This is a genomic window from Salmonella sp. 2020_1395, assembly GCF_043848115.1.
Taxonomy (GTDB): domain Bacteria; phylum Pseudomonadota; class Gammaproteobacteria; order Enterobacterales; family Enterobacteriaceae; genus Salmonella; species Salmonella enterica.
Genome location: NZ_JBCMFH010000012.1, coordinates 1 through 56,033, shown reverse-complemented (window position 1 = coordinate 56,033; position 56,033 = coordinate 1). Strand labels below are relative to the sequence as shown.

At 51.7% G+C, this 56,033-nt stretch carries 58 protein-coding genes and 2 pseudogenes (1 of these 60 running past the window's edge); 23 read left to right on the top strand and 37 right to left on the bottom strand.

Features of this window, described 5'->3' with window-relative positions; genetic code table 11:
* From iolI1 to reiD, 5 genes are all read right to left on the bottom strand, one after another.
* Nucleotides 1-498: the 5' portion of a 2-keto-myo-inositol isomerase IolI1 gene (gene iolI1, locus ACH0WD_RS18045; RefSeq protein WP_000976927.1), read on the bottom strand. The gene continues 336 nt to the left of window position 1, outside the view; 498 of the gene's 834 nt are visible here — the first part of the coding sequence; the start codon lies at nt 496-498; its stop codon lies off the left edge, out of view.
* On the bottom strand, nt 499-1,842 hold the full coding sequence (srfJ, locus tag ACH0WD_RS18040) for a lysosomal glucosyl ceramidase-like type III secretion effector SrfJ (protein WP_000678388.1): 1,344 nt from the start codon (nt 1,840-1,842) through the stop codon (nt 499-501).
* Between the two features lie 97 nt (nt 1,843-1,939).
* The gene (iolG1, locus tag ACH0WD_RS18035) at nt 1,940-2,950 is read right to left on the bottom strand and encodes an inositol 2-dehydrogenase IolG1 (protein WP_000172704.1); all 1,011 of its coding nucleotides are present in this window, start codon (nt 2,948-2,950) and stop codon (nt 1,940-1,942) included.
* 18 nt (nt 2,951-2,968) lie between these two features.
* On the bottom strand, nt 2,969-3,889 hold the full coding sequence (gene iolE / locus ACH0WD_RS18030) for a myo-inosose-2 dehydratase (RefSeq protein ID WP_012601329.1): 921 nt from the start codon (nt 3,887-3,889) through the stop codon (nt 2,969-2,971).
* Between the two features lie 258 nt (nt 3,890-4,147).
* Nucleotides 4,148-4,972 (bottom strand): myo-inositol utilization transcriptional regulator ReiD, encoded by an 825-nt coding sequence (gene reiD / locus ACH0WD_RS18025; protein WP_000332219.1) that lies wholly within the window; start codon nt 4,970-4,972, stop codon nt 4,148-4,150.
* A 122-nt stretch (nt 4,973-5,094) separates the two neighbouring features.
* Between reiD and ACH0WD_RS18020 the strand changes: the two genes are divergently transcribed.
* Genes ACH0WD_RS18020 through iolB form a run of 3 tightly spaced genes read left to right on the top strand, consistent with a single transcriptional unit; the run spans nt 5,095 to nt 7,752 of the window.
* Nucleotides 5,095-5,397, top strand: coding sequence for a hypothetical protein (locus ACH0WD_RS18020; protein ID WP_071591110.1), 303 nt, complete (start codon nt 5,095-5,097; stop codon nt 5,395-5,397).
* A 15-nt stretch (nt 5,398-5,412) separates the two neighbouring features.
* Nucleotides 5,413-6,918, top strand: coding sequence for a malonate-semialdehyde dehydrogenase IolA (gene iolA / locus ACH0WD_RS18015; RefSeq protein ID WP_000450729.1), 1,506 nt, complete (start codon nt 5,413-5,415; stop codon nt 6,916-6,918).
* A 24-nt stretch (nt 6,919-6,942) separates the two neighbouring features.
* A complete protein-coding gene (iolB, locus tag ACH0WD_RS18010; RefSeq protein WP_000002010.1) occupies nt 6,943-7,752 on the top strand; it encodes a 5-deoxy-glucuronate isomerase in 810 nt (269 codons plus the stop codon).
* A gap of 351 nt (nt 7,753-8,103) precedes the next feature.
* On the opposite strand, the gene iolT2 is transcribed toward iolB, so the two are convergent.
* Nucleotides 8,104-9,540 carry a myo-inositol import MFS transporter IolT2 gene (gene iolT2, locus ACH0WD_RS18005; protein WP_000083112.1) on the bottom strand — a complete coding sequence of 479 codons (1,437 nt, stop codon included), beginning with the start codon at nt 9,538-9,540 and terminating at the stop codon, nt 8,104-8,106.
* 36 nt (nt 9,541-9,576) lie between these two features.
* Here iolT2 and ACH0WD_RS18000 point away from each other — a divergent pair, with 36 nt between their 5' ends.
* Together ACH0WD_RS18000 and iolT1 are read left to right on the top strand one after the other, a co-directional pair.
* Nucleotides 9,577-9,771 (top strand): hypothetical protein, encoded by a 195-nt coding sequence (locus ACH0WD_RS18000; RefSeq protein WP_000667716.1) that lies wholly within the window; start codon nt 9,577-9,579, stop codon nt 9,769-9,771.
* Nucleotides 9,772-9,998: 227 nt separating this feature from the next.
* The gene (gene iolT1 / locus ACH0WD_RS17995) at nt 9,999-11,432 is read left to right on the top strand and encodes a myo-inositol import MFS transporter IolT1 (protein WP_000107709.1); all 1,434 of its coding nucleotides are present in this window, start codon (nt 9,999-10,001) and stop codon (nt 11,430-11,432) included.
* Nucleotides 11,433-11,482: 50 nt separating this feature from the next.
* On the opposite strand, the gene iolR is transcribed toward iolT1, so the two are convergent.
* Nucleotides 11,483-12,316: a myo-inositol utilization transcriptional regulator IolR gene (iolR, locus tag ACH0WD_RS17990; RefSeq protein WP_000033840.1), complete on the bottom strand. Its 834-nt coding sequence runs from the start codon at nt 12,314-12,316 to the stop codon at nt 11,483-11,485.
* 490 nt (nt 12,317-12,806) lie between these two features.
* Nucleotides 12,807-14,186 carry a UDP-N-acetylmuramate:L-alanyl-gamma-D-glutamyl-meso-diaminopimelate ligase gene (mpl, locus tag ACH0WD_RS17985; protein WP_001219833.1) on the bottom strand — a complete coding sequence of 460 codons (1,380 nt, stop codon included), beginning with the start codon at nt 14,184-14,186 and terminating at the stop codon, nt 12,807-12,809.
* Nucleotides 14,187-14,360: 174 nt separating this feature from the next.
* On the opposite strand from mpl, the gene fbp reads away from it, so the two are divergent.
* The 4 genes from fbp (at nt 14,361) to ACH0WD_RS17965 (ending at nt 18,894) form a co-directional block, all read left to right on the top strand.
* Nucleotides 14,361-15,359, top strand: coding sequence for a class 1 fructose-bisphosphatase (gene fbp, locus ACH0WD_RS17980; RefSeq protein WP_000853764.1), 999 nt, complete (start codon nt 14,361-14,363; stop codon nt 15,357-15,359).
* A 226-nt stretch (nt 15,360-15,585) separates the two neighbouring features.
* Nucleotides 15,586-16,116, top strand: a complete 531-nt coding sequence (ppa, locus tag ACH0WD_RS17975) for an inorganic diphosphatase (RefSeq protein WP_000055079.1) — start codon at nt 15,586-15,588, stop codon at nt 16,114-16,116.
* Between the two features lie 409 nt (nt 16,117-16,525).
* On the top strand, nt 16,526-17,689 hold the full coding sequence (locus tag ACH0WD_RS17970) for a metallo-dependent hydrolase (protein ID WP_000977207.1): 1,164 nt from the start codon (nt 16,526-16,528) through the stop codon (nt 17,687-17,689).
* Entirely contained in the window at nt 17,686-18,894 is a 1,209-nt protein-coding gene (locus tag ACH0WD_RS17965; RefSeq protein WP_000203131.1) for an MFS transporter, read from the top strand. The genes ACH0WD_RS17970 and ACH0WD_RS17965 overlap by 4 nt, the downstream gene beginning before the upstream one ends.
* Nucleotides 18,895-18,947: 53 nt before the next feature.
* Here the strand turns inward: ACH0WD_RS17965 and ACH0WD_RS17960 are convergent, their stop codons facing one another.
* From ACH0WD_RS17960 to tamA, 3 genes are read right to left on the bottom strand one after another with little or no spacing between them, the layout of a single operon-like run.
* The gene (locus ACH0WD_RS17960; protein ID WP_001219167.1) at nt 18,948-19,292 is read right to left on the bottom strand and encodes a gamma-glutamylcyclotransferase; all 345 of its coding nucleotides are present in this window, start codon (nt 19,290-19,292) and stop codon (nt 18,948-18,950) included.
* A 2-nt stretch (nt 19,293-19,294) separates the two neighbouring features.
* Nucleotides 19,295-23,074 (bottom strand): autotransporter assembly complex protein TamB, encoded by a 3,780-nt coding sequence (tamB, locus tag ACH0WD_RS17955; protein WP_000060820.1) that lies wholly within the window; start codon nt 23,072-23,074, stop codon nt 19,295-19,297.
* Entirely contained in the window at nt 23,071-24,804 is a 1,734-nt protein-coding gene (tamA, locus tag ACH0WD_RS17950) for an autotransporter assembly complex protein TamA (RefSeq protein WP_001120241.1), read from the bottom strand. Before tamA ends, tamB begins: the two co-directional genes overlap by 4 nt.
* Before the next feature lie 212 nt (nt 24,805-25,016).
* Here tamA and msrA point away from each other — a divergent pair, with 212 nt between their 5' ends.
* On the top strand, nt 25,017-25,655 hold the full coding sequence (msrA, locus tag ACH0WD_RS17945) for a peptide-methionine (S)-S-oxide reductase MsrA (RefSeq protein ID WP_000051466.1): 639 nt from the start codon (nt 25,017-25,019) through the stop codon (nt 25,653-25,655).
* Nucleotides 25,656-25,837: 182 nt separating this feature from the next.
* Nucleotides 25,838-27,181, top strand: coding sequence for a hemolysin family protein (locus ACH0WD_RS17940; RefSeq protein WP_000934974.1), 1,344 nt, complete (start codon nt 25,838-25,840; stop codon nt 27,179-27,181).
* 83 nt (nt 27,182-27,264) lie between these two features.
* Here the strand turns inward: ACH0WD_RS17940 and ACH0WD_RS17935 are convergent, their stop codons facing one another.
* Entirely contained in the window at nt 27,265-27,471 is a 207-nt protein-coding gene (locus ACH0WD_RS17935) for a DUF1107 domain-containing protein (protein ID WP_000689229.1), read from the bottom strand.
* A gap of 326 nt (nt 27,472-27,797) precedes the next feature.
* Between ACH0WD_RS17935 and ACH0WD_RS17930 the strand changes: the two genes are divergently transcribed.
* A complete protein-coding gene (locus ACH0WD_RS17930; RefSeq protein ID WP_000175298.1) occupies nt 27,798-28,355 on the top strand; it encodes a YtfJ family protein in 558 nt (185 codons plus the stop codon).
* Here ACH0WD_RS17930 and cysQ read toward each other — a convergent pair.
* The gene (cysQ, locus tag ACH0WD_RS17925) at nt 28,345-29,085 is read right to left on the bottom strand and encodes a 3'(2'),5'-bisphosphate nucleotidase CysQ (protein WP_000893398.1); all 741 of its coding nucleotides are present in this window, start codon (nt 29,083-29,085) and stop codon (nt 28,345-28,347) included. The two genes, ACH0WD_RS17930 and cysQ, sit on opposite strands and share 11 nt — an antisense overlap.
* 267 nt (nt 29,086-29,352) lie before the next feature.
* Here cysQ and ACH0WD_RS17920 point away from each other — a divergent pair, with 267 nt between their 5' ends.
* Nucleotides 29,353-31,296, top strand: a complete 1,944-nt coding sequence (locus tag ACH0WD_RS17920; RefSeq protein ID WP_000589380.1) for a bifunctional 2',3'-cyclic-nucleotide 2'-phosphodiesterase/3'-nucleotidase — start codon at nt 29,353-29,355, stop codon at nt 31,294-31,296.
* Nucleotides 31,297-31,353: 57 nt separating this feature from the next.
* Here ACH0WD_RS17920 and ACH0WD_RS17915 read toward each other — a convergent pair whose 3' ends face one another.
* Nucleotides 31,354-31,740: a helix-turn-helix domain-containing protein gene (locus tag ACH0WD_RS17915; protein ID WP_001201297.1), complete on the bottom strand. Its 387-nt coding sequence runs from the start codon at nt 31,738-31,740 to the stop codon at nt 31,354-31,356.
* Between the two features lie 87 nt (nt 31,741-31,827).
* Between ACH0WD_RS17915 and ACH0WD_RS17910 the strand changes: the two genes are divergently transcribed.
* The 3 genes from ACH0WD_RS17910 (at nt 31,828) to ytfE (ending at nt 34,487) form a co-directional block, all read left to right on the top strand.
* Complete coding sequence (locus ACH0WD_RS17910; protein WP_000560609.1) at nt 31,828-32,676, top strand: SDR family oxidoreductase; 849 nt, start codon at nt 31,828-31,830, stop codon at nt 32,674-32,676.
* An 80-nt stretch (nt 32,677-32,756) separates the two neighbouring features.
* Nucleotides 32,757-33,722: a DMT family transporter gene (locus ACH0WD_RS17905; RefSeq protein ID WP_000623290.1), complete on the top strand. Its 966-nt coding sequence runs from the start codon at nt 32,757-32,759 to the stop codon at nt 33,720-33,722.
* A gap of 102 nt (nt 33,723-33,824) precedes the next feature.
* On the top strand, nt 33,825-34,487 hold the full coding sequence (gene ytfE, locus ACH0WD_RS17900) for an iron-sulfur cluster repair protein YtfE (protein WP_000331471.1): 663 nt from the start codon (nt 33,825-33,827) through the stop codon (nt 34,485-34,487).
* A gap of 111 nt (nt 34,488-34,598) precedes the next feature.
* On the opposite strand, the gene cycA is transcribed toward ytfE, so the two are convergent.
* Both cycA and fklB read right to left on the bottom strand, forming a co-directional pair.
* Nucleotides 34,599-36,008 carry a D-serine/D-alanine/glycine transporter gene (cycA, locus tag ACH0WD_RS17895; protein WP_000228322.1) on the bottom strand — a complete coding sequence of 470 codons (1,410 nt, stop codon included), beginning with the start codon at nt 36,006-36,008 and terminating at the stop codon, nt 34,599-34,601.
* Nucleotides 36,009-36,303: 295 nt separating this feature from the next.
* The gene (fklB, locus tag ACH0WD_RS17890; RefSeq protein WP_000235161.1) at nt 36,304-36,924 is read right to left on the bottom strand and encodes an FKBP-type peptidyl-prolyl cis-trans isomerase; all 621 of its coding nucleotides are present in this window, start codon (nt 36,922-36,924) and stop codon (nt 36,304-36,306) included.
* A gap of 219 nt (nt 36,925-37,143) precedes the next feature.
* Here fklB and ACH0WD_RS17885 point away from each other — a divergent pair, with 219 nt between their 5' ends.
* Nucleotides 37,144-37,779, top strand: a complete 636-nt coding sequence (locus tag ACH0WD_RS17885) for an OapA family protein (RefSeq protein WP_001119446.1) — start codon at nt 37,144-37,146, stop codon at nt 37,777-37,779.
* A 49-nt stretch (nt 37,780-37,828) separates the two neighbouring features.
* Here the strand turns inward: ACH0WD_RS17885 and ACH0WD_RS17880 are convergent, their stop codons facing one another.
* From ACH0WD_RS17880 to rpsF, 5 genes are all read right to left on the bottom strand, one after another.
* The gene (locus ACH0WD_RS17880; RefSeq protein WP_000381075.1) at nt 37,829-38,755 is read right to left on the bottom strand and encodes a DMT family transporter; all 927 of its coding nucleotides are present in this window, start codon (nt 38,753-38,755) and stop codon (nt 37,829-37,831) included.
* 147 nt (nt 38,756-38,902) lie between these two features.
* Nucleotides 38,903-39,352 carry a 50S ribosomal protein L9 gene (gene rplI, locus ACH0WD_RS17875; protein WP_001196065.1) on the bottom strand — a complete coding sequence of 150 codons (450 nt, stop codon included), beginning with the start codon at nt 39,350-39,352 and terminating at the stop codon, nt 38,903-38,905.
* Nucleotides 39,353-39,393: 41 nt separating this feature from the next.
* A complete protein-coding gene (gene rpsR / locus ACH0WD_RS17870; RefSeq protein ID WP_000135199.1) occupies nt 39,394-39,621 on the bottom strand; it encodes a 30S ribosomal protein S18 in 228 nt (75 codons plus the stop codon).
* Between the two features lie 4 nt (nt 39,622-39,625).
* Nucleotides 39,626-39,940 carry a primosomal replication protein N gene (gene priB / locus ACH0WD_RS17865; RefSeq protein WP_001519453.1) on the bottom strand — a complete coding sequence of 105 codons (315 nt, stop codon included), beginning with the start codon at nt 39,938-39,940 and terminating at the stop codon, nt 39,626-39,628.
* 6 nt (nt 39,941-39,946) lie between these two features.
* Nucleotides 39,947-40,342 (bottom strand): 30S ribosomal protein S6, encoded by a 396-nt coding sequence (gene rpsF / locus ACH0WD_RS17860; protein ID WP_001216673.1) that lies wholly within the window; start codon nt 40,340-40,342, stop codon nt 39,947-39,949.
* Between the two features lie 386 nt (nt 40,343-40,728).
* Between rpsF and yjfY the strand changes: the two genes are divergently transcribed.
* The gene (gene yjfY, locus ACH0WD_RS17855; RefSeq protein WP_000466075.1) at nt 40,729-41,004 is read left to right on the top strand and encodes a DUF1471 family protein YjfY; all 276 of its coding nucleotides are present in this window, start codon (nt 40,729-40,731) and stop codon (nt 41,002-41,004) included.
* 53 nt (nt 41,005-41,057) lie between these two features.
* Here the strand turns inward: yjfY and ACH0WD_RS17850 are convergent, their stop codons facing one another.
* The 7 genes from ACH0WD_RS17850 to ulaA all read right to left on the bottom strand — a co-directional run bounded on the left by ACH0WD_RS17850 (nt 41,058) and on the right by ulaA (nt 46,109).
* Nucleotides 41,058-41,615: a DUF1440 domain-containing protein gene (locus ACH0WD_RS17850; RefSeq protein ID WP_000026294.1), complete on the bottom strand. Its 558-nt coding sequence runs from the start codon at nt 41,613-41,615 to the stop codon at nt 41,058-41,060.
* A gap of 87 nt (nt 41,616-41,702) precedes the next feature.
* Entirely contained in the window at nt 41,703-42,389 is a 687-nt protein-coding gene (locus ACH0WD_RS17845) for an L-ribulose-5-phosphate 4-epimerase (RefSeq protein ID WP_001170770.1), read from the bottom strand.
* Nucleotides 42,389-43,243 (bottom strand): L-ribulose-5-phosphate 3-epimerase UlaE, encoded by an 855-nt coding sequence (ulaE, locus tag ACH0WD_RS17840; protein ID WP_000949534.1) that lies wholly within the window; start codon nt 43,241-43,243, stop codon nt 42,389-42,391. Before ulaE ends, ACH0WD_RS17845 begins: the two co-directional genes overlap by 1 nt.
* A 9-nt stretch (nt 43,244-43,252) precedes the next feature.
* Complete coding sequence (gene ulaD, locus ACH0WD_RS17835; protein WP_000056761.1) at nt 43,253-43,903, bottom strand: 3-keto-L-gulonate-6-phosphate decarboxylase UlaD; 651 nt, start codon at nt 43,901-43,903, stop codon at nt 43,253-43,255.
* A gap of 13 nt (nt 43,904-43,916) precedes the next feature.
* Nucleotides 43,917-44,381, bottom strand: coding sequence for a PTS ascorbate transporter subunit IIA (gene ulaC, locus ACH0WD_RS17830; RefSeq protein ID WP_000776531.1), 465 nt, complete (start codon nt 44,379-44,381; stop codon nt 43,917-43,919).
* A 9-nt stretch (nt 44,382-44,390) separates the two neighbouring features.
* The gene (ulaB, locus tag ACH0WD_RS17825; protein WP_000218358.1) at nt 44,391-44,696 is read right to left on the bottom strand and encodes a PTS ascorbate transporter subunit IIB; all 306 of its coding nucleotides are present in this window, start codon (nt 44,694-44,696) and stop codon (nt 44,391-44,393) included.
* A gap of 15 nt (nt 44,697-44,711) precedes the next feature.
* Entirely contained in the window at nt 44,712-46,109 is a 1,398-nt protein-coding gene (ulaA, locus tag ACH0WD_RS17820; RefSeq protein ID WP_000404873.1) for a PTS ascorbate transporter subunit IIC, read from the bottom strand.
* Between the two features lie 361 nt (nt 46,110-46,470).
* On the opposite strand from ulaA, the gene ulaG reads away from it, so the two are divergent.
* On the top strand, nt 46,471-47,535 hold the full coding sequence (gene ulaG / locus ACH0WD_RS17815; protein WP_000049161.1) for an L-ascorbate 6-phosphate lactonase: 1,065 nt from the start codon (nt 46,471-46,473) through the stop codon (nt 47,533-47,535).
* A gap of 104 nt (nt 47,536-47,639) precedes the next feature.
* Nucleotides 47,640-48,395, top strand: a complete 756-nt coding sequence (gene ulaR / locus ACH0WD_RS17810; protein WP_000133618.1) for an HTH-type transcriptional regulator UlaR — start codon at nt 47,640-47,642, stop codon at nt 48,393-48,395.
* Here ulaR and yjfP read toward each other — a convergent pair.
* Nucleotides 48,392-49,141: an esterase gene (yjfP, locus tag ACH0WD_RS17805; RefSeq protein ID WP_000560304.1), complete on the bottom strand. Its 750-nt coding sequence runs from the start codon at nt 49,139-49,141 to the stop codon at nt 48,392-48,394. The two genes, ulaR and yjfP, sit on opposite strands and share 4 nt — an antisense overlap.
* A 183-nt stretch (nt 49,142-49,324) precedes the next feature.
* Here yjfP and bsmA point away from each other — a divergent pair, with 183 nt between their 5' ends.
* Nucleotides 49,325-49,654, top strand: coding sequence for a biofilm peroxide resistance protein BsmA (gene bsmA, locus ACH0WD_RS17800; RefSeq protein WP_000586836.1), 330 nt, complete (start codon nt 49,325-49,327; stop codon nt 49,652-49,654).
* Nucleotides 49,655-49,784: 130 nt separating this feature from the next.
* A complete protein-coding gene (gene yjfN, locus ACH0WD_RS17795) occupies nt 49,785-50,060 on the top strand; it encodes a DUF1471 family protease activator YjfN (RefSeq protein WP_001518964.1) in 276 nt (91 codons plus the stop codon).
* Between the two features lie 44 nt (nt 50,061-50,104).
* On the opposite strand, the gene ACH0WD_RS17790 is transcribed toward yjfN, so the two are convergent.
* The 8 genes and pseudogenes from ACH0WD_RS17790 to ACH0WD_RS17755 form a co-directional block, all read right to left on the bottom strand.
* The gene (locus tag ACH0WD_RS17790) at nt 50,105-51,727 is read right to left on the bottom strand and encodes an isovaleryl-CoA dehydrogenase (RefSeq protein ID WP_000118964.1); all 1,623 of its coding nucleotides are present in this window, start codon (nt 51,725-51,727) and stop codon (nt 50,105-50,107) included.
* An 84-nt stretch (nt 51,728-51,811) separates the two neighbouring features.
* Nucleotides 51,812-52,975, bottom strand: a complete 1,164-nt coding sequence (locus ACH0WD_RS17785) for a glutathionylspermidine synthase family protein (protein WP_000943930.1) — start codon at nt 52,973-52,975, stop codon at nt 51,812-51,814.
* Nucleotides 52,976-52,977: 2 nt separating this feature from the next.
* Nucleotides 52,978-53,616, bottom strand: a complete 639-nt coding sequence (locus tag ACH0WD_RS17780; protein ID WP_001085605.1) for a DUF1190 domain-containing protein — start codon at nt 53,614-53,616, stop codon at nt 52,978-52,980.
* Between the two features lie 9 nt (nt 53,617-53,625).
* Complete coding sequence (locus ACH0WD_RS17775; protein ID WP_000547738.1) at nt 53,626-54,024, bottom strand: DUF350 domain-containing protein; 399 nt, start codon at nt 54,022-54,024, stop codon at nt 53,626-53,628.
* A gap of 17 nt (nt 54,025-54,041) precedes the next feature.
* Nucleotides 54,042-54,725 carry a YjfK family protein gene (locus tag ACH0WD_RS17770; RefSeq protein ID WP_000090287.1) on the bottom strand — a complete coding sequence of 228 codons (684 nt, stop codon included), beginning with the start codon at nt 54,723-54,725 and terminating at the stop codon, nt 54,042-54,044.
* 122 nt (nt 54,726-54,847) lie between these two features.
* Nucleotides 54,848-54,949, bottom strand: a pseudogene (locus ACH0WD_RS17765) (hypothetical protein); the annotation flags it as partial.
* On the bottom strand, nt 54,949-55,647 hold the full coding sequence (locus ACH0WD_RS17760) for a PspA/IM30 family protein (RefSeq protein WP_000511981.1): 699 nt from the start codon (nt 55,645-55,647) through the stop codon (nt 54,949-54,951). The gene ACH0WD_RS17760 and the pseudogene ACH0WD_RS17765, both read right to left, overlap by 1 nt.
* A 14-nt stretch (nt 55,648-55,661) precedes the next feature.
* Nucleotides 55,662-55,904, bottom strand: a pseudogene (locus tag ACH0WD_RS17755) (DUF2170 family protein); the annotation flags it as partial.
* Nucleotides 55,905-55,961: 57 nt separating this feature from the next.
* On the opposite strand from ACH0WD_RS17755, the gene ACH0WD_RS17750 reads away from it, so the two are divergent.
* Nucleotides 55,962-56,033: IS1 family transposase (locus ACH0WD_RS17750; protein WP_001568368.1), on the top strand; the 72-nt coding region annotated here is incomplete at its 3' end.

The following is a 56,033-nucleotide window of genomic DNA, read 5'->3' as shown; positions in this document are numbered from 1 at the left end:
ATCGACCGCATCTACGATCTCCATCGCCATGGCAAGACTGCGCACACAGCATCCTGCGGAACCGATCGGCTCAAAGGCCAGCCGCATCTGGCTTTCTTCCGCCACTGCCGCCATCTCGCGCAGACGCTTCACTGAATCTTTCACCGTTTCCCCTGGCGGAAAATTTCCCCCCTGACGAATGGTGGGCACCACAACCAGACAATCCCCCCCCACCACTGAGCCAGCATGGCAGGCGAAAGCCAACTGCCGCCGTTTCTCCGCCCAGCTTTCGCTATCACAAAACGTAATGTCTTCCAGCGAATTGTAGCCCCAGGGCTTAAGGTGGCCGACGGCAAAAATGTCTGCCAGCTCGCTTAACGTATGTTTCTGTAACCACTCCTGCAACATATCCAGACGGATTTCGATGTAGTCATAGCCAAAACGTTCCGCCAACACAACATCCTGTGCCAGCGTGGAGTTTCGCATACAGGTCGCTTCATTAAATCCCAGCTTCATCATTCAGATCGACTCCTGCCGCCATAGCAACGTACTGGCGCCTGACGGCGGCAGCGTTAACGCGATCTCTTTATCGCCATCCAGCACCCGACAACGCCTTTCCTGGACATCGCGGTTATACACCACCAGCACACGCTCGCCGTCGGGATTCACAAATCCCACCTCTTCCAGAAGATTATCGTAACTTGAAGAAAGCATGACCCTCGCCCCCGGACGCACATAGCGGCAGAAGTGGCCAATACCATACCAGGAGTGGTTACGCCGCAGCACGTCGTTTTGCGCATCGTATTGAATGGGCGCTTCACACAGATTACCCTGATGATTCGGCCCCCCCTCACTGTTCAACAGCAGATTCCAGTCGATAAACCCGCTACAACCCGATTTGAAATTACCAATCATGTCATGGAGATAGGTATGCCAGTGGCGAATCTGGCTACCGGCATCGCTCTCCATTGGCACACAGCCTTCGGAAAACAGGAGTTTTTTATCCGGCAGGCACTGGGCCAGATACTGTATTTGCGAAAAATGGTCGCCGGTATACCAGTGGAATGCCAGCCCGTTAATTCCCTTATAATTAGCTTCGTCAGCAAAGGCGAGTTCAGCCCAGTCCACCAGGCCATCTTTATCGTGATCCCAGATATAGATCTCCATCTCATCCATACCCTGCCGGGCGAGGCGCGGACGCAGATACTGCACGGCAAAGGCTGTCTCCTCTTCCACGCTATACAGACAGGAGTCCCAGGTTTTTACCGCCACCGGCTCATTCTGCACGGAGAGCGCCTGCACATTAATGCCGTGGCGGCGGTATTCCAGCAGGTAGTTGATAATGATATCGGCCCAGTCGGCGTAGCATTCGCGCCGCAGCTTGCCGCCACCGTTCATATCGTTATTAGTTTTCATAAACGCCGGCGGACTCCACGGCGAAGCCATCAGCTTCATATGTGGATTTAACCGCAACGCCCCGGAAATCAGCGGTATTAAATGCGCTTCATCGCGGGAAAAGGAGAGCCGTCCCTGCTGCAGGTCAGCGCTGGAATCGACATACGCGTAATTGCCCAGGGAAAAATCACAGCTCTGAATTGGCATCCGCGCCAGAGTGTAATTATGTTCCTGAGCAGAAAAATAAAGGGAAAGAAATTGCGCCTTCGTCTTTTCGCTCATGCTGTTGAATACCACGCCCGCACCTTCGGTAAAGCTGCCGCCGAATCCGTCAATCTGCTGTAACGTGTGGCGCGGTAAGACGCTGATTAATTCACTGCAATCACGCTGACGATGCGAAAAAGAGACCGCACGCTCAACAAGGAATTGCTGACGATACGGATCGGAAGAGATGAGTCTGCCTTTCATAGGGAAGTTCCGGATAAAAGAAGATAATAAATTGTGATATGCCGGATAGGACGCTTAAGCATCGCTATCCGGCAGAAGGTTTTAATACGCGGAAGGTTTATTTGTAGAAATCAGGTTTTGAGGGTAATTCAACAATCTCGGTATTCCCTGTTTCCTGAGACTTCACGCAGGCATCAGCGGTAACCGCAGCCAGATAACCATCCCATGACGTTGGGCCTGCCGGCGGCAATCCTGCGTTCAGGCGATCGAAGAAATCCTGGAACTCAATGTCGTAGGCATCAATAAAGCGCTGTTTCCAGTCAACCAGGATGTCGGTGCTATACTTCGCCGCTTTCCGTACCGCGGCGCTGGCGACGGTTGGCAGCTCCGCCATTCCTTTCTCGCCGGTAACATCGCAGTGAATGTCGTAGCCATACTGGCAGTTCACAAACACTTCAACCACAATATTGATGCCGGAGGTGGTTTCCATTACAACCAGCTGCGGATCACGCAGAGTGGTCACCAGGCTGGACTGACGCGGGAAGTAAACCTTAACGGTTTTATAATCTTCGTTAAGCAGCCAGTGCATAACGTCAATTTCATGAATCAATGTTTCATAGATAGCCTGTGGCGTTTTGTATTCTGGCACCGTGCTGGCATTGTAATGACGTCCATGAACCATTAATGGCTGACCGATTTCGCCGCTGTCGATAATATTTTTCAGCTGAACGTAACCTTTGTCGTAGCGGCGCATAAAACCAATCTGCACCATGCGCTTACCATTTTTCTGCTCTGCTTCAATCACACGCTGACAATCCGCAGCCGTCACCGCTAACGGTTTTTCGCAGAAAACATATTTGTTAGCATTTAGCGCGGCAACGGCTACATCGGCGTGCGCCTCATTTGATGCGGTAATGATGACCACTTCAACGTCTTTATCATTAATCAGATCGTGATAGTCATTATAATCTTTGGCTTCGATCGCATACTTATCCAGCGCCGCCTGAGCCCTACCCGCGACGATATCACATACGGCAACAACCTCTACACCCGACACGGTGTTGGCCAGACGTCTTAAGTGATCGGAGCCGATCATGCCGATACCTACAATACCTGCTTTTAAAGTCATTTTCTGTTTCCTTTTCAATTAAAGATAATTTTTCAGTAACTCATCAATATGCTTTTTACCTTTTTGCGCATATTCCAATGGGTTATATTTCTTAGGATCCTGCTCGGCCTCAACAACAATCCAGCCAGAATATTGATGCCCGACCAGATAAGCTAATACAGATTTAAAATCAATATTTCCATCGCCGGGGACGGTAAACACACCATCAAGGAAAGAATTGAGGAATGATTTCTTCGCGAGGCGACATGCTTTGAGTTTTTCATTACGCACATCTTTAAAATGAACGTGTTTAATACGATCAAAATGTTTACTCAGTAGCGGCATGACATCGCCGTCAGAAACATATATATGCCCGGTATCAAACAGCAGATGTACAAATTGCGGATCGGTATTCTCCATGAGTCGATCCACTTCTGGCAGAGTCTGCACACCGGTGCCCATATGATGATGGAAAGCGAGCTTCAGCCCGTGCGCATTGGCAATTTTCCCAAGCGCATTAAGTCCTTCGCATAAAAGCTGCCATTCGCTGTCGCTGAAGTTAGGCTTCTCTGTATAAACGCACTTATCGATAATGCCTTGAATACTATAAGTTTGTTCAGAAACAACGGCGACATATGCATGTATTGCCTGCAAATAAGCACAATGCTGTTCAAAAGCATTCATCGCAGATGCAATACCATCGCGAATAATAAAGGAAGAAAACCACTGGCCCGGTATTTCCAGTCCGCGAAGCATTAACTCTTTATTTAACTCAGCAGGATCCTGCGGATAACAACCGCCAACTTCCGTCCCGGAAAAACCGGTGAGCGCGGCATCACTAAGTATTTGTTTATATGTATTTTCTTTACCAATCTCAGGAATGTCATCATTGCGCCAACCGATAGGCGCAATCCCCAACTTAATGCTCTTTTTTACATTGTACATGTTGCTGGCTCCCACTTAATGAAACGCTTTTACTGCATACCGCGATGCAAATTAACCTTTGATGGACAACATATTACTTTTTGTAGCCTGAAAAACTTTATCTATCCTGGTTGAAGAAGTGGGATAAATGCGTCAGGTATCACAAAAAAATCATCACTCTTTAATGATATTGCCAGACTTTTCGCGCTATAGATAAACGCATAAAATATACCGACAAATAAAAATGGCCGCAGTATTGCGACCATTCTCATGACGATTAAATTTTAGCAAGAATTAATATTCAAATAATAAATAATTAGCTTTACGATAGTCCTTGCGATATTGACCGGGCGTTTTCCCCACTTTATTTTTGAAGTAATTCTGAAAATGACTAAGGTTGCTAAAGCCAACACGATAGGCAATAGAGGTGATCTTTTCGCGCCCGCCTTCATCCGTGGTTAGTAACGATTGAGCCTCCCCCAGCCTACGTTTTATCAGGTAATCCATCGGTGAATAACCATAGCGGCGTTTAAATTCATGGGAAACATAATAAGGACTGACATTAAATTTCGTCGCCAGTGTATCCAGCCGAATTGGCTCATAGAAATTGCGATCAATATAGGATTTTATTGAATCAAGTAAATTTTCATGGCGCTGTATGGCATCGTTACCTGTGCGTAATAAGACATTTCCCTCAATGTATTTGAGTACTACCTGGGTCAATAGCTGCGCCATTGCTGGCCCTTCTACCGCATGCTGATTAATAACGGTAAACACGGAGCTCATCAGTTTTTCCACCGTCGCATAATGGTGATACAGCGGAATAACCGGCACAATATCATCCGGTATTAGCGCATTCTCACGTAGACCCGGACACGAAATATTGTTAATCCCACAACAAATAGTGCCAATTGGTCGCCCGCTTTCCAGATACTCATCATGCACCACCTGGCTGTTATAAATGACCAGGTCGCCTTTACGAACCGGGTAGATGCGATCGCCAATGAAATACTCCCCGTCTCCTTCGGTGATAAGAATCAGTTCAACGGTCTGTGGGTGCATATGCATGAACCGGACAAACGGACCATTGCTCTCACTGACCTGACTCACATACGCCAACTGGGGCTGAGCCTTATTCTCTCGTTCTGAAGGACAGAAGCACAAGCGCATGATTTACCCTCCAATATCCGAAACTGTGGTGCCGAAACACCTCTGAAATTTGAATTTTTATACCACACCAAATGAAACAAAAATGCTATATAGATCATAATTTTTTCCAAATCTTTCCTCGTCACAACAGACAACCATTGATACCACACCAAATAAAAACAATAAAAATCAATAAGTTAATTAGATTTTTGATTTCTTACTGCACATACTCTCGTATAAAAATCAGCCGTCAAATTTTCAAAATAAAATTTCATAAAAATAAATTTGAAATTTTTAATCCTAAAATTTACATTGAATACGGTATGCGTTTTAGGCTGAAGATAACCAGGTTTTCCTGTGACCGCTCAGTCAGAACGTCGTCAACATCGGTTTAAGAGGATAAAAAAGAGATGGAAACAGTCGGCAATTTTATTCATGGTAAAACGACACTGAGCAGCAGCGGCGAGACGCTACCGGTGACTAATCCGGCCACCGGTAAAGTAATTCGTCAGGTCACCCAGAGCACCCGAGAGGAGATGCTGGCGGCAATTCAAAGCGCACATGAGGCTTTTCCGGCATGGAGTAAAATGACTCCGCTACGCCGGGCACGTATCCTTTTTGAATTCAAAGTATTACTGGAAAAGCATCGGGACGAACTGGCGGCGCTGATCGTCAGCGAGCATGGCAAGGTCTGGTCAGATGCGCTTGGCGAACTGACGCGCGGCATAGAGGTTGTCGAATTTGCCTGCGGGATCCCGCACCTCAGCAAAGGAGAGTACTCCTTTAACGTCGGCTCAGGCGTTGACAGCTTTTCATTAATGCAGCCGCTTGGGGTTGTGGCAGGCATCACACCGTTTAACTTCCCGGCAATGGTGCCTATGTGGATGTTCCCGGTTGCTCTGGCTTGCGGCAATACCTTCGTCCTGAAGCCGCCTGCACTGGTGCCGTCCGCATCGTTACGTATGGCGCAGCTTCTGCAGGAGGCTGGCCTGCCGGACGGCGTGTTTAACGTTGTTCACTGTGGCAATGAGGCGGCTAGCCTGTTGACCAGCGACCCTCGCGTACAGGCCGTCAGCTTTGTCGGTTCCTCCGCCGTCGCGGAACATATCTATACCACCGCCAGCGCCCATGGCAAACGCGTACAGGCCTTCGGGGCCGCCAAAAATCACGCAATCGTCATGCCGGATGCAGATCTGGACGCCACCGTCAACGCCATTATGGGCGGAGCATTTGGTTCCGCGGGCGAACGCTGTATGGCGCTGCCGGTAGTGGTCGCGGTGGGCGATGAAACGGCGGACCGTCTGATCGAACGCCTGAAACCGCTGATTGCGGCGCTACGTATCGGCCCGGGAGAGCTGCGCGGCAAAGATGAAAATGAAATGGGCCCGGTTGTTTCACGTGCTCATCAACAGAAAGTGTTGGGTTACATCGACAAAGGAGTTAGCGAGGGAGCAACTCTGGTCATGGATGGCCGCAACTATAGCGTGGCGGGATATCCTGAAGGCTTTTATGTCGGCGGCACTCTGTTTGATAACGTCACGCCTGAGATGACCATCTGGCGTGAAGAAATTTTTGGCCCGGTTCTCGGAATTGTGCGCGTCCCGGATTATGCCACCGCCATTAGCACGGTAAACTCCCATGAATTCGGCAACGGCAGCGTGATTTTCACCACCAACGGTCACTATGCGCGCGAATTCGCCCAGTCGGTTGAAGCTGGGATGGTCGGTATTAATATTCCAGTTCCGGTTCCGATGGCATTTCACTCTTTTGGCGGCTGGAAGCGCTCGGTGTTTGGCGCCCTGAACGTCCATGGGCCGGATGGCGTGCGCTTCTATACCCGGATGAAAACCGTTACCTCGCGTTGGCCGAACGGACAGCAGATCGTATCGGAGTTCAGTATGCCGACTCTCGGTTAATACGCTTTCAGGAAGGAGAAGATTATGGCCAACTTGCTGAGTACCTGTACCTCTGAGTCGGGAAATATCCAACACATTTCCCCTCAAAATGCAGGCTGGGAGTATGTCGGTTTTGATGTCTGGCAGTTAAAGGCTGGAGAGTCGATAACCCTGCCGTCCGATGAGCGTGAACGCTGTCTGGTGCTGGTTGCCGGGCTGGCCAGCGTTAAGGCCGCCGACAGTTTTTTCTATCGGATTGGTCAGCGCATGAGTCCGTTTGAACGCATTCCGGCTTATTCGGTTTACCTCCCCCATCATACGGAGGCGAAAGTGACAGCCGAAACCGACCTTGAGCTGGCCGTATGCAGCGCGCCGGGATTCGGAGAGCTTCCGGTACGTCTGATCTCGCCACAAGAGGTCGGGGTAGAGCATCGGGGAAAAGGGCGCAATCAGCGCCTGGTGCATAACATCCTTCCTGATAGCCAGCTCGCCGACAGCCTGCTAGTCGTTGAAGTGTACACTAATGAAGGCGATACCAGCTCCTGGCCCGCGCACAAGCACGATACGGCAGTTGAAGGCCAGGAGACCTATCTGGAAGAGACGTACTATCACCGTTTCAATCCACCTCAGGGATTCTGCTTACAGCGCGTCTACACCGACGATCGCAGCCTGGATGAATGTATGGCGGTCTATAACCGGGATGTAGTGAAAGTACCTAAAGGCTACCACCCGGTTGCCACCATCGCGGGTTACGATAACTACTATCTGAACGTGATGGCCGGCCCGCTACGAAAATGGCGTTTCACCTGGGAAGAGAACCACGCGTGGATTAACTCACCAGACTACCCGCGATAACACTTCGTTGAGTGGTACTTTGCCAGCCGTCCTCTGCGGCTGGCTTTTTTATTCAACTCTGCGCCACACACGCTCATAAGATCGCTATCCGCCTTCTCTTAAATTATTTCCCTGTTTTGTATATAGCGTATTTACGGCACGGCCTCCACCAGGAATACGCAATAAAATAATGATGCAGAAGAAGACTTACCCTATTTGCCGATATTATTATGGATCAAGTAGTTACGTAGAGGTGGTAAACACTGGGGAGGTTTCAACAGGGTATATCCTGTGCGCACTCGTGGAGGGAGTAAAGGTTGTGTAACCAGCGGAGAATATCTCTGGATATTCTCCGCTAATATTGGAGAGGTATCAGGCTATTACATCGCGACGTTTCCCCTGAATTTCACGCAGCTTGTTCTCGGCCAGCCGTTCAATTTCTGTTAGCGGCACCCCTTTTGTTTCCGGCACATAACGAGAAATAAAGACATAGCAGACCAAATTAAAGACGACAAAAATCCACATCGAGAAAGCGCCGCCGAAGGTCTCCTGCAGCCAGGCGTTATCATTTATGACCGGGAACAACAGTGAGATGAGGAAGTTGGCTATCCACATCAGGCTCACCGCCAGCCCCATCCCAAAACCTTTTATCTTTTCAGGGAAAACCTCAGAAATCAGTACCCATGCGCCAACGCTCCAGCTGACGGCAAACAGCAGCATAAAAAACAGGATGCCAAAGATGGTAATGTAGCCTGTATCGTGGGTGTACAAACCGTATGACGCGATCAACAGGCCGACAATTGAGCCGATGGTACCAATTTTCATAATCGGTATACGGCCATAGCGGTCGAACAGGATCATGCCGATAAAACTGCCCACCACATTACATACCGCGATAAAAATGGTCTGGAACATAACCACTTCGGTACTGCTGTTCTGCAACACCAGCGGCGCATAATAGTTCATTACGTTAACGCCTGTGAACTGTTGCAAAACGGCGATACAGCATCCAACCAACAGAATATAGCGGAGCACCGGCGAGCTTTTCAGGTTGGTGCGTTCTCCCCCGGCGACGTTGTCCTGTGGACGTACGGTTTCTTTCATGCTGTCAAAAATAGCGGCCACATCTGTGGCCGTTAATCCACTGTAGATCCGGGTAAGCACCTTTATCGAACGGGCTTGGCTGCGGTTGTTACGGGCGCACCATGCCGGTGATTCGGGTAGGAAAAGCGTAATCGCTAACATCGCAATGGAGGGTACCACTTGGGCAAAAAGCATAGTCTTCCAGCCCTGGGAAACCAGCACATCAGCAGGCATTCCTTTTGCTATCAGATAGTTGACTATAAACACGATAACCTGGCCAGATACCACGGAGATATTGTAAATGCCCAGCGCTTTGCCGCGAATTTCAGCAGGCGCCAGTTCAGACATATACATGGTGGATGCCGTTCCGGCCATCCCAACCGCAAAACCACACACAATGCGGGAAAGGGAGAAGATCATGAACGATTCACTCATCGCCGCCCCTAAGGAAGAAGCGATAAAAATGATCGCAATGATCAGAAGCGCAGGTTTACGCCCCAGTTTATCGGCAATTTTTCCACCGACCAGCGCGCCGATGATACAACCAATCACGATACTGGAAACGGCCCATCCGGTCTCGGTTGGCGTCAGTTGGTAATACTGCTGTAAAGGCAATACCACCCCGGTAATCACCGCCGTTGAATAACCAAACATCAATCCAGCCAGCGCCGCAATACAACACAGGACGTACACATAGGCCGAATTGTACTTACTTCTCTGAGACATAATCCCTCCCTTGCCTGTTGAGGAAACAACACACCAATGAAATTTTTCATTTTATTTTTGCATTCATTAGAAGAAAAATTCCATGCAAAAGATCACGAAATGGAGATATTCCAGGAAAGAACAAAAAGTACGGCCCCTGACAAATTGAGTTCAGGCATTGTCACGAAAGCAATAAAATCAAGTAAATTCATCAATATAAATGAAAGCACTGCGCAAAACGCAGCATCTTAACGATAAAAAACGCCAGGATTATGAAATTCGAAATGTGATACCCATAACAAAACATAAGTTTCATTATTGATCGTTTTGAAATTAAAACATAGGTTGTGAAACGAGAGTTCTCAATAGCTATAAGATCGTCGGCAGAGCTACGGCAATGACCGACATAAGATGAATTTGTCTATTTGTTCACTAAATTCAAACAGATAGATGAAGTTTATTCTGGAGATAATCTACCTATGTCCACATCAGATAGTTGTTATAATACGGGTTACATATTACGCATCTGCGCGATTGCCGCACTGGGCGGAATATTATTTGGCTACGATACTGCTGTTATTTCAGGTGCAATTGGTTCACTGACCAGCTACTTTCATCTATCTCCTGCTGAGACCGGCTGGGCGGTTTCCTGCGTTGTGGTGGGGTGCGTTATTGGTTCGTTTAGCGCCGGATATTTATCTAAACGTTTTGGACGCAAGAAATCATTGATGGTTTCAGCGCTGTTATTCACTATTTCCGCAGTGGGCACCTCCCTCTCCTACACGTTCACCCATTTTGTGATTTATCGCATTATCGGTGGACTGGCAGTCGGCCTGGCGGCAACAGTATCACCGATGTATATGTCTGAAGTCTCACCGAAAAACATGCGCGGCAGAGCATTAAGTATGCAGCAGTTCGCTATCGTTTTCGGTCAGATTCTGATCTTCTACGTTAACTACAAAATAGCATCGATTGCAGCGGATACCTGGCTCATTGAACTTGGCTGGCGCTATATGTTTGCTGCGGGTATTATTCCCTGCATTTTGTTCTGTATTTTAGTCTTTTTAATCCCGGAATCTCCCCGCTGGATGATGATGATTGGTCGCGAGGAGGAGACGCTAAAAATACTGACCAAAATATCCAACGAAGAACATGCCAGACATCTTCTTGCCGATATAAAAACCTCACTGCAAAATGACCAACTAAACGCCCATCAAAAACTCAATTACCGCGACGGGAACGTGCGTTTCATCCTGATTCTGGGCTGCATGATCGCTATGCTGCAACAGGTAACAGGGGTTAACGTCATGATGTATTACGCGCCAATCGTCCTTAAGGATGTGACCGGTAGCGCCCAGGAGGCCCTGTTCCAGACAATCTGGATCGGCGTGATTCAGCTTATCGGTTCCATTATTGGCGCAATGATTATGGATAAGATGGGGCGTTTGTCGCTGATGCGTAAAGGCACTATTGGCAGCATCATCGGCTTGTTGCTCACCTCATGGGCGCTGTACAGCCAGGCAACCGGTTATTTCGCGCTATTCGGTATGCTGTTCTTTATGATTTTCTACGCGCTTTCCTGGGGCGTGGGCGCATGGGTGCTTATTTCTGAAATATTCCCTAACCGGATGAGGTCGCAGGGAATGAGTATTTCGGTTGGATTTATGTGGATGGCAAACTTTTTAGTTTCGCAATTCTTCCCGATGATTAATGAAAACCCGTATTTACTTTCGCATTTCCACGGCGCATTTCCAATGTGGATATTCGCCATCTGCTGCATCTTCAGTTACTTCTTTATCTGCCGTTACCTGCCGGAAACAAAAGGCATTTCGCTGGAGAAAATGGAGAGCGTAGTGTTAGCAAAACGCAGAAAAAAACTGCAGCCAATTCAAACCGAACGTTATTCTGATTAAGTTTCACCACAATGCCGATGATCGCTAAATACGATCATCGGCTTGTTTTTTTACTCCGTCGCCAGCGCCAGTGAAACCGCTAACGTTTGCGCCAGACACATGGACGCGACCTGAGAACGGAAACCATCGACCTGCGCTTCACGTACCACAAAACAGACTTCACTGAACGCTGCCAGCGGGCTGACCTGGCTATCGGTTATCGCAATATGGTGCGCACCGCGTTTCGCGCCAAGCTCGACTAATTCCACCACTTCCTGCGCGTAAGGCGAGTAGCTGATGGCAATAACGACATCGTCGGGGCTGACCATACTTAGCTGTTCAGAGAACATTCCGCCAATACCGTCAATTAAAAATGCCCGTCTCTCCAGATGACGCAATGCGTAGGTTAAATAACTGGCCACGCTAAACGAACGACGTAATCCAATCACATAAATATTGTCGGCTTTCGCTAACAGATTGACCGCCGCATCCAACTGCTCATTTTTAATCTGCACCGGTAATTGTTGTAATACCTGTGCATTCACCATTGAAAATAGCTTCAGAATTTCACCCGGCTTTTCCGGGGTAGGTTCCCCTTCATCCGCATTTTTCTGTCTGAACAGACGCGCCCGCTCGGTATAGCTTACTGTTTCCTCCATCAGGTGCTGGCGAAATACCTGTTTCATTTCATTAAATCCGCTAAAACCAAACGCATTAGCAAAACGAATCAGTGTCGAAGGGGGAACATCGGCATGTTGCGCGATGGAAGCGACCGTGTCAAAAGCAACGCTATTACTGTTATCCAGAATATACTGAGCAACTTGTTTAAGACGTTTGCTAAGGCTGTCATAGCGACTGCGGATATCATCCTGCAGTAAGGAAAGTTGAGTTTGATGTTTAGACATGCATGATACTCTAATAGAACGAAAATTTCGTAAATAACCATATTAGCACAAATGAACTGAACATACAGTTAACAACATTCAAATTGCGCTGTGGTTACCTTCAGTACAGAATTTGCTGGCGGGCTGGGTTCTGAGCAATCTGAATCTGACCGCATAAATGCGACAGGATCAGCATTGTTATGACTGGACGATGCCCGCAGCCAGGCGGCATCGCAAACGTTGAAAGGCAGAAGATGACGTTTATAAATCACGAAACCTTCATCTGTTATTGCGAACTGGCTCTTTTCGTCCCGCATACGGCAACCGGCGGAACACTCTTAGTGTATTACACTGATTACTTTAAGGATATGCGTCTACTCTTTTTCAATACTGAGCGGCAAATGATTTTTCAGTATTGCTTTAACGTCTCCCGGCGAGCGGAATGCGCTTTCGATGGCAAGATGCCCCATATAAAACAGCCAGCCACAAGGCTGGCTGACCGCATAGTCATTTAATACGCTGTTACGTTCTGAGCTTTTTTCGCCAGCCCATCCAGCAATTTCTGATGGATGCCGCCGAAACCGCCGTTGCTCATCACCAGGATGTGATCGCCAGGCTGTGCGGTTTTCACCACCATTTCCGCCAGCGTATCGACATCTCCACTCCAGTGAGCAGGCTGTACGCAGGCTTCGGCGACTTCCGCCACTTGCCACGGAATATGCGGCGGCTGCAGCAGGAACACTTCATCCGCACGCCCTAACGACGGCGCCAGGTCATCCTTGCATAACCCCATCTTCATCGTGTTAGAGCGCGGCTCCAGCACTGCGATAATGCGCGCGGTGCCGCCCACTTTACCGCGCAGCGCCGCCAGCGTGGCCAGAATTGCCGTCGGATGGTGAGCAAAATCGTCATACACCGTCACGCCGTTCGCTTCACCGCGTAGCTCCAGACGGCGGCGGGCGTTAATAAATGACCCCAGCGCACTGGCCGCTTCTGCGGGCGCGACGCCCACGTGGCGCGCGGCGGCAATCGCCATCAGCCCGTTGTGCATGTTATGTTCGCCGACCAGGCCCCATTTCACATCGCCGACTTTTTCGCCGTCCAGCCACACTTCCCACTCGGAAGCATCCGTAGTCAGCTTCTTCGCCTGCCAGTGTCCCTGCTCGCCCACCAGCTCCTGCTCGCTCCAGCAGCCCAGCGCCATGGTCTGTTTCAGGTTGATGTCGTTTTCCGGCCAGATGATGCGCCCCTGCCCCGGCACGATGCGCACCAGATGGTGGAACTGCTTCTGGATCGCTTTCAGATCGTCGAAGATGTCGGCATGATCAAACTCAAGGTTGTTGAGGATCAGCGTCCGCGGGCAGTAATGCACAAATTTAGAACGTTTATCAAAGAACGCGCAGTCGTACTCATCCGCTTCGATAACAAAGAACGGGCTCTCGCCCAGGCGCGCGGAAACCTCAAAGTTGCCCGGTACACCGCCAATCACAAAGCCCGGTTTGTACCCGCACGCTTCCAGTATCCAGGTCGCCATGCCTGCGGTCGTGGTTTTGCCGTGGGTACCGGCGACCGCCAGTACCCAGCGATCGCGCAACACAAAGTCGTGCAGCCACTGTGGACCAGACATAAAGGGAATGTTTTTTTCCAGCACCGCTTCCACGCACGGATTCCCGCGCGTCATCGCATTGCCGATAATCACCAGATCCGGCTGCGGATCGAGCTGGCTGGCGTCATAACCCTGGATCAGATCAATGCCTTGCTTCTCAAGTAAGGTACTCATCGGCGGATACACATTGGCGTCCGAACCCGTTACTTCATGACCAAGCGAGCGAGCCAGCATCGCCAGCCCCCCCATGAAAGTGCCACAAATTCCCAAAATATGAATGCGCATACGTCACTATCCTTTTTTTATCTGCGAGCCATTTTACGCACATGTCTGGCAAGTGAGAAACGCATTTCAGGTAAATCTGTACTTTGCTGGCGCGATTCACCTGAGCGCATCATCTGAAATGTTTGTTAAGATTGTTACGGTCGCTTTACTCCAATCAATTGCAGGGAAAGTGTTATGAAAACGTTAGGTGAATTTATTGTCGAAAAGCAGCACGAGTTCTCTCAGGCTACCGGTGAGCTCACTGCTTTGCTGTCGGCAATAAAATTGGGCGCCAAGATCATCCACCGCGATATCAACAAGGCCGGTCTGGTCGATATCCTGGGTGCCAGCGGTGCTGAGAACGTACAGGGCGAGGTTCAGCAGAAACTCGATCTGTTCGCGAACGAGAAACTGAAAGCTGCACTAAAAGCGCGCGATATTGTAGCGGGCATCGCATCGGAAGAAGAGGACGAAATTGTCGTCTTTGAAGGCTGCGAACACGCGAAATATGTGGTGCTGATGGACCCTCTGGATGGCTCTTCTAACATCGACGTTAACGTCTCTGTCGGTACGATTTTCTCGATTTATCGCCGCGTGACGCCCGTCGGCACGCCGGTCACCGAAGAAGATTTCCTGCAACCCGGCAACAAACAGGTCGCTGCGGGATATGTCGTGTATGGCTCGTCCACCATGCTGGTTTACACCACCGGCTGCGGCGTACACGCTTTCACCTACGATCCGTCGTTGGGCGTGTTCTGTCTGTGCCAGGAACGTATGCGTTTCCCGGAAAAGGGTAAAACCTACTCCATTAACGAAGGCAACTACATTAAATTCCCGAATGGCGTGAAGAAGTACATCAAATTCTGCCAGGAAGAGGATAGTTCAACAAGTCGCCCTTATACCTCACGTTACATTGGCTCTCTGGTGGCCGATTTCCATCGCAACCTGCTGAAAGGCGGCATCTATCTCTACCCCAGCACCGCCAGCCATCCGCAGGGAAAACTGCGTCTGCTGTATGAGTGCAACCCGATGGCGTTCCTCGCAGAACAGGCCGGCGGCAAAGCAAGCGATGGTAAAGAACGTATTCTGGATATCATTCCGGAAAGCCTGCACCAGCGCCGCTCGTTCTTCGTTGGCAACCGCCATATGGTTGACGATGTGGAACGCTTTATCCGCGAATACCCGGACGCGTAATCTTTACCACCATGCGGAATAACGCATGAAGCCGCCATTGGGCAATAACATGTCCGATGGCGGCGTTGCCTTATCAGGCCCGTGATTTTTCCGGTTCTTAACCTTTGTCGTTTATGCTCCGCAACGACGCGCCAGATGAGGCGGAAACGAAAACAAGCGAAGACTTTCGGCGTGAGTTGGCTATAATACTCGCCACTTGTTTGTCATAAATTCAAAGGAAACAGACATGAGCTTACTCAACGTCCCGGCGGGTAAAGAACTGCCGGAAGATATCTACGTCGTTATCGAGATCCCGGCTAACGCAGATCCGATCAAATACGAAGTTGACAAAGAGAGCGGCGCGCTGTTCGTTGACCGCTTCATGTCCACCGCGATGTTCTATCCGTGCAACTACGGTTACATCAACCATACCCTGTCTCTGGACGGCGACCCGGTAGACGTTCTGGTCCCGACGCCGTACCCGCTGCAGCCAGGCGCCGTCATCCGTTGCCGTCCGGTTGGCGTACTGAAAATGACCGACGAATCCGGTGAAGATGCGAAACTGGTTGCCGTACCGCACACCAAACTGAGTAAAGAGTATGATCACATTAAAGATGTGAACGATCTGCCGGAACTGCTGAAAGCGCAGATCACTCATTTCTTCGAGCATTATAAAGATCTCGAAAAAGGCAAATGGGTGAAAGTTGACGGTTGGGACAACGCCGAAGCGGCTAAAGCGGAAATCGTTGCCTCCTTCGAGCGCGCAGCGAAGAAATAAGTTCGCTTTTACATAATCGTCAAGATAAAGGCTCTCATAGTAATGAGGGCCTTTTTATTGGCTAATGAATAGAACACAATTTTTATCATTATTAGTTTAACATTCACGGAATGAATAAGACTCTACCTTATTTTTTATTAAAAAGGGTTGAATACGCTCACATTTTCTCTAAAAAGCTTAAGATAATAATTGTTTTGTGAATGCCCGCAGACACCTCTGGACTTACGCCCTAAATATTAGCAAGCGCTAAATTCTTATTTAGTGCATAAGCCCGATTACCTTTTTAATAAGGTATCCTAAGCTCTCCCTACCAATAACCGTATTTTTAATCCAACATAACATCCGCTCAAAACACACTTTTTAATATATTTTTAAGGGCTGCCATAATTATTTACTATTTTAAGAGATTATGATGAAAAATGATATATTAATTACCGGTGGACATATCATCGATCCCGCTCGTAATATTAATGAGATTAACAATTTACGCATCATTAACGATATTATCGTTGATGCCGATAAATATCCTGTAACTTCGGAGACCCGGATTATCCATGCCGACGGTATGATCGTCACTCCCGGTCTTATCGATTATCACGCGCATGTTTTTTATGACGCGACGGAAGGCGGCGTCAGGCCTGATATGTACATGCCGCCGAATGGCGTCACCACCGTCGTGGATGCAGGTTCTGCCGGTACGGCAAACTTTGATGCCTTCTACCGAACGGTGATTTGCGCCAGCAAAGTTCGAATCAAAGCGTTTCTGACCGTGTCGCCGCCGGGCCAAACCTGGTCACAAGAAAATTATGATCCTGACAATATTGATGAAAATAAGATCCACGCGCTGTTTCGCCAGTATCGCAACGTTCTTCAGGGATTAAAACTCAAGGTTCAGACTGAGGACATTGCTGAATATGGCTTAAAACCGCTGACTGAATCCCTTCGTATTGCCAACGATTTAAGGTGCCCCGTGGCAATACACTCGACTCATCCCGTCGTTCCCATGAAAGAACTTGTCTCCTTGCTACGCCGCGGCGATATTATCGCTCATGCGTTTCACGGCAAAGGTAGCACCATTCTTACTGATGAAGGCGCTGTCTTAGCCGAAGTCCGTCAGGCAAGGGAAAGAGGCGTTATATTTGATGCCGCCAATGGTCGCAGCCATTTTTCAATGAACACGGCACGCCGGGCCATCGCCAATGGCTTTCTTCCGGATATCATCAGTAGCGATCTCTCAACCATCACTAAACTCGCCTGGCCTGTTTACGCCTTACCATGGATTTTATCGAAATACTTAGCACTCGGCGTCGCGCTTACCGATGTCATTAACGCCTGTACCCATACCCCAGCAGTTTTATTGGGCATGGCAGCAGAAATTGGTACGCTGGCCCCTGGGGCATTTGCCGATATCGCCATCTTTAAATTAAAAAACAGGCATGTTGAATTTGCCGATATTCATGGTGAAACGCTCACGGGGACGCATGTGCTGGTACCACAAATGACCATAAAATCCGGTGAGATATTATTTCGTCAAATTGATTTTGGCGCGCGGCCAAACGGAGTTGAAAAATGACCTCAATGCAAAAATGGCTACGGATCGGCGCGACATTAATGTTCGGCCTTTTTGTTGCTTATCTTGACCGTTCTAATCTTTCCGTTACGTTACCTACGATTACACACGACCTGAATATTGATGGCGCAACGGCCAGCATTGTATTAACCATATTTCTTATTGGCTATGCCTTTTCAAATATTTTTGGCGGCGTATTTACCCAGCGATACGATCCGAAAAAAATAGTCATTCTGATGGTGCTAATCTGGTCGATTGCGACCGTTTTTGTCGGATTTACCTCGTCAGTGTACGTTATTTTGATTTGTCGGCTGGTGCTTGGCATTACCGAAGGCATTTATTGGCCGCAGCAGTCCCGCTTCGCCAGCGACTGGTTTTCAGACAAAGAACGGACGCAGGCGAACAGCATTATCCAGTATTATGGACAGTTCCTGGCATTAGGCCTGGGATTTATGATTTTGTCCCCGCTGGATGCTGCCTTCGGTTGGCGAAATGTTTTTATTATCACTGGTGTGATTGGCATTGTTGTTGTGGTTCCACTTTATATAACAATGCTGAAAAAACAGGAAGAAGCGCCTTATTATCGTGCGCCAGCGCCAACAGAGAAAACTAAACTTACCCTGGAATCGCTGGGCGGAACCCCCTTCCTACTCCTTATTTTTACCTACATCACTCAAGGGATGTTGTTCTGGGGAATTACGTTATGGATACCCATGGTTGTCAATTCTCTCGGCTATACCGGATTCAGTAAAGCATTGGTCAGTTCTCTGCCTTATCTGACTGCGGTTATACTGGCAATCCCTATCTCATGGATCAGTGATAAGACACAAAAGCGTGTACTTATTGCTTCACTGGGCCTACTAATCCCCGGCGTGATGTTATTTCTCCTGCCATTTGTCGATGCGCCGGGCTTTAAAATCACGCTCATTACCCTGGCGATGGGTTATTATGCCGCCAGCTTTACCCCCAACATCTGGTCGATTATCCAGTCGAACGTTAAACCCCATGCGATTGGCCCAGCCTCCGGTATTATTAATGGCATCGGCGCCGGCGGCGGCGGTACGCTGGCAGGCCTTATGGTCGGCTATTTTTACCGGACAACCGGCAGCTATATGCAGGGATTTATGGTTCTCGGATGCATTGTTATCCTGGGCGGCGCGTCATTATTGATCTACGGCAGAATAAGAGCTCACCATGCCCGGCGCTAGCGCCATCAGCCAGAATGTAAAAAACAACGCCACCCGAGGGTGGCGTGTTCAGTTCAGGGCTGGTTTCTGTCTAACCAGTCACCGCTTTCAATCAGAGTTAACCCATCAACAGGACGTTGATATACATACATCCATGCGCTGCCGTAAGGCGTCTGGATTAACTGGCGTGCGTATTCACCGCCCCTGGTGCGCAAAGCATCAAGTTCGGCCAGCGTGGCGTTATCAATTCGATAAACTTCACCGTATACCGCTCCGTTTCCCGGAACTGCGCCTGGATAGTGGCCCAGACTATACAACTGGTAGTTATCGATACGGTAATCGCCAAGCAATTGGGCATTGGTCATCCAGTGACTGTTGCCTTGTTTCTGTCGTAAACTGCCATAGACAAATATTCGCATTGCTAAAACTCAAACTGATAGAGCAAATCAAGTGCCTGATCTACGCCAGACACTGCTTCCAGATATAGCTTAGGCATCAGGCGATAACGTAACGTGAGCGTCGCCAGAGAGTCAAATATCCCTACACCATACTTCACCTGTAGACCCGGCAGTACATAGCCGCTGACCACAACCTGGGACGAATCGCCCACCCCTTGCGTGTCCAGCGCCAGATTACTTACACCGAATGTCTCTCCGATTTTACCCACAACCTGACCACTTTGCGCAACCCCCAGGCCAATAAGCATGGAGGTCATTGCTGCGCTATCACTCTGATTGCTGTCCAACCCCTGCCCACGCAGCAGATAAGAAAGCGCTTCAGCCTGCGGCATCGCCGGATCGGAGAAGATTTCCGCTTTGGGTTCATCAGCAGTGCCTGTGACACGCACGCCCGCAATGACATCGTCTTCGGTGGCGTCAGGGTTACGGATCGCTTCGATATTGAGCAGCGGCTGATCCGGCGGGCCGGAGAACAGCAGCTCTCCTTTACGGACAAGCAGGTCCTGGCCGTAGGCGCGGAATCGGCCGTCAGGAATATTGATTTGACCATTCAGCCCCAGCCCCTGCTTATCCTGCGCGACTTTCAAATCGCCGGTCAAACGCGCTTTAAGCCCGAAGGCGTCGATGCGCACGTTGTTGCCGACGTGGACCGTCAGATTACTGTTGATGGGAATAGACGCTGTCTGCGGCGTTTCTGGTTGCAGGTCATTGTTGAGCATAACCACATCGCTGGAGACGCCGACCGCGCTCTCCGGCAGGTCGTGCACCACAATTCGCGCCCACGGAACGTCCACACGCCCATCCAACGTGAACAGCGAAGGCGTCGCGTCAAAGACCACATCCGGCGAGACATCCAGGCGCACCATCGGCGGAACGGTAATCCGCACCCGACTGCCTTTCGCCGTCACCCGCGCGCGCCAGTTGTCAATCTGGCTCCAGTCGGCGTTACCGTTCAGGTTAATTTGCCCTTGTTGTGTTCGCACGATACCGGCGAGCGTCGAACGCGTACCGCTAAAGTTCATGGTGAGCTGGCTCGGCTGCATCTCAAACGGCATAAAGTTACCGTCAATATCCAGCGCGCTAAGCTGCAACTGACCAAACAACTGCGGGCTTTGCACATCGCCGCCCAGACGTAGCCTGGCGTTTAACATTCCCGCCGCTTTTTCGCCGCGCGAAAAGACAGGGTTGACCATCGCCAGATTGACATTGCGCATGTTGACGTTACCGCCGAGATTGCGCCGCCCCTGAGGATCGGTTACCTGCACCTGGCCATCGAATTGACCATTATTCGTCAGGCGAATCAGCCATCCCAGCTCGGCGCGATTATTGTGCAGATCGGCGCTGAGGTTCAGCGTCTCAAACGCGACAGGTAACGGCGCGTCATTGACGGTCTGCGTGACCTTCACATTACGACCGGAAAGCGTGACCTTCCCCTGCGGCAATCCCTCCTGGGTGGTGTCCCACGACACGTCCGCTTTCCCGCTAAAGATCCCGCTGGCCTGAGTGGTATCAGGCATAAATGGCTTCAGCATCGCCAGATCAAAGCGGTTGAGATTGACCACCGCCCGTCCTGCGGCGCCCGCATCAATGGTTTGCGGGATGCACAGCTCGGCGTTCGGGTTCAGCCAACAATGCGGCCCGATACTGATTTTCTGTTCTTTATTACGGTAGTCCAGCGCAATCGCGCGGGTCAACGACCATGGCCCCACTGGCGTCTGGAAACGGGTGTCGCTTAACGTCCCTTTCCAGCGCGCCGCCTCGCGATCAAAACTGCCTGTCAGGGAGAGTTGACCGGATACCGGTTCTCCCTGAACACGGAGCTGTAGCTGATGCTGCTTCTCGCTGCCTTTGGCGTCAAGCGTCACCAGATTGATGTTAACGTCGGGTTGCGAAATCCGCTCTACGCGAACGTTGAGATGGCCCGCTATCTGATCGGTGGATTTAATATCGCCCTCAATGCGCGCCTGGGCGACAGACAGATCCTGCCAGCGCAGACCGCGGGCGGTGATATCCGCCAACAGCTGCGGCGCTTCTACCGTACCGCGGACTTTAACGATTCCTTTTGCCATGCCGCCCAGTCCTGGCAGCGCATTATCCAGCCCCGGCGCATCGATGGCGGCGTCAAGATTCAGCTCCTTAACGCCAAGCTCGCCTTTTATATCGGCGCTGTTTGGGCCCAGCGCAAGGTGCAGCCCCGGGATCGTCCACTGCATGTAGCTGTTGCCCTTTAGCGTCCCGTTGACGTTAACGCTGTTCTGCTTCACATTGCCGGTCAGCTTGAGCTCCGGAACATCCATCTGCCAGGTGCCGCCGTAGAGGCTGCCTTTGGTTTTCATGACGCCGTTAAGCTTCGCGGGCCAATCCGGGATCTCTTTAGCGGTATTGATGCCATTCAGCGTCAGTTCGCCACGCCAGCTAATCGCCTGCTGCCAGTCCACCAGCGCTTTCAGTTCGGTTTTTCCCTCCAGAGCGGCGACGGTGAGTTTATCGAGATTAATCTGCCGCTCATTCCCTTTAGCATCCAGCGTAATGGTCGCCGGCGGAATATCTTGTCCTTTCACGGCGGTTCGCATCGACAACGTATAGTCGGTCATCTTACCGCTCAGTTTGAGCTTCAGATCGTCAGCCTGAAACTGGGTATCACCCGTCAATGGCCAGGCAATGCGTTGGCTGACGACTTCAAGATTGAGCGGTAAACCGGCCTCCGCCAGCCGCGTCTGGGCGCGAAGCGCGACATCCATCGGCCCGGAAAGGTTCACCCCGACCTCCAGTTGTTCGCGTAACGCGCCGCCGACCTTGAGTTTTATCTTTTCACCCTTTAGCGGATCGATATTCAGCGTACTGTTGAGCGTAATATCAACCGGCCAGTTATTGGCGAGCTGCGCCGTACCGGAGGCTTTCACCGTGCCCTGGTTGGCGTCGATATCCAGAGTATCCAGCTTCATATTACCGTCGATACTGCTGACTTTAAGCAGCATCGTGCGCACCGTCAGATCGGTATCGCCGGTGATGCGTAGCTGCTCGCCGCGAAATGACTCGATATTCAGATTGAGCGGCAGGTGAACATCGGTCATCTCCGGCATTACTGGTTTTGCAAACAGATCTTTTAGCGTTTCGCCAAGCGGCTTTTCATCCGGTTGAGGTTTCTCGATTTTGGGTTCAACCACCTCTTCCTGCGCCACGTCAGCGACCTTCGGCAGCGCGATCAGCAATCCCTGAAGCCGCGTCGGTTTCAGGGTCAGGTTTTTCTCCTGCCATGCCAGCCCGGAGGTAAAATCCAACACCGAAACGGTAGTGTCATCAATCTTGATATTGATGTTATTCAACGCCACGCGCGACAGCGTGATGGGCCAGGGGGTGGAGAGGTTCAGCGGTCCGCTTTCTTCCTCTTCTTGCGCCGGTTCGGAGGGTGGCATTTTTTTGCTGTCGATAGCGACATTAATGTCTTTTAGCGCCAGATCATTGACGCACAGGCTACTGCGCCACAGGCAATCAAGCCCGACGGCCAGATGAATTTCGCCCGCATTCACCGCAACGCCCGGCTGCTCATAGCGGATATTTTTTAACGATAAGTCCCGCCAGCCGCCGGTGACCTGCCCAATCTCCAGCCCCGGCACCCAGCGGTTCGCCGCACTGAATACCAGATGCAGCCCCGTCGTCGTCCCGACCAGAAACGCAACGCTCGCCAGTAACACCACAATGAAAATCAACACGCCGAGGCTTATTTTCTTCCATAAACTCATAATTCAGGCCCCAGACCGATATAAAACTGTAAACCGTGTTCGTCTTTGTCGCCGACCGGTACGGCAAAATCGAGTTTGATAGGCCCAACCGGCGACGCCCAGCGCACGCCGACCCCGGTCCCGGTTTTGAAATCGCTACGGCGAATATCACTCACCGCCTCGCCGCTATCGACAAACACTGCCCCCCACCATTTACCGGTGACGTTATACTGGTACTCCAGCGATCCGGTTGCCAGTTTTGAGGCGCCTTTAAGATTGCCGTCGCTATCTTTAGGCGAAATAGATTTGTATTTATAGCCGCGAATACTGCGGTCGCCCCCGGCGAAGAAACGTAAATCCGGCGGAACTTTGTCGAAATCACCGGTTTCTATCCAGCCCAAATTGGCGCGCATCACAAAACGGTGGCGATCGTACAAAGTCCGAATCCAGACGTTTTGCGCCTGCAGCACGGAGAAATCCACGTCGGAGCCCCAGGCCGTATTCGAATAGTCTACTGAATAGCGCTGCGAATCGCCCCAGGTTGGCATCAGTCCCCCTCGCGAGCGGGTTCGGCTGATCATCACGCCCGGGTAGAACAGCATGGTGGTATTGGTGACGTTCCCCTGGGTAAAGTGGTCGAAACTCCAGCGCAGGTTAATCGCCCGCTGCCAACCGCTGGAAAGGTCCCAGTAACGCGACACGGCAAGCGTGGTCGAGTCCTGCTCCGTATCATTCAAATCGGTACGTTTAAAACCGCCCTGTACCAGATAGTATTGCTCCAGCGGGTTTTTCAGCAGCGGCATTTTATAACTAAAATCCAGCACCTGTTCCGGCGCAGAAATACTGGTGCTGGTGGTCAGGCTATGACCGTAGGAGTTCATCCACGGTTTTTTCCACGACGCTTTCACGCGCGGCCCGACGTCGGTGGAGTACCCCACCCCGGTTTCAATCGTGTTTTCGGTTCGCGGCGATACCACGCCTTTTAACGGCAGAATTTTTGTTTTACGCGATTTCTCAAATTCCGGCGCCACCACGACAGAATTAAACCATCCGGTAGCGGAAAGTCGGCGGTTTAGTTCCGCCAAATCTTTCGATTCGTACTCATCACCCTCTTTAAACGGCAACAGATTTTGTAAATATTCATCACGAATCTGCGAACCTTCGAAGGTGACAGGTCCGAAGCGATAGCGCTCACCGCTATCATAATCAATATCCCAAAACGCCTGATGACGGCCCAGAGCAATTCCCAACTGACTTTTAACGAATTCGCTGTCGAAATAGCCTTTACGTAGCGACACGCTGGTTAACGACTTTTTAAAATTGTCATAGTCTCCCTGGTTCAGCACCGTGCCGATTGCCGGACGCGTTTTCAGTAAGGCCAGATAATCTTTGTCCGTACGCGCGCCGCCGCGTAAAATGACTTTTGTACCGCCAATCAACACCGGCTGGCCGGGCGTAACCCTGGCGATTAATACCTGCCGTCCTTTCGCAGGCGGTGGAAGCAAGTCGAATTTGATAGTGGGTTCGTAATAGCCTAACGCTTTAAGCCCTTCGCGAATCGCATCATCAACTCGGGCGCGAAAGCGCCGATCCGGCGTCACCTCATCGCTCTGAATCGTAGAGAGCTGTGCGCGAACGTTTTTTTCCAGCTCTCCGGATAGCCCTTCGACTTTCAGACGAACATTTGCGGCTACCGCAGAACTGCTCAGGCACAGTAAGCTAACCCAACATAACTGACGGATATGTGGCACATTTTCTCCTGAATATCCCCTATTCCCACCCCTGGAAAAAATCACACTACCGCTCCGCGGCTTAACATAAAATCAACAATTTCGATTGAAAAGCAGACGACTGCCCAAATATTTCTTATGGTTAAATCCAGATACATTAATGTTGTTATTGTGTGCAAAGATGCGTCTCGTTACAACCTTAACGCCAATTAACGCTTTCGGGAGAATAGCTCATGAGTTTATTTGATAAAAAACATCTGGTTACTCAAGCAGATGCGTTACCAGGACGCAACACCCCGATGCCGATCGCCACTCTGCATGCGGTAAATGAACACTCTATGACCAATGTCCCTGCCGGGATGGAGATCGCCTACTTCGCTATGGGCTGTTTCTGGGGCGTAGAACGTTTATTCTGGCAATTGCCCGGCGTATATAGCACCGCGGCAGGGTATGCAGGCGGTTACACGCCTAATCCAACCTACCGGGAAGTCTGCTCCGGGCAGACCGGTCATGCCGAAGCGGTACGGATAGTGTACGATCCTGCCGTTATCCGTTATGAGCAGCTTTTACAGACCTTCTGGGAAAATCACGATCCGACGCAGGGGATGCAACAGGGTAACGATCACGGTACGCAATACCGTTCTGCGATTTATCCCTTAACGCCGGAACAGAATGCCGCCGCTCACGCCAGTCGCGAGCGCTTTCAGGCGGCAATGGCCGCCGCCGGAGACCATCGCCCTATTACCACGGAAATCGCCCATGCGACGCCGTTTTACTACGCCGAAGATGAACACCAACAGTATCTGCACAAAAATCCATACGGTTACTGCGGGATTGGCGGGATCGGCGTTTGCCTGCCGCCTGACGCGTGACGACGCTGGCGTAGGGGGAACTTGTCGGAGTTGAAAATGAACCCTCTGGCGACTTTACAGTAGCTTACGCTATACTAGCCCTGAACTTATCGGCTCACTGCTACGAGCCGGTTTTCATTAAACGTTACCACACGGATTTATAAACTTCCCTTCCGAGGATCTGGCGTTTCGCCGGATAAGATATGTTAAACAGTATATTCATTATATTCTGCCTGATCGCTGTAAGTGCGTTCTTCTCCATCTCCGAGATCTCGCTTGCCGCATCACGTAAGATTAAACTTAAGTTATTAGCTGATGAAGGCAGTATCAACGCACAACGCGTATTGAAAATGCAGGAAAATCCCGGCATGTTTTTCACCGTTGTGCAAATTGGCCTGAACGCCGTCGCTATTCTTGGCGGTATCGTCGGCGATGCGGCATTTTCGCCCGCCTTTTCCGCCCTTTTCTCGCACTATATGTCGCCAGAACTCTCCGAGCAGCTGAGCTTTATTCTCTCTTTCTCGCTGGTGACGGGGCTGTTTATCCTGTTCGCGGATTTAACCCCGAAACGCATCGGTATGATTGCGCCAGAAGCTGTGGCTTTGCGTATCATCAACCCGATGCGCTTCTGCCTGTTCGTTTTTCGCCCGCTGGTGTGGCTGTTTAACGGCATGGCAAACAACATCTTCCGCCTGTTCAAAATTCCAATGGTGCGGAAAGACGACATTACTTCTGATGATATTTACGCAGTGGTGGAAGCCGGCGCGCTGGCGGGCGTCTTGCGCAAGCAAGAGCACGAACTGATTGAAAATGTGTTTGAACTTGAATCCCGCACCGTACCGTCTTCTATGACGTCGCGCGAAAGTATCATCTGGTTTGATCTACACGAAGACGAACAAAGCCTGAAGAAAAAGGTCGCCGAACATCCGCACTCAAAATTTTTGGTGTGTAATGAAGATATCGACCACATCATCGGCTATGTAGACTCCAAAGATCTGCTGAACCGCGTGCTGGCGAACCAAAGTATGGCGCTGAATAGCGGCGTGCAAATTCGCAATACTTTGATCGTGCCGGATACGCTGACCCTTTCTGAGGCGCTGGAAAGTTTCAAAACGGCGGGCGAAGATTTCGCGGTCATTATGAATGAATACGCGCTGGTCGTCGGTATCATTACGCTGAACGATGTGATGACCACGCTAATGGGTGACCTGGTCGGCCAGGGACTGGAAGAGCAAATTGTGGCGCGCGATGAAAATTCCTGGCTGGTTGACGGCGGCACGCCGATTGACGACGTCATGCGCGTGCTGGATATCGATGAGTTTCCGCAATCCGGCAACTATGAAACCATTGGCGGCTTTATGATGTTTATGCTGCGCAAGATCCCAAAACGTACTGATTCGGTGAAGTTTTCCGGCTACAAATTTGAAGTGGTGGATATCGACAACTACCGTATCGATCAGTTGCTGGTGACGCGTCTCGACAATAAAAGCAACGTACCGGCGCCGAAACTGCCCGATGCGCAAGGTAAAGAAGACAGCGCGGCCTGAAATCCGTTTGCCAGAAACATCAACGGCTCCTGATTCAGGAGCCGTTTTTTTTACTTTTTTAACCTACTGCATAGCACTTTTGGTTACGCCATCTCAGTTTGCAGACGCATAACCTGACGGTTAACTTCAGACATCACAGACAAGTGCTGCTTGTCTCTCACTTTTGGGATAAGAATCTTACCCTTATCGAACTCAAAAGCGCCAACATCCTTGATATATAACCGTCCACGGAACAGGATCTTCACGTACTTCGCCACCTGTAGCGGGTTGTAGCGTTGGAAAATTTTCATTGTTGTCTCCTGCAGAGTATTACGCCCTTGCGGTGCCACAATCGGCCCAACAGTTTTAAGGCGCAAATTTTAATGCCATATGACTATAGACCATATCTACGTCGTTTCCAGTGTGCATAAGTATATTTACCTTTTGATTACAGTTATTCAGAATTATCTAAACATCAGCTCATTTTTCTCAGTATATGCCTTCATTTTTCACAGGAAGTGTGCGCCCGCCCGCAAACTGGCATCCCCTTTGCGGGAAAAAGCATCAATCGCACATATGATTAACTATCGGCCCAAAGTGGTCGGATCACCTGCAAAAAAATAAAGAAGGAATGACCATGACCCTACGTAAAATTCTGGCGATGTCGTGTCTGCTACTCCCCATAATGGCTTGTGCGCATAAACTTGAAGTTAACCAACGGGTGCCGCCGGTAGGCATTGCCGACCGTGGCGAACTGACGTTGAATAAAGATGAGTTTAGTTATAAAAACTGGAATAGCGCGCAGCTGGCGGGAAAAGTGCGCGTCCTGCTGCACATTGCGGGTCGAACGTCAGCGAAGGAAAAAAACGCCACGCTGATTGAAGCGATTAAATCAGCCAAGCTCCCGCATGACAGATACCAGACGACCACAATTGTGAACACCGATGATGCGATCCCAGGCTCCGGTATGTTCGTGCGTAGCAGTATAGAAAGTAATAAAAAGCTCTACCCGTGGTCGCAATTTATTGTCGACAGCAATGGCGTGGCGCGTAACGCCTGGCAATTAAAAGAAGAGGGGTCCGCCGTCATCGTGCTTGACAAAGACGGTCGGGTTCAATGGGTGAAAGATGGCGCGTTAACCCAGCAAGAGGTACAGCAGGTGGTCGACCTGCTGCATAAGCTCCTCAGTAAATAGTCACCCGGAAGCCGGGGTTAAGGAACGATTCACGAGGGGTATAGTCCAGCGTTTTTCCCTGCCAGTCGTGAACGTGCGCCCCGGCTGCAACAGCAATGGCATGACCTGCGGCAGTGTCCCAGACGCTGGTCGGCCCAAATCTGGGGTAAAGCTGCGCCTGGCCTTCCGCCACAAGGCAGAATTTCAGCGAGGAACCAATAGAGGTGGTCTGATGTTCGCCAAGCTGTTGGAGATATTCGGTGAGTTCATCATCCGTATGCGAACGGCTAATCACCACCAGCGGCGGGCGGGCATCCCGGACCTGAATCTGCTTACGCACCCCGCACTCCTCTTTCCAGGCCTTACCTTCCGCCGCGTAGTACATCACTTTCAGCACCGGCGCATAGACCACGCCCAACACCGGTTTGCCCTGCTCAATCAGCGCGATATTGACCGTGAATTCGCCATTGCGCTTGATGAACTCTTTGGTGCCGTCGAGCGGATCGACCAGCCAGTAGCGCTGCCAGTGCTGGCGCACTTCCCAGGCAGGCGGATCTTCTTCTGAAAGCACCGGAATATCCGGCGTGAGCGTGCGTAACCCTTCGAGAATCACGGTATGTGCGGCGATATCCGCCGCAGTGACTGGAGAATCGTCCTGCTTGCGGGCGTACTCCATCGGTTTGGCTCCATCATAAACCTGCATAATGGCATCGCCCGCGTTCCGTGCAAGCTGGCATACTTGTTCTAACATTCTCCACCTCTTTATGACAGGGGCGTTAACTCGTTGTTTTACTTATACCCGATCGTTAAGGGTTCCGCCAACTGTGATACCGTCAGCGGTTTTGATAATAGCTTTCATGGCATGATTCACCCTTCTGTGAACACTCGCAAAAAATCGGCCGGATGGGGCGGTTTCGCCTTCTTCTGGCGACGGTCGGAACGATATCGGGTTTCACTGTTTATCATCGCTATTTTTCACTATCCGGCTTTTCTATTGCGTTCTTAAAAGGTGCCTCTGATGATTAAGTTTAGTGCAACGCTTCTGGCTACGCTGATCGCCGCCAGCGTGAATGCGGCCACCGTCGATCTCCGTATCATGGAAACTACTGATTTACATAGCAACATGATGGATTTCGATTATTACAAGGATACCGCAACCGAAAAATTCGGATTGGTACGTACCGCAAGTTTGATTCATGCCGCCCGAAATGAAGTCAAAAACAGCGTGCTGGTGGATAACGGCGACCTGATTCAGGGGAGCCCTCTGGGCGATTATATGGCGGCAAAAGGGCTCAAAGACGGTGACGTTCACCCGGTCTATAAAGCGCTCAACACTCTGGATTACGCGGTTGGAAACCTCGGCAACCATGAGTTTAATTATGGTCTGGACTATCTGCATAACGCGCTGGCTGGCGCGAAATTCCCTTATGTTAACGCCAATATTATCGACGTTAAAACCCAAAAGCCGCTCTTTACGCCTTATCTGATTAAAGAGACGAACGTTATTGATAAAGACGGCAACCCGCAAACCCTGAAAATTGGCTATATCGGCTTTGTCCCGCCGCAAATCATGATTTGGGATAAAGCGAACCTGAGCGGCAAAGTTACCGTCAATGACATTACGGAAACCACCCGGAAATATGTGCCCGAAATGCGCGAGAAAGGCGCAGATATCGTGGTAGTCATTGCTCATTCAGGCCTTTCTGCCGATCCGTACCACAGCATGGCGGAAAACTCGGTTTATTACCTCAGCGAAGTTCCCGGCGTCGACGCGATTATGTTTGGCCACGCTCATGCCGTCTTCCCCGGTAAAGATTTTGCCGACATCAAAGGCGCGGATATCGCCAAAGGTACGCTTAACGGCATTCCTGCGGTAATGCCTGGCATGTGGGGCGACCATCTGGGAGTGGTCGATCTGGTGCTCAATAACGACAGCGGTAAATGGCAGGTTACGCAGGCGAAAGCGGAAGCGCGGCCTATTTACGACGCCGCCGCTAAAACGTCGCTGGCAGCGGAAGACAGTAAGCTGGTCGATATTCTGAAAGCCGATCACGATGCCACCCGCGAGTTTGTCAGCAAGCCCATCGGTAAATCCGCCGATAACATGTACAGTTATCTTGCTCTGGTGCAGGACGATCCTACCGTACAGGTGGTGAATAACGCGCAAAAAGCGTATGTGGAACACTTTATTCAGGGCGATCCGGATCTGGCGAAACTGCCGGTGCTGTCCGCCGCCGCGCCGTTTAAAGTTGGCGGGCGTAAGAACGATCCTGCCAGTTTTGTCGAAGTGGAAAAAGGCCAGTTGACCTTCCGTAACGCCGCCGATCTTTATCTCTATCCGAATACGCTGGTGGTGGTGAAAGCCAGCGGCAAGGAGGTAAAAGAGTGGCTGGAATGTTCTGCCGGACAGTTTAATCAAATTGATATTCACAGCAACAAACCGCAATCGTTGATCAATTGGGATGACTTTCGCACCTATAATTTCGATGTCATTGACGGCGTGAATTATCAAATCGATGTGTCACAGCCCGCCCGCTATGATGGCGAATGCCAGATGGTGAATCCGCAGGCGGAACGTATTAAAAACCTGACCTTTAACGGTAAGCCTGTCGACCCGAACGCTACGTTCCTGGTCGCCACGAATAACTATCGCGCTTACGGCGGCAAGTTTGCCGGCACGGGCGACAGCCATATCGCCTTTGCGTCTCCGGATGAAAATCGCGCCGTGCTGGCGGCATGGATTGGCGCAGAGTCAAAACGCGCGGGCGAAATCCATCCGGCGGCGGATAATAACTGGCGTCTGGCGCCAATCCACAGCGATACGGCGCTGGATATCCGCTTTGAAACATCGCCAGGCGATAAAGCCGCTGCCTTCATTAAAGCGAAAGGGCAGTATCCGATGAAGAAGGTTGCCGTCGATGATATCGGTTTTGCCATTTATCAGGTGGATTTAAGCAAGTAACGTGTGTCCCGTATGGCGCTGCGTTTATTCGGCCTGACTGGCAGGCCGAATAAAGCGCTAGCCGCCATCTGATAAACGCTCCCGCTGCGCCAATACCTGCGGCAAATTCAGTTCTATCCAGTCCGCCAGCGCGGCGACTTTATCGCTCACCTGCTCGCCAAGCGGCGTCAGGCTGTACTCCACATGCGGCGGAACAACTGGATATGACACCCGGTTGAGAAATCCGTCCTGTTCAAGCGCCTGTAACGACTGCGCCAGCATCTTTTCACTCACGCCTCCCATCTTGCGGCGCAGGTCGCTAAAACGGTGTGTACCGTCGCGTAACGCGACCAGAATCAGTACGCCCCAGCGACTGGTGACATGTTTTAACACCTCACGGGACGGGCACTGTTCAGCAAAGAGATTGCCTTCACGCAACTGCCGGGAAAGAGTATGAGCGCGCATTGATACTTACCTTTTTGTACGTACTTACTAAAAGTAAGTTTAGGTGGTAGCGTAATAAAACACAAGACCAACACTGAGGAGTTCACCATGATTGCTATCACTGGCGCAACAGGCCAACTGGGCCAACACGTTATTGAAAACCTGCTAAAAACGACGCCCGCCAGTCACCTCATCGCGATCGTCCGTAACCCGAAAAAAGCCGCCCCGCTCAGTCAGCGCGGGATTGCCGTTCGCCAGGCGGATTACGCTAACGAAGCCGCGCTGACCACCGCCTTACAGGGCGTTGATAAACTGCTGCTTATATCATCCAGCGAAGTGGGACAACGCACCGCGCAGCACCGCAACGTTATTCAGGCCGCCATTGCCGCGAAGGTGAAATTCATCGCCTATACCAGCCTGCTACATGCGGATAAATCGCCGCTGGCGCTCGCCGATGAACATATTGAAACGGAAAAGATGCTGGCTGAGTCAGGTATTCCTCACACGCTATTACGTAACGGCTGGTATACGGAAAACTACCTGGCGAGCGTCCCTGCCGCGCTGAAGCATGGCGTCTTTATTGGCGCGGCGGGAGAAGGGAAAATCGCCTCCGCAATGCGCGCTGACTATGCCGCCGCCGCCGCGCGCGTCATCCATGAAGAGGGTCACGCCGGGAATGTTTACGAACTGGCGGGTGATGACGCCTGGACATTAAGCCAGTTGGCGGATGAACTTACTCATCAGAGCGGAAAAAAAATCGTCTACCAGAACCTGAGCGAAGTCGATTTTGCCGCCGCGCTGAAAGGCGCAGGCCTGCCTGACGGACTGGCGGATATGTTGGCCAATTCTGACGCTGGCGCGGCGAAAGGCGGCCTGTTTGATGACAGCCATACGCTGCGTAAACTCATCGGTCGCCCGACGACGACGCTCACAGAAAGCCTTCGCTCCGTACTGTAAGTGTTAAAATTTAGTTAATTTATGTGGCATCCTCATAGACCTTCTCTGATAATGACGGAACGGTTTATGAGGAGAATCTGATGATTAGCGGCGTGCTATACGCCCTGCTGGCAGGGCTAATGTGGGGATTGATTTTCGTCGGCCCGTTAATCGTGCCGGATTACCCGGCCCTCTTACAGTCAATGGGACGCTATCTGGCGCTGGGGCTGATTGCCCTGCCGATTGCCTGGCTAGGCCGCACGCGGTTACGCCAGTTGACGCGCAAAGACTGGTCCACCGCCCTGTCGCTGACCCTGATGGGCAATGTAATCTATTACGCCTGCCTCGCCAGCGCCATTCAGCGAACCGGCGCGCCGGTGTCGACGATGATCATCGGGACATTGCCAGTCGTCATTCCGCTTTTCGCTAACGTTCTCTATAGCCAACGAGACGGCAGATTATCCTGGCGGCGTTTAGCGCCCGCGCTGGCGCTTATCGGTTTTGGCCTGCTGTGCGTCAATATTGCTGAACTTAGCCAGGGATTGTCCGATGTTAGCGGCTGGCGCTATGGTTCAGGCATTGTGCTGGCGCTGATTTCCGTAGCGTGCTGGGCATGGTATGCGCTGCGCAACGCCCGCTGGCTGCGGGAAAATCCCGACAAACATCCCATGATGTGGGCAACGGCGCAGGCGCTGGTTACGCTGCCGGTCTCGTTAATCGGCTATGCGGCGGTCTGTCTGTGGCTGAGTATCCAGAAACCGCTGTTTACCCTGCCCTTTGGCCCGCATCCCGCGCTGTTTATCGGTCTGATGATCGCCATCGCGGTGCTGTGTTCCTGGGTGGGCGCGCTGTGCTGGAATATCGCCAGCCAAAAATTGCCAACCGTTATTTTAGGGCCGCTGATTGTTTTTGAGACGCTGGCGGGACTGCTCTATACCTTCATTCTGCGCCAGGAAATCCCGCCATTCCTGACGTTAAGCGGCATTGCGCTCCTGGTGGCGGGCGTGGTCATTGCCGTGAGAGCGAAACCGGAAAAAGCGACCGTCGTTCCGGTCACGGAACGCTAATTTCATACTCGCTTAAATTATACGCACCCCGAAAGAGTTATAGCCTCGCCTTAAAGATGCATTTAAAATACAACTTATATTATTGCAAATGAGGTAACGGCTATGGCTTATCGCGATCAACCTTTAGGCGAACTGGCGCTCTCTATTCCCCGCGCATCGGCGCTGTTTCGCCAGTACGATATGGATTACTGCTGCGGTGGAAAACAGACGCTGGCGCGCGCCGCCGCGCGTCACGACGTCGATATTGACATCATTGAAGCGCAACTGGCGCAATTGGCTGAACAGCCCATCGAAAAAGACTGGCGCGCCGTTCCGCTGGCGGACATTATTGACCATATCGTTGTGCGCTATCATGACCGACATCGCGAACAACTGCCGGAGCTTATCCTGCAGGCAACCAAAGTGGAACGCGTCCACGCGGATAAGCCAAACGTCCCACGCGGCCTGACAAAATATCTCACCGCGCTGCATGAAGAGCTTTCCAGCCATATGATGAAAGAAGAACAGATCCTGTTCCCCATGATCAAACAGGGTATGGGTCGCCAGGCAACGGGCCCGATAAGCGTAATGGAAAGCGAGCATGACGAGGCGGGAGAGCTGGTAGACGTCATCAAACACGTCACCCAAAATGTAACGCCGCCGCCAGAAGCCTGCACCACCTGGAAAGCGATGTATAACGGCATTAATGAGATGATTGATGATCTGATGGAGCACATCAGCCTGGAGAATAACGTGCTGTTCCCACGCGCGCTGGCCGGGGAATAATCGCCAGCCGGGCATTTTGCCGGATGGCGGCTGTAAACTGCGCCTTATCCGGCCTACAAATCAACGCTACGCTGTAAGCCCGGTAAGCGCCAGCGCCACCGGGCAAAACAATTAACGCATTCCCGCCATCCGTTTCTTACCTATCAACAGCCAGCCCAGACCCAGCGCGATAAACCACAGCGGCGTCACGATCAGCGCCTGGCGCGTATCGTCTTCCAGCGTCAGTAATACCAGCACGAATGCAAAGAACGCCATGCAGACCCAGCACATCAGCTTACCGAGCGGCATCTTATAGATGGATTTTTCATGCAGGTGGGGACGCTTTTTGCGGTACACCAGGTATGAACACAGAATGATGGTCCAGACAAACATAAACAGGATAGCCGAAACCGTAGTGATCATGGTGAATGCGCCAATCACGCTCGGGTTGACCATCAGCATAACCACGCCGCCCAGCAGGCAGATACAGGAGAAGGTCAGGCCTTTCGCCGGTACCGCGCGTTTCGATAGCTTAGCGAACGCTTTTGGCGCCACGCCTTCTTGCGCCAGGCCAAACAGCATACGGCTGGTCGAGAAGACGCCGCTGTTGGCGGAAGACGCCGCCGAGGTCAGCACAACAAAGTTGATCACGCTCGCGGCGGCAGGCAGACCCACCAGTACAAACAGCTCAACAAACGGGCTCTTATCCGGCACCACGGAACTCCACGGCGTCACCGACATAATGACAATCAGCGCAAAGACGTAGAACATGATGATACGGATCGGTATTGAGTTAATCGCGCGCGGCAGCGATTTTTCCGGATCTTTAGTTTCTGCGGCGGTAGTACCGACCAGCTCAATGCCCACGAAGGCGAATACCGCAATCTGGAAACCGGCAAAGAACCCGCTAATACCTTTCGGGAACCAGCCGCCGTCATTCCACAGATGCGCGAAAGACGCTTCAACGCCGGTCGGCGATTTAAAGTGCATCGCAATCATCACCAGCCCGACCACAATCAACGCCACGATGGCGACGATTTTGACCATAGCAAACCAAAATTCCATTTCACCAAACATTTTAACGGTGGCGAGGTTGAGGCTTAGCAGCAGGATCACTACCGCCAGCGAGGCGACCCAATCGGAAAGGCCGGGAAACCAGAACTGCGCGTAGGCGGTAATCGCCACCACGTCAGCCATACCGGTCACTACCCAGCAAAACCAGTACGTCCAGCCGGTGAAATATCCCGCCCAGGGGCCAAGCAGGTCGGAAGCAAAATCGCTAAACGATTTATATTCCAGATTCGAGAGCAGCAATTCCCCCATGGCGCGCATCACGAAAAAAAGCATAAAACCGATGATCATATACACAAAAATGATCGACGGTCCGGCGAGACTGATCGTTTTACCCGATCCCATAAACAGACCGGTACCAATAGCGCCGCCAATAGCGATAAGCTGTATATGACGGTTTGTAAGATTGCGCCGTAGCGACTGTTCAGCCGGAGCCTGTTCGTCGGCTGCGACTTTTACCTGATCTACCATGTTTTTCTTCCTGTACCTGTCTGTGTTGTGCGGGCTCTACGGCCTTTGGTCTATGATACGACGATCCTGTTATCAGGACTCATCGATATTAGGTAAGAATCGGCGGGATGAATACTCAGATTCAAATACAATGTTAATTTTATGTTTAAAATGAGTGTTATATCACTTTGATAATGCGAATTAGCTCACAAAAATACACGTAACGACGCCATTTGCAAAATAAAATATTGGCATCTGCTGAAGTCAGGATTGCCGGATAAGGCGTTTACGCCGTCATCCGGCAAACCCGGGGCGCTTAGAGAATTTCCAGCAGTTCCACCTCAAACACCAGGGTGCTGAATGGCGGAATAGAGGCCCCGGCCCCACGCTCGCCATAGGCCAGCTCCTGTGGGATAGTCAGTTCCCATTTGGAACCTACCGGCATCAGAGTCAGCGCTTCAATCCAGCCGGCGATCACGCCATTTACCGGGAATTCAGCCGGCTCGCCGCGCGCGACGGAGCTGTCAAATACGGTGCCATCAATAAGCTTACCGGTGTAATGCACGCGTACGCGGTCGGTACGCGCCGGAATCGCGCCTTCGCCCTGCGTCAGAACGCGGAACTGTAAACCAGATTCAGTACTGTTCACACCGTCTTTTTCGCGGTTTTCTTCCAGGTATTTCACGCCTTCGGCCGCCATCGCTTTGAAACGCTCACGACGCACCGCGTCCGCACGCTCATGAATTTCACGCAGCGCACGATGCACCACATCAACAGGAACCGCCGGGTGTTTACCTTCCAGCGCATCAGCAATGCCTGCAACCAGCGCTTCAGGCAACAGCCCTTCAAGACCGGATTCGCTGAGCTGCTGCCCTACCTGCAAACCAATGCCGTAGCTCGCTTGCGCTTCAATAGTGTCAAAAGTCGGGGTGGCCATTATTTTTCCTTCATCGGATATCAAAAAAGTAGCGGGCAGCATAACAGCCACGCTTCTTCTGGTAAAACTTTGTCTCAGGGAGGATGACAAATCGCAGGGAAAAAGAAACAATAGATTATCCGTATTGATGTCACGAAAGCGGATAGCACTACCAGTATCATAGCGTTAGCCATCTATACTCTATGATTAAGGAACGAGATGCGGAGCAGGAGGTAAACCATGCCCGGGCGCTTTGAATTAAAACCAACCCTGGCGAAAATCTGGCACGCGCCGGATAATTTTCGCATCATGGAGCCGCTGCCGCCTATGCATCGTCGTGGCATTATCATTGCCGCTATCGTGCTGGTGATCGGGTTCCTGCTGCCCGCCAGCGAGACCAGCGACTCGCCTGTCGTCACGCGGGAAGCGCAATTGGATCTGCAATCGCAATCACAGCCGCCGACGGAGGCCCAGCTTCAGGCGCAACTGGTCGCGCCGCAAAACGATCCGGATCAGGTGGCGCCCGTTGCGCCGGAACCTATCCAGGAAGGCCAGCCGGAAGAACAAAACCAGCCGCAGACGCAGCCTTTCCAGCAGGATAGCGGCATCGGTCAACAATGGCGCTCGTACCGGGTAGAGCCTGGTAAAACTCTGGCGCAACTGTTCCGTGACCACGGACTGCCCCCGACAGACGTTTATGCAATGGCGCAGGTAGAAGGCGCTGGCAAGCCGCTGAGTAATCTCAAAAATGGTCAAATGATTAAAATTCGCCAGAATGCCAGCGGGGTGGTGACAGGTTTAACGATAGATGGCGATAACGGTCAACAGGTGCTGTTTACGCGTCAGCCTGACGGCAGTTTTATTCGCGCACAGTAACGCCGGCTGCGCCTTACCCCGCCTATACCCTATTCGTTCAGGTGAAGCATTACCGCTTCACCTTATTCACCCACCAAATCCCCGAACACACCAGCACCAGCGCAATCATGTATTTCCACTCCAATATATTCTCGCCGAGAAAAATAGCCGAAAGAGCCGCGCCAGAAACCGGGATCAGAAAGTTAAACGGCGCAATCATCCCCACGCGGTTATATTTGAGTAAAATGCTCCATAGCGCAAAAGCGACCGACGAGAGCAGCGTCAGGTAGACTAAAATCGCCACCGACGAGAAGCCATGTATCGTCAGCGTACCGCCAAAAACGTAACCGCCAATGACCAGTACCAGACCGCCAATCCCCAATTGATAGCCAGTCATGACCATCGGATCGACCGTCTGCGAGAGACGTTTGCCATACAATGTGGCCGCAGAAAGAATAAACGCAGCCAGCACCACGGAGCCTTCTCCCGGCAGATTAAAGCTGAAATCCAGGCCGTTGCTGACGTTCACCACCATGACGCCCGCAAAGCCCAGAATACAGCCGAGCGTTTTGTTGTAGCTCAATCGGTCGTTCTGATAAATAAAGTGCGCCAGCAATACGCTGAAGAATGTGCCTGTCGCGTTCATGATTGAGCCTTTCACGCCGGAGGTGAACGCAAGGCCGATATAGAAAAAGAGATATTGCAGCGACGTCTGGGTCAGACCCAGTAACGTTAACTGAGCAAACTGGCGCGGACGAAACCGACCAATCGGTTTACGCTGAAGCAGCGCGAACAGTAGCAGCAACCCACCCGCAAATAAAAAACGATAACCAGCAAAAACAATTTTAGAAGGGATATCATCGGTGGCTATCTGAAAGAGGTCATAACCGCTTTTGATGGCTGGATAAGCGCTGCCCCATAGCAGGCAACAAAATGCGGCACACACATAAACGACGTTTTTGCGGGCAAACGGGGAGGCCTGGCGTTGGGTATCCATTCTTTCACCAAGAAATTAAAATAATGTTTTATTTTTGATTATCGCGAAAAGAGGGGGAGATAGCCAGTCGAAAAGCGATGGGGTTAAAAAAGCAAAACGCCGGCGCTGGGCCGACGTTTCGTTGCTAGCAAAAACGAGAATGACTGATTACTCAGCAACCACGTTGATGATAACTTTTGCGAATACTTCGCTGTGAACCTGGAAGTTCACTTCGTGTTCGCCAGTGGTACGCAGAACGCCGTTCGGCAGACGAACTTCGCTCTTAGCCACGTCAACGCCAGCCGCAGTCACAGCGTCAGCGATGTCGCGAGTACCGATGGAACCGAACAGTTTACCTTCGTCGCCTGCTTTAGACGCGATAGTAACGGTTTCCAGGGCGTTGATTTTCTCTGCGCGTGCATTTGCAGCAGCCAGAACGTCAGCCAGTTTAGCTTCCAGTTCAGCGCGACGTGCTTCGAAGTATTCAACGTTTTTCTTGGTAGCCGGAACAGCTTTACCCTGTGGTACCAGGAAGTTACGAGCATAGCCCGCTTTAACGTTAACCTGATCACCCAGGCTACCCAGGTTTGCTACTTTATCAAGCAGAATAACTTGCATTACCTTATCCTCTCAAAGTCGTATTAATGGACCGTGACCGATTACTGATGGCGATCAGTGTACGGCAGCAGAGACAGGTAGCGAGCGCGTTTGATAGCGCGAGCCAGCTGACGCTGGTATTTTGCACGGGTACCGGTGATACGGCTTGGGACAATCTTACCGCTTTCGGTGATGTAGTTTTTCAGCGTAGCGATATCTTTATAGTCGATCTCTTGAACGCCTTCCGCGGTGAAACGGCAGAACTTGCGACGACGGAAATAACGTGCCATATGGCTAGTCTCCAGAATCTATCAATTCAATCTGCTCGGCATGCAGAACCATTTTGCTCAGACCGTTCTTTGCCTTGTGGCAAGAAATAAACCCCTGAACGGTTATGCGGCTGCCGACCGTTATACTGTGAGTAATGGCCTGGTTTTCGTGTCCGCTAACAATAACGGGCATTTGGCACCACGCCTGCCGGTGAAAGCCGGCTTCCTCTTGCACAGAACGATGCTCAAGCACGAACTGGCAATGCGGAATTCCTGATGGACTGACCTTTCGAAGGGGGGCCCTGCACACGGTGCCGGACAACGCCAGACGGTTGGTCATCAGAAATTACTCTTCAGAATCCCCAGCTTCAGCATCATCTGCGGTTTCGTTAGCGAAATCATCGCGACGCTCACGGCGCTCGTCTTTCGCTTTAACCATCGGAGAAGCTTCGGTAACAGCGTGCTTAGTACGCATAACCATGCTGCGGATAACGGCATCGTTGAAGCGGAAGGTAGTTTCCAGCTCATCGATCACTTCCTGCGGCGCTTCAACGTTCATCAGAACGTAGTGCGCTTTGTGCAGTTTGTTGATCGGGTAAGCCAGCTGACGGCGGCCCCAGTCTTCCAGACGGTGGATCTTGCCTTCTGCGCCAGTGATGGCAGCAGAGTAACGCTCGATCATGCCCGGAACCTGTTCGCTCTGGTCAGGATGGACCATAAAAACGATTTCGTAATGACGCATCGAATTGCTCCTTACGGATTATTCAGCCTCCTGTCTGGGTCAGCCGCGGCCCATGGAGGCAAGGAACGTGTTAAAGGTCGGCTGAAAAATGACGCGTTATAATACTGACACGCCCGGCGAAACTCAAGGCAATAGTTCGATTATTTATGTGCCTGCCGATCAGTTCTGAAATGTAAAAGATTAAGGATGAGATACCGACCTGTTAACCACCATAACAGCTAGCGAGTTGACGATTTATCAGGCATCAGCGGGAAATGCGGTAATTTTTTGAACAACTGCATCAGAAATGGTCGCTATCGCTCCTGCTGGTAGCGATTAAAATAACATCAGAGGTTCACAAAAAAGGAGGCAGGGCCGGGTCAGCAACCGCCGCCGAGGAGGTCACTATGTTCTTCCGTATTTTCCCCCTTCTGGCTGGATTTTTGCTCAGCGTAAATACAATGGCAGCCATTGAAATTGATAATCGTCAGGCCAGAAATATGGACGATATACAGAGCTTAGGCGTGATTTACATAAACCATAATTTCGCGACTGAAAGCGAGGCCCGCCAGGCGCTGAAAGAAGAAACTGATGCGCGAGGCGCAATGTACTACCACCCGATTTTGTTACGGGAGCCCGGTAGTAACGGCAACATGCATGCCAGCGCGAAGATTTATCGCTAGTATCAGGAAAATGCCATAGTTTTGCCCCCTGGTCAGGGGGCATTTTTTTTCGCTTATCGGGTTGTTAATGGCACTTCGGCATCCGGCTCATGCGTTATGCGGTTTCGCAGATCGCGGCGCATTAACTCAATCACCCAAAACCAAAATACATGTCCCAGAATTTCAGAAGCGTACTCGTCAAAAGGAAGTTGTGTAAGCGGAGGCGTTAAGTTCAGCGCCGGGCAGAATATGCCATGCACGACGACCGTAACAATCAGCCCCGCCAGTATCCCCTGCCATAATTTAACTTTCGGGAAAATTTCCGCGACGACGCAGTAACCTATTGCGAATACCAGCGAAAAGATAATATGAGTTACCATCACAGGGTTAATAACATGCTCAGAAAAGGTATAAACCGTTTGTGTTGGGTCAATGCCTAAATAATCCCGCAAAAAAATATACGGTGGATTAAACTCATCGCGCCCGCCGGAAAACGTTCGCGGCGGTAAAGGAACTTCCGCGCCCCATTTTACAAATGCTGAAATAATACCCGCTGCAAAACCAATTAACGCAGCTACTCCATACCGACGCCGCTGTGGGTCAGTTTTAACAAACAATCCGTTGATAGACACAATAGTATGATTCTATAGAGTGTTATGAAAGAAGCTCCGGAATCTGACCAATTACATCCCTGAGGGATAGGATCCCGGAGCGTTGTTTTACTTCTGCCCGTAATACGCATTCGGGCCATGCTTACGCATGAAGTGTTTATTCATCAGATAATCGTCGATGGGATTCAGCGCCGGGTTAATGCCGCGCGCAATCCACGCCATTTTTGCCACTTCCTCCATGACGACCGCGTTATGTACCGCATCGTGCGCATCTTTCCCCCAGGCGAACGGCCCGTGTTGATACACCACAATGCCTGGCGTATGCAGCGGTTCCACCTCGCCCAGCGTTTCGATGATCACCTTACCGGTGTTCAGCTCGTACTCGCCCTGCACTTCTTCTTCGCTTAACGCCCTGGTACAAGGAATATCGCCAAAGAAATAGTCCGCGTGCGTGGTACCGAGCGCCGGAATAGCCATCCCCGCCTGCGCCCATGCCGTGGCGTGGGTGGAGTGGGTATGAACGACGCCGCCAAGCGACGGATAGCGTTGATACAGCGCCAGATGGGTAGCGGTATCGGAAGAAGGACGATAACGTCCCTCCACCACTTTGCCATCCATATCCACCACCACCATGTCATCTACCTTCATGGTTTCATAGGCGACACCGCTTGGCTTAATCACCACCAGCCCGCGTTCGCGATCGATAGCGCTGACGTTGCCCCAGGTAAACGTCACCAGTCCATAACGGGGCAAATCCATGTTAGCGTCAAATACCTGCTGCTTGAGCTTTTGCATTAGGCTGCCTCCACCAGACCGGCGCTGGCCATGCGCGCTTTCACCCAGTCACGCGCTTTCGCTACCTCTGCCGCCGGGTTCTCTGCTGTTTCACTCCACATCTCAATCAGATAGGGCCCGCAATAGCCACTCTGTTTGAGCGTTTCGAAGCAGCGTTCGAAATCGACAACGCCTTCGCCAAACGGCACATTTTTGAACACGCCGGGTTTAGTATCTTTGACGTGTACCGCGACGATATGCCCGATTCCCGCCTGTAGCTCCATCTGTACGTCGTTATCCCAGGCAGACAGATTGCCGATATCCGGATAGAGCTGGAACCACGGGTTATTGAGGTAGTGAGCATAGCCCAGCGCTTTACTGATGGAATTCATCAATGGGTAGTCCATGATCTCCATCGCCAGCGTCACCTGGGCGCGGCTGGCCATATCAACGCTCTCTTTTAACCCATCGCGGAAGCGGCAACGCGTTTCGTCGTTGGCCTGCTGATAGTAAACGTCGTACCCCGCCAGTTGAATGACGCGAATCCCGACGTCCTGCGCAAACTGAATCGCTTTACGCATAATCTCCAGCCCCTGCGCCCGTACCGCGTCATCTTCGCTACCGAGCGGAAAACGACGATGCGCGCTCAGACACATGGACGGCACGCGCACGCTGGTTTCAGCAACCGCGCTCACCAGCGCCAGGCGCTGCTCGCGACTCCAGTCGAGCCGCGCCAGTCGGGCGTCGGTCTCGTCCACCGACATTTCAACAAAGTCAAAACCCAGCGTTTTCGCCAGCCGCAGGCGCTCCAGCCAGCACTCCCCGGCAGGGAGCGCTTTTTCATAGATGCCGAGCGGAATTTGTTTCGACAGCATAGCCGCTCCTTAGCCCCACAGTTGGGCAATGGAGCGTTTGAACTGCCGTGCGGCTTCTACCGGCGATTCGGCATCGCGAATGCTGCGCCCCGCGATAAAGACATGGATCGGAATGCCTTTGAACAGCGGCAGGTCTTCCAGCGCCAGTCCGCCGGTCACGGTCACTTTAAAGCCCATATCGGAGAGTCGCTTAATCGCGGTAATATCCGCCTCGCCCCACGCCACGCCTGCGGCCTGCGCATCGCGGCTGCGGTGATAAACCACTTGCTGAATGCCCGCATCGCGCCACTGCTGCGCCTGTTCCCAGGTCCAGTAACCGGTCAGTTCGATCTGCACGTCGCCGTTGAACTCTTTCGCCACATCCAGCGCGCCTTTCGCGGTGTTGATGTCGGCGCAGCAAATGACCGTCACCCAGTCCGCGTTGGCTTCGAAACACATACGGGAGAGGATTTTACCGGCATCGGCAATTTTGGCGTCCGCCAGCACGATTTTGTGCGGATAGAGCGCTTTCAGGTCGCGAACCGCACGCACGCCTTCGCCCACGCACAGAATGGTGCCCACTTCGATAATGTCGACTTCTTCGGCAATCAGGCGAGTGGTTTCATAGGCGCTATCCATAGTCTGGTTGTCCAGCGCGACCTGCAACATTGGTAATGACATTTTCAATTCCTTCTTAAGCTGCCGCGTTGGTGCGGTCAATGAGATCCAGGACTTCCTGCGCGGTGCGGCAGGCGCGTAAACGGTCAAAATTAGCTTCGTCTTCAAACAGGTTGACGATCTGCATGATGCCCACTTCCTGGTGGGTATTGGCGTCTACCGCCGCCATGGTGATCAGAATATCGACCGGGTCGTTATCTTCGTGGTTGAACTCCAGCGGCTTTTTCAGGGTCACCAGAGAAAAACCGGTTTTCTTCACCCCTTCTTCCGGGCGGCCATGCGGCATCGCCAGGCCGGGGGCAATCACAAAATAGGGGCCAAACTGCTCAACGCCATCCAGAATCGCCTGGTAATAGCGCGGCTCTACCACGTCGGCAGCCACCAGTAAATCGACGCCGATCTTGACGGCTTCCTGCCAGGTATTCGCTTCAGCCTGCAGGCGGATAGAATTATTCTCCGCCAGTGAATCACGTAATTTCATGTTGCATCCTTACTTCACGTCTTGCGGGAAATGTTCTTTGATCACTTCCAGCAGTTTCGGGCCAAAATCCGCAGGCGACAGCATGTTGCGCACGCCAACCACATATTTGTTGCCGGTCACGCTGATTTCGCCTGCAATATGGGTAGAAGCGATGATGATATCCGCGCCGCTCAACTCGCTTTTGTACTCGCCAACCGCGCAGCTGTTTACCGTGTGGTCAATGTTTGATTGGGTTAAAAACTGGTCCACTTTCATTTTCATGATCATGGAACTGCCCTGCCCGTTGCCACATACAGCCAGAATACGTACGGTCATAATCAAAACTCCTTATTAAGCAGACTGTTCTGCCAGTTGTTTTTCTGCATCTTCTTCTGCGCGCAGTGCGCGGCCAGCGAAGAACATATAAGCCAGTGCAATTACAATGATGACGGCCATAAAGGCGATACCGAGGGAGAAGAAGCCCTGCATCATCGGCGGTGCCAGAATCGACCAGTCCGCCATACCCATCCAGGCGCTCATCCCCGTGAGTTTCACCGCCCAGACGCAACCAAAGATTTCGATCATCCCCATCACCAGACAAATCTTCAGCGCCGCACGCCAGCCGCCGAAGTGGTTAGCGAACACGCCGATAGTGGCGTTAGAGAAGAACATCGGGATAAAGCCAGGAATAATCAGGATCGAGGAGCCGCAGGCAACCAGGATGCCAACCGCAATCAGCTGGCCGATGGTGCCCCACATAAAGCCCCAGACCACCGCGTTAGGCGCGAAGCTATAAATAGCGGCGCAGTCAATCGCCAGTACTGCGCCCGGAATCAGACGCTGGGAGATACCGTTAAAGGCCTCAGAGAGTTCGGCGACAAACATACGCACGCCCTGAGTGATGATGAAGATCGCCACCGCAAAGGAGAAACCGGTTTGCAGGATATAGATTGTCCAGTGGGTTTTGCCCGCCATCGCCTGCACGGTGTCGATACCGAAGGAGAGCAGAATGGCACCAAAGAAGATGGTCATTACAATCGCCGTGGAGACGATGTTGTCATGGAAAATGTTCAGCCAGCCCGGCAGTTTGAGGTCTTCAACGCTTTCCTCTTTTTTGCCCAGGAACGGCGCGACTTTATAGGCAATCCAGGAAGCAAACTGCTGCTGGTGACCGATGGAGAAACCGCAGCCGTCCGTCACTTCCTGAGTCGGCTTGTACATCATGTTGGAGGTGATACCCCAGTACAGGGAAACCAGTATCGCCGTGCAGATAATGGTGGTCCACATGGAATAGCCGAAGATATAGAAAGAGACCGCAATCAGCCCCGCCTGCTGGAACATGATGTGCCCGGTCAACATGATGGTGCGAATACCGGTAATGCGTCGCAACAAGACGTAACAAATATTCAGCGCCAGCGCGAGCAACACCGCGTAGCCTACCCAGCTATACGCATCACCCATCCGTTCGATCGTTGCCATCATCGAAGCATAGGTATCGGAAATCGCGCCGTTGATGCCGTAGACCTCAGACATTTTCGCCACCACCGGTTTAAAGGTGCTGGTCAGAATGCCGGACCCGGCCTGTAGCAGCATGAAGCCAATGATGGTTTTGATCGTCCCTTTGATGATCACGCTGACGCTTTTGCGCAGCAGGATATAGCCCAGGCAGGTCACAATACCCAGTAATAGCGGGGCATTGGTCATTACCTGATTAAAGAAAATGGTAAAGATGTTGTAGAGGATCTCCATAACGATCTCCGGTAGACGAGGTTGCTGAGTCACAGGCGCTCAGGATAATGTCCCTTCACTGTAATTTTCAAAAGTAATCACAACAAGATTGAATTTGATTAAATGTGACGTAGCGCGCAAATAATTAGCGCACTTAATACATGGTTTACTTATAGGTAACTCATTTTTTCATTAAATAAGCAAAATCATAAAGATGGCTACATCCCCATGAGGCCAGGCAAGATTAAATTTTCTCCTGACTGCGTTATCCCCTACCCAAAAGTCAAAAAATAGCCCATTGCCTTCTTGAGAAAATAGTGTCAGGATTAATCAAAACAAATCACGTTTTGAACCATTTTGAACAAACATGAAGGTAAATGCGATGAGTAAAGTACAAAGCATCACGCGTGAATCATGGATTCTGAGCACGTTTCCGGAGTGGGGAAGCTGGCTGAACGAAGAGATTGAGCAAGAGCAGGTCGCGCCGGGTACGTTCGCTATGTGGTGGCTGGGCTGTACCGGTATCTGGCTAAAATCTGAAGGCGGCACTAACGTATGCGTCGATTTCTGGTGCGGTACCGGTAAACAGAGCCACGGTAATCCGTTGATGAAAACCGGCCATCAGATGCAGCGTATGGCTGGCGTCAAAAAATTACAGCCTAACCTGCGCACCACGCCGTTTGTTCTCGATCCTTTCGCTATCCGTCAGATTGACGCCGTACTGGCGACCCACGACCATAACGATCACATTGACGTCAATGTCGCGGCTGCCGTAATGCAGAATTGCGCCGATGATGTTCCGTTTATCGGCCCGCAGACCTGCGTGGATTTATGGGTTGGCTGGGGCGTGCCGAAAGAACGCTGCATCGTGGTAAAACCGGGCGATGTCGTGAAAGTGAAAGATATTGAAATTCATGCGCTTGATGCCTTTGACCGCACCGCATTAATCACCCTGCCCGCCGATCAGAAAGCCGCTGGCGTACTGCCGGACGGCATGGATGTACGCGCGGTTAACTATCTGTTTAAAACGCCGGGCGGCAATCTCTATCACAGCGGCGATTCTCACTATTCCAACTACTACGCGAAACACGGCAACGAACATCAAATTGATGTCGCGCTCGGTTCTTACGGTGAAAACCCGCGCGGTATTACGGACAAAATGACCAGCGCGGATATTTTACGCATGGCGGAATCGCTGAATACCAAAGTGGTGATCCCGTTCCATCACGATATCTGGTCGAACTTCCAGGCCGATCCGCAAGAGATCCGCGTGCTATGGGAAATGAAGAAAGATCGCCTGAAGTATGGTTTTAAACCGTTTATCTGGCAGGTTGGCGGCAAGTTTACCTGGCCGCTGGATAAAGACAATTTCGAATACCACTATCCGCGTGGGTTTGACGATTGCTTTACCATTGAACCCGATCTACCGTTCAAATCCTTCCTGTGAGTCGATATCATGCCGGGATTACCCGGCATTTTTTCCATTTACTTTAGTATTTCCAGGCTATTTCAAATATCATCTTTTCAAATCAATTTGTATCGGAATAGCTCATGACTGAAGCACAAAGACATCAAATACTGCTGGATATGCTGGCACAGTTGGGCTTTGTTACCGTCGAAAACGTGATTGAGCGTCTGGGGATCTCCCCGGCGACAGCGCGCCGCGACATCAACAAGCTCGACGAAAGCGGGAAACTTAAAAAAGTGCGCAACGGCGCAGAGGCCATTACCCAACAGCGGCCCCGCTGGACGCCGATGAATCTGCACCAGGCGCAAAATCACGATGAAAAAGTACGCATCGCGAAAGCGGCGTCGCAGCTGGTAAACCCGGGTGAAAGCGTAGTGATTAACTGCGGCTCCACCGCTTTCCTGCTGGGGCGCGAAATGTGCGGGAAGCCGGTACAGATCATTACCAACTATCTGCCGCTGGCGAATTATCTGATCGATCAAGAGCATGACAGCGTGATTATCATGGGTGGTCAGTATAATAAAAGCCAGTCGATTACCCTGAGCCCGCAGGGAAGTGAAAACAGTCTCTATGCGGGCCACTGGATGTTTACCAGCGGAAAGGGCTTAACCGCGGATGGCCTGTACAAGACCGATATGCTAACCGCCATGGCGGAACAAAAAATGCTCAGCGTCGTCGGGAAACTGGTCGCGCTGGTCGATAGCAGTAAAATTGGCGAGCGCGCGGGGATGCTGTTCAGCCGCGCCGATCAGATCGCTATGCTGATTACCGGCAAAAATGCCAATCCGCAGGTTTTGCAACAGCTTGAAGCCCAGGGTGTAAGCATACTCCGCGTTTAAAGATGCTGTCGGAAAAACGCTACCGTCGCCGACAACGCTTCTGGCGTAATGCGATGCCGCACGCCTGCGGCCCATAAACAGGTCACATGCTTATCCAGCTTCGCCCCGGCGAGTGCCTGCTGGAGCCGGAAGGTTTCGATAGCAGGCACCACGTCATCCTCCTGACCATGCCACAACAGAAGCGGCCTGTCGGCCAGTCGCTCTAACTGGTGTGTGACTTCCCATTCACGTAGCGGCGCGATGATATTGTCGAATTCCGCCTGCTGCGCCGGGTTCTGCGGGGATAACGGCGGGAAAAGCGTCCGGGCGAGCCCGGTAAAATAGCCCGACCCCATTAAACTGGCCCCGCATTTTACCTCTCGGTGACGCGTCATAATGCCCAGCGCCGTCATACCGCCCATGGATGCGCCGCCCACCGCCAACCGCCCGTCAAGTAGCCAGTTTTCCGCCTGAATCGCCGCACGTAACGTCGTAAATTCCTGCATGTTTTGGTGCAGAATCTGCCAGAATCGGTGTATTCGTCCCTGTGAGTCGCCGCCGAAGCGAGCGCCATGCTCCGGCGCATCCGGCATGACTACCCGGAATCCTGCCTGTGCCAGGGCAACGGCAAAATAACTATAAACCAGGCTGGAGGAGGTGAAGCCATGATAGAACACCACACAGGGAAGCGGCACGGCGCGTTTCCCTTCCGGGAAGGCATGTAGTACGACGCCTCCGGCTAATTGTCGTGTTTCAATCGCTATCATTATTCTCTCCTTTTTATCCGGTATGCCACGGAGAAATACTTAACGCAAGTTTATGGATAGCGCAATAATTCATAATGTTTGAGAACTGGGTTACGCTTTCGCAACGTTTTCATTCGAAAATCGCGTGACAGGTAACACTTCGGGAACATTCCCCCTAAAGGGAAATCAATAAGGCATTACACTATGATTATCAGGAAACGAGATAGAGTTATGCGTCGGTTTGCTTCATTGATAGCAGCGCTGTTATTAAGCGCGTGTAGCGTGCTGCAGGGTACGCCGCAACCTGCGCCGCCTGTCGCCGATCACCCGCAGGAAATCCGTCGCGATCAAACGCAAGGACTACAGCGGATGGGGACCGTAAGCGCGCTGGTTCGGGGCTCCCCGGATGATGCAATAGATGAAATCAGAGCGAAAGCCGTCGCTGCGAAAGCCGATTATTACGTTATCTTAATGGTTGATGAAACGGTTGTAACCGGCCAGTGGTATTCACAAGCCATTTTGTATCGTCAATAACAGTAGATTGATTTTTAGTCAGTTTTACATTGCTTTGCGTCCCTATGCGTTTACCTGTGCACAATAAACAAACAGGTTTACCGTGATGGAGCGTCCTGTTAAATGCGGGGTATGTAATAAGGAGCTGACGATGAAACAAGAACTTGCCTTATCCTCACTGCTGCTTTCTGCCGGACTGGTGAGTACGACGGCACAGTCTGCCGAATTCGCCAGTGCTGACTGCGTAACGGGTCTGAATGAAATCGGCCTGATCTCGGTCAGTAATGTTGCAGGAAACCCACAGGATGTGGAGCGGATTATCGCCCTGAAAGCCGATGAACAGGGTGCGTCCTGGTACAGAATTATTCAAATGTATGAAGAACAACAGTCGGATAACTGGCGCGTACAGGCGATACTCTATGCCTGATGCCGCGTGGCTCGCGCCGGATGGCATGTACTACAGGTCAAACGTTACCGCAGTCCCCCGGTCGCCCTTAACAGTAAATCATTTTGCACCTGGGCAGGCAGCGGCATTTCGCCGCGTGTATCCAGCATCATCTGACACCACGCTTGCGCCAGCGGCGGCGAGGCATGACGCAGCATTTCCGCTCCGCACCCCAGCAGGAAAAGCTGCTGCGTAATCTCTCTGCCCATTGCTTCGTCCGGTTTGCGTAAACGTTGCTGTAGCTGGCGTACCGCGCGGTCGTAATGGCGATCCTGACCTTTGACTTCCGCAAAAGCTTCACTCAATACGTCATAGACGCCGTGTTGTTTTGTCAGCACCCGAAGTACATCCAGACACATGATATTGCCGGAACCTTCCCAGATACTGTTCACCGGCATTTCACGGTACAGGCGCGGGAGTTCGCTCTCTTCGCAATACCCCATCCCGCCGAGAACCTCCATCGCCTCAGCCACAAAAGGGATTCCCTGCTTACAGATGGCGAATTTCGCCGCTGGCGTGAATAATCGCGCCCATAATGCCTCTTTCGCCTCGCGACGTTGCTCCCAGGCGCGCGCCAGCCGAAACAAAAGCGCCGTCTGCCCCTCCAGGCATAGCGCCATACGACTTAAGGTTTGTCGCATCAACGGTTGTTCGATCAGCGGCTTACCAAAAGCCTGACGCTGATGAGCATGGTAAATCGCGACTGAAAATGCGCGCCGCATTAAGCCATGACTCCCGAGCGCGCAATCAAGACGCGTCATACCGCCCATCTTTAAGATATGCCGAATCCCTTCGCCCTCTTCTCCCAGCCGCCAGCCGACGGCATCCTGAAACTCGACTTCGGCGCTGGCATTAGATCGATTACCGAGTTTATCTTTCAGGCGTTCAAGACGAACAGAGTTCCGTTGCCCGTCTGGCAGGAAACGCGGCACAAAGAAACAGGATAGTCCTCCTTTTGCCTGCGCCAGCACGAGGTGCGCATCACTTTGCGGCACAGAGAAAAACCATTTATGTCCCACCAGCCGATATGAATCATCCGCCAGCCGCTCCGCGTGGGTCGTATTACTGAGTACGTCCGATCCGCCCTGCTTTTCCGTCATTCCCATGCCGATGAGCAGGCCCCGTTTTTGCCCGCCCGGCAGCAAATGCGAATCGTAGCGATCGCTGCGCAGCGGCGCCAGCCAGTCATGGAAAGTGGCGGGAAGCATCTGCAATAGCAACGGTGTCGCGGCAAAGGTCATCGTGACAGGACAGAGTGTTCCCGCTTCTACCTGAGCATGTAATACAAAACGCGCCGCCCGGGCGACAAAACTTCCCGCCCTTGCCTCTTCCTCCCAGGCCAGGTTATGTACCCGATTAGCGCAAAGCCCCTGCATCAACAGGTGCCAGGCGGGATGAAAGCGAACGTCATCCAGGCGCTGTCCCTGGGGATCGTAACGCAGCAACTCAGGAGGATGCGCATTCGCCAGACGCCCCAGTTCCAGTGATTCTGCCGTTCCCAGTTGTTGGCCAATGCTGGCGAGAAGATCGCTATCCCATCCCGCGCCTTCCCGGGAAACCGCTTCACACAGCGCGCCATCAGACAGGAATAAGTTACTGTTATTGAGCGGAGCTGGTTGATTAAAAACGGTATGTGTTTGCCAGGACATGGTGTCTCCCTCCTTCAATGGCGCTGAAGTCAAGTATGGTCATGACTGCGCCATTGACGCCGGAGCAAGATCACAAAAGTATGATTAACCGGCAATATAATGTGGGACGAAACGGGAAGTGTCTTTGGTAATTAGCGTATTGTCCTCGCGAATCCCCATCCCGGAGGCTTCATCGTCAATGATCCAACTGCCAATCAGCGTATAGCTATCGCCAAAGCGCGGCAAAGGCTGAAACGCCTGGTAAATCATCGGCTCGTCAGCGTAGTCGCCGTCGGCATGATCGATAACATTTTGCCGCTCGTCGAAAATCGTGACGTTGCCGCCTTCACGTGAATAAATCGGCTTCCGCACGCTGCTTTCACCTGGCGCTGCGAGCGATTTTTCGCCCTCAAACCAGGCCGGCAGCAGATTCGGATGGCCAGGGAAAAAGCGCCACAATAACGGCAACAGCCCTTTGTTACTCAGAATACTTTTCCACAATGGCTCAATCCATTGCTCACGCCGTTTTCGCAACAGCGGGCCGTTGTCGTCGCGCATCATCCATTCCAGCGGGTAGAGCTTAAAGGCGCGGCGAATCACGTTATCGTCCAGATCGGTCAGCACGCCGCCTACGCCAAGCCCCAGTTCTTCAATATAGATAAATCGCGTTTCCTGGCCCGCCTGCTGCGCGCAATCCTGAAGGTACAGCACCGTCGTGCGATCTTCGTCGGTATCTTCACAACAGCAAAAGTAGAGCGGTTCCCGACTGTACAGCTCGCTGAAGCGGGCGATCAGCCGCTCCTGTATCGCGTTGTATTGATCGGCATCACGCGGGATGGCGCCGCTACGACGGGCATCCTCCAGCCATAGCCATTGAAAGTAGGAGGACTCATAGAGCGACGTCGGCGTATCCGCATTGTATTCCAGCAATTTAACCGGATCTTTGCCGCACCAGACGAAATCCATCCGCCCGTAAAGCGAAGGATCGCGGCTGCGCCAACTTTCGGCGATGACATCCCAGTACAATGGCGGGATCGCCAGCTGCTGCATGATCTGCTCATCCCGGACGGCCCGCTCGACAATCTCCAGACACATCTGATGAAGCTCTGCGGTCGGTTTTTCGATCTGTTCTTCAATTTGCCGTAATGTAAAACGGTAGGCCCGGCTTTCATCCCAGTAAATTTCGTTATCGATAACATGAAAGTCAAAACCGTGATCGCAGGCGATCTTATCCAGATCCCGGCGTATCGGTACGTTATGTCGTAGCATGGTTAGCCTCCCCAGTGCCCGCGGGCGCTGGAAGAACGGCCATAGCCGCCGCGGGAGACGGTGGACGCTTTCCGTGTGATATAACCAGGGCTGGTCGCGGTATCGCTTTTCCCTGTGCCGCTGCGCCACGCATAGTCGCCGGATGTGGTGCGCCAGACGGGACGGGAGACGTAGGATGAACCGCCGCTGCTATAGATATATTGTTCGTCACGGTTCTGGCGAATCGCGCGGCTGAGTAAAAAGCCGCTTAATACCGGAACCCAGCTCCGCTCGGTGATATCAAAGTAGCAATCGCCAAACTGCGACTGACAGCGCTCCTGCGTCAATTGCTTAGGCACATTAGCGTAAAATTCTGTTTTCGCATTATTCCAGCCGTCAGCGCAAACGCTGGCGCTATTGCCATCGTCAATACAGTCGTTCACCGTGGCGTAAAACGTCCCATCGCCGTCGTTGTCACTATTGCTGCCGTCACCGTACCCTTTCAGGAGAAAAAAGGCCGCTCCACCCATAATCGCCAGCGTCAGGTATTTTGGCGTGTAGCGATTTCGTTGCCGCTCAAAGGGATTGACCGGTTCGGCTATCCGTCTTATTGCCGAATGGCCTACGCCGGATGTGCTTCTGGATTTTCGTTTTTTTGCCATGATCTTCCGTTACCATGTCATACAGGCAGCGTTAAAAATACCGCCAGCCAGCGCTGCGGTTCCCATAAATAGCCCCGCCGCCACGTTGTGATTAATAATTTTTTCGCTCAGCGTAGGCATGTATAACCTTACGCAACCATAAATCAGCAGCTGAATAACCAGCGCAATGCCGCCCCAGGCAAAATAGTCCGGGATGCTGACCGAGTTTATCGCCGCGCTGGATAAGGGGATGACATAGCCCAGCAACGTACCGCTAAAGGCCAGCGATGCCGCAGTATTGTTATTTTTTATCAACTGCCATTCATTATGCGGCGTTATCTTTGAGTAAATAAAAAGAAATACAATGACCATTGCCGCGCCAATAAAAAAATAGGCGCAGAAAGCCAGTAATGCGTCCAGTATATGCATAATTTCCCTGTATGTGCTTAACCAATAACCGTCAGTGAAGTGAGCGGGATATCCACGCCGAGGGCGCGTGAAAACACCCATTCAGGCTCACCGCGCTCGTTAAATGATTCTTCCCCGTTCAATAGAAGATACTCCCAGGCGTCATCCGTCACCTGGCGCTGGAAGCCCATCGTAAAATTGTGAACGTCCCATTTCTCTGCCTGCTGATTTTCAACCTTTTCCAGCATGTAAACAGGTTCAATATTGCCCGGCTCTTCATGGTTAAAAAAACGCTGCCAGCGCCGTTCTTGCCAGTTGAGCGTCATCAGCCCTATTGCCGCTGGCGCAATGGCTGAACGCCAGTGACGTTCCTCGTTAATACCGAAACTTTCCTCATATACAAAAAGTTTGATGTCATCAATGTCGTCAACATCCGTGCCGCCAGTGGTGTTAATTTGTAGAAACTCATCGCCAGAGGTGTAGTAGCGAAAAATCTGACTGCCGCCGCCTAAATCTATGCGACTCGCTGCCGCGACAGTGTATTTTTCACCCGGTAGCGCCACCAGCAACGACGACTCCAGTAGCCGGAATGCCAGCGTATCCAGCGTGAAACCGGCGTTAAGATGTAATCCTAATGGTCCGCGAATCGGCGCTGGCGCGCTTGTTTTACCGAGCAAACGCTGAAAAAATTGCATCATAGGGGAACCTCTATCTCTTGCCATGCGACCTCTTCAGCCAGAATGCGATTGTCGTTGGGCATAATGCCATTTGAGATCGCGCATTCATGTGCCGTCTCGTATGAAAGCGACGAAGCTCAGCACGGTAGCGCGCTTTCGCGCTACCGATAACAAAGCAGATACTGCCCGATAAACAGGCCCAGCAAAGCGGGCCAGGTCAGTCTGGACAAATGACGCTGGCAGGTTTTGACCATCCACGTAAAGAGCATTATTCGCCTTGTTGACGCTGTAAACGCGCCAACACATCCTGAGCATTGCTTTTATTGGTTGCGCCAATGCCGGCCTGCGCCAGTTTTTCATCCAGGTCGCGTCCATCGGCGACTTTTTCCAGCTGCGCGGCGGCATCCAGCCGGGCCTGGCGTTCAGCCTGACGCGTTTGTAAACGTTTAAGCGACTCCGCCGCCGTAGACACATTCGACGCGGCTCCGACGGTCGAGGTCGTCACCGCCTGCTGCGCGCGCTGCATGGCTTCTGTCGCCTTAACCACTTCAAGTTGCTGCTCAAACTGCGCAATCCGCTGGCCTGTCGCCGTTACGGCCTTCTCCACCGCATCGCGAGAGGCTTCCAGATTAGTCAGCACCTGTTCTTCGGCAAGAATGGCATTTTCCAGACGGGCTATTTCTTCCGCCACTTCGTTGAGTAAAGCGGCGTCGACATTCTTACTCATTGCCGCCAACGCCCGCGTTTCAAGGCTGGCTTTACGCTCACGTAAATCATTCAGCTTGTCATGGCTTAGCTTCACCCGCGCCAATAAATCCACTCTGGATTTACCCGCTTTATCCAGCTCGGCTTTTGCGTCGCGAATATGCTGCTCCAGCATACGTACACCCTGCGCTTCATCAATGGCCTCTTCTGCCTGAGCAACGAATGATTTACCTAACGTGAACAAACTTTTTAAAATTCCCATGTAAGCCGCCTGTATTATTCCTGTGAATAGACTTGTGTTATTTCAGCGATATCCAACGCATTTTCTACAAGCGTGGTGATTTCCAGCGTCACGTCGGCAAGCGACGAATTTAACGACAGCGCGCCAAAAGCGACATAATATTCCTCCTGTTTTACCTGGGTAATACCGACCGAAGACAGCGGTAACACCTTCTGATTTCTCAGTAAGAAAAGATTAAATTCCGCGGTATCTCTAATCGTATTTACCGGACAGATATAAGGGTGATGCTGCCAACTTACTGATTTAGTGTATGATGGTGTTTTTGAGGTGCTCCAGTGGCTTCTGTTTCTATCAGCTGTCCCTCCTGTTCAGCTACTGACGGGGTGGTGCGTAACGGCAAAAGCACC

Excerpts from the sequence above, each read along its gene's own strand:
- srfJ (WP_000678388.1), bottom strand. The coding sequence starts at position 1,842 with ATGAAAGGCAGACTCATCTCTTCCGATCCGTATCGTCAGCAATTCCTT.
- iolG1 (WP_000172704.1), bottom strand. The coding sequence starts at position 2,950 with ATGACTTTAAAAGCAGGTATTGTAGGTATCGGCATGATCGGCTCCGAT.
- ACH0WD_RS18020 (WP_071591110.1), top strand. The coding sequence starts at position 5,095 with ATGAAACAAAAATGCTATATAGATCATAATTTTTTCCAAATCTTTCCT.
- iolA (WP_000450729.1), top strand. The coding sequence starts at position 5,413 with ATGGAAACAGTCGGCAATTTTATTCATGGTAAAACGACACTGAGCAGC.
- iolB (WP_000002010.1), top strand. The coding sequence starts at position 6,943 with ATGGCCAACTTGCTGAGTACCTGTACCTCTGAGTCGGGAAATATCCAA.
- iolT2 (WP_000083112.1), bottom strand. The coding sequence starts at position 9,540 with ATGTCTCAGAGAAGTAAGTACAATTCGGCCTATGTGTACGTCCTGTGT.
- ACH0WD_RS18000 (WP_000667716.1), top strand. The coding sequence starts at position 9,577 with ATGAAATTTTTCATTTTATTTTTGCATTCATTAGAAGAAAAATTCCAT.
- iolT1 (WP_000107709.1), top strand. The coding sequence starts at position 9,999 with ATGTCCACATCAGATAGTTGTTATAATACGGGTTACATATTACGCATC.
- iolR (WP_000033840.1), bottom strand. The coding sequence starts at position 12,316 with ATGTCTAAACATCAAACTCAACTTTCCTTACTGCAGGATGATATCCGC.
- mpl (WP_001219833.1), bottom strand. The coding sequence starts at position 14,186 with ATGCGCATTCATATTTTGGGAATTTGTGGCACTTTCATGGGGGGGCTG.
- fbp (WP_000853764.1), top strand. The coding sequence starts at position 14,361 with ATGAAAACGTTAGGTGAATTTATTGTCGAAAAGCAGCACGAGTTCTCT.
- ppa (WP_000055079.1), top strand. The coding sequence starts at position 15,586 with ATGAGCTTACTCAACGTCCCGGCGGGTAAAGAACTGCCGGAAGATATC.
- ACH0WD_RS17970 (WP_000977207.1), top strand. The coding sequence starts at position 16,526 with ATGATGAAAAATGATATATTAATTACCGGTGGACATATCATCGATCCC.
- ACH0WD_RS17965 (WP_000203131.1), top strand. The coding sequence starts at position 17,686 with ATGACCTCAATGCAAAAATGGCTACGGATCGGCGCGACATTAATGTTC.
- ACH0WD_RS17960 (WP_001219167.1), bottom strand. The coding sequence starts at position 19,292 with ATGCGAATATTTGTCTATGGCAGTTTACGACAGAAACAAGGCAACAGT.
- tamB (WP_000060820.1), bottom strand. The coding sequence starts at position 23,074 with ATGAGTTTATGGAAGAAAATAAGCCTCGGCGTGTTGATTTTCATTGTG.
- msrA (WP_000051466.1), top strand. The coding sequence starts at position 25,017 with ATGAGTTTATTTGATAAAAAACATCTGGTTACTCAAGCAGATGCGTTA.
- ACH0WD_RS17940 (WP_000934974.1), top strand. The coding sequence starts at position 25,838 with ATGTTAAACAGTATATTCATTATATTCTGCCTGATCGCTGTAAGTGCG.
- ACH0WD_RS17935 (WP_000689229.1), bottom strand. The coding sequence starts at position 27,471 with ATGAAAATTTTCCAACGCTACAACCCGCTACAGGTGGCGAAGTACGTG.
- ACH0WD_RS17930 (WP_000175298.1), top strand. The coding sequence starts at position 27,798 with ATGACCCTACGTAAAATTCTGGCGATGTCGTGTCTGCTACTCCCCATA.
- cysQ (WP_000893398.1), bottom strand. The coding sequence starts at position 29,085 with ATGTTAGAACAAGTATGCCAGCTTGCACGGAACGCGGGCGATGCCATT.
- ACH0WD_RS17920 (WP_000589380.1), top strand. The coding sequence starts at position 29,353 with ATGATTAAGTTTAGTGCAACGCTTCTGGCTACGCTGATCGCCGCCAGC.
- ACH0WD_RS17915 (WP_001201297.1), bottom strand. The coding sequence starts at position 31,740 with ATGCGCGCTCATACTCTTTCCCGGCAGTTGCGTGAAGGCAATCTCTTT.
- ACH0WD_RS17910 (WP_000560609.1), top strand. The coding sequence starts at position 31,828 with ATGATTGCTATCACTGGCGCAACAGGCCAACTGGGCCAACACGTTATT.
- ACH0WD_RS17905 (WP_000623290.1), top strand. The coding sequence starts at position 32,757 with ATGATTAGCGGCGTGCTATACGCCCTGCTGGCAGGGCTAATGTGGGGA.
- ytfE (WP_000331471.1), top strand. The coding sequence starts at position 33,825 with ATGGCTTATCGCGATCAACCTTTAGGCGAACTGGCGCTCTCTATTCCC.
- cycA (WP_000228322.1), bottom strand. The coding sequence starts at position 36,008 with ATGGTAGATCAGGTAAAAGTCGCAGCCGACGAACAGGCTCCGGCTGAA.
- fklB (WP_000235161.1), bottom strand. The coding sequence starts at position 36,924 with ATGGCCACCCCGACTTTTGACACTATTGAAGCGCAAGCGAGCTACGGC.
- ACH0WD_RS17885 (WP_001119446.1), top strand. The coding sequence starts at position 37,144 with ATGCCCGGGCGCTTTGAATTAAAACCAACCCTGGCGAAAATCTGGCAC.
- ACH0WD_RS17880 (WP_000381075.1), bottom strand. The coding sequence starts at position 38,755 with ATGGATACCCAACGCCAGGCCTCCCCGTTTGCCCGCAAAAACGTCGTT.
- rplI (WP_001196065.1), bottom strand. The coding sequence starts at position 39,352 with ATGCAAGTTATTCTGCTTGATAAAGTAGCAAACCTGGGTAGCCTGGGT.
- rpsR (WP_000135199.1), bottom strand. The coding sequence starts at position 39,621 with ATGGCACGTTATTTCCGTCGTCGCAAGTTCTGCCGTTTCACCGCGGAA.
- priB (WP_001519453.1), bottom strand. The coding sequence starts at position 39,940 with ATGACCAACCGTCTGGCGTTGTCCGGCACCGTGTGCAGGGCCCCCCTT.
- rpsF (WP_001216673.1), bottom strand. The coding sequence starts at position 40,342 with ATGCGTCATTACGAAATCGTTTTTATGGTCCATCCTGACCAGAGCGAA.
- yjfY (WP_000466075.1), top strand. The coding sequence starts at position 40,729 with ATGTTCTTCCGTATTTTCCCCCTTCTGGCTGGATTTTTGCTCAGCGTA.
- ACH0WD_RS17845 (WP_001170770.1), bottom strand. The coding sequence starts at position 42,389 with ATGCAAAAGCTCAAGCAGCAGGTATTTGACGCTAACATGGATTTGCCC.
- ulaE (WP_000949534.1), bottom strand. The coding sequence starts at position 43,243 with ATGCTGTCGAAACAAATTCCGCTCGGCATCTATGAAAAAGCGCTCCCT.
- ulaD (WP_000056761.1), bottom strand. The coding sequence starts at position 43,903 with ATGTCATTACCAATGTTGCAGGTCGCGCTGGACAACCAGACTATGGAT.
- ulaC (WP_000776531.1), bottom strand. The coding sequence starts at position 44,381 with ATGAAATTACGTGATTCACTGGCGGAGAATAATTCTATCCGCCTGCAG.
- ulaB (WP_000218358.1), bottom strand. The coding sequence starts at position 44,696 with ATGACCGTACGTATTCTGGCTGTATGTGGCAACGGGCAGGGCAGTTCC.
- ulaA (WP_000404873.1), bottom strand. The coding sequence starts at position 46,109 with ATGGAGATCCTCTACAACATCTTTACCATTTTCTTTAATCAGGTAATG.
- ulaG (WP_000049161.1), top strand. The coding sequence starts at position 46,471 with ATGAGTAAAGTACAAAGCATCACGCGTGAATCATGGATTCTGAGCACG.
- ulaR (WP_000133618.1), top strand. The coding sequence starts at position 47,640 with ATGACTGAAGCACAAAGACATCAAATACTGCTGGATATGCTGGCACAG.
- yjfP (WP_000560304.1), bottom strand. The coding sequence starts at position 49,141 with ATGATAGCGATTGAAACACGACAATTAGCCGGAGGCGTCGTACTACAT.
- bsmA (WP_000586836.1), top strand. The coding sequence starts at position 49,325 with ATGATTATCAGGAAACGAGATAGAGTTATGCGTCGGTTTGCTTCATTG.
- yjfN (WP_001518964.1), top strand. The coding sequence starts at position 49,785 with ATGAAACAAGAACTTGCCTTATCCTCACTGCTGCTTTCTGCCGGACTG.
- ACH0WD_RS17790 (WP_000118964.1), bottom strand. The coding sequence starts at position 51,727 with ATGTCCTGGCAAACACATACCGTTTTTAATCAACCAGCTCCGCTCAAT.
- ACH0WD_RS17785 (WP_000943930.1), bottom strand. The coding sequence starts at position 52,975 with ATGCTACGACATAACGTACCGATACGCCGGGATCTGGATAAGATCGCC.
- ACH0WD_RS17780 (WP_001085605.1), bottom strand. The coding sequence starts at position 53,616 with ATGGCAAAAAAACGAAAATCCAGAAGCACATCCGGCGTAGGCCATTCG.
- ACH0WD_RS17775 (WP_000547738.1), bottom strand. The coding sequence starts at position 54,024 with ATGCATATACTGGACGCATTACTGGCTTTCTGCGCCTATTTTTTTATT.
- ACH0WD_RS17770 (WP_000090287.1), bottom strand. The coding sequence starts at position 54,725 with ATGGCAAGAGATAGAGGTTCCCCTATGATGCAATTTTTTCAGCGTTTG.
- ACH0WD_RS17760 (WP_000511981.1), bottom strand. The coding sequence starts at position 55,647 with ATGGGAATTTTAAAAAGTTTGTTCACGTTAGGTAAATCATTCGTTGCT.